The sequence below is a fragment of the Flavihumibacter sp. ZG627 genome, assembly GCF_000814325.1.
GTDB lineage: Bacteria > Bacteroidota > Bacteroidia > Chitinophagales > Chitinophagaceae > Flavihumibacter.
Genome location: NZ_JPHF01000006.1, coordinates 1 through 57,671 on the forward strand (window position 1 = coordinate 1; position 57,671 = coordinate 57,671).

Annotated in this window: 52 protein-coding genes (1 of these 52 running past the window's edge); 26 read left to right on the forward strand and 26 right to left on the reverse strand. The window is 42.8% G+C overall.

The features are described from left to right. The first annotated feature begins 190 nt into the window (after window positions 1–190). Window positions 191–931, forward strand: coding sequence for an IS3 family transposase (locus HY58_RS18935; RefSeq protein ID WP_082022161.1), 741 nt, complete (start codon window positions 191–193; stop codon window positions 929–931). Between the two features lie 443 nt (window positions 932–1,374). Here the strand turns inward: HY58_RS18935 and HY58_RS12635 are convergent, their stop codons facing one another. From HY58_RS12635 to ppk1, 5 genes are all read right to left on the reverse strand, one after another. Next, the gene (locus HY58_RS12635) at window positions 1,375–3,084 is read right to left on the reverse strand and encodes a S8 family peptidase (protein ID WP_039132544.1); all 1,710 of its coding nucleotides are present in this window, start codon (window positions 3,082–3,084) and stop codon (window positions 1,375–1,377) included. An 82-nt stretch (window positions 3,085–3,166) separates the two neighbouring features. Then, on the reverse strand, window positions 3,167–4,690 hold the full coding sequence (locus HY58_RS12640) for an aldehyde dehydrogenase family protein (RefSeq protein ID WP_039132545.1): 1,524 nt from the start codon (window positions 4,688–4,690) through the stop codon (window positions 3,167–3,169). Between the two features lie 39 nt (window positions 4,691–4,729). Continuing rightward, on the reverse strand, window positions 4,730–5,545 hold the full coding sequence (gene panB / locus HY58_RS12645; RefSeq protein ID WP_039132546.1) for a 3-methyl-2-oxobutanoate hydroxymethyltransferase: 816 nt from the start codon (window positions 5,543–5,545) through the stop codon (window positions 4,730–4,732). Window positions 5,546–5,585: 40 nt separating this feature from the next. Then, on the reverse strand, window positions 5,586–6,503 hold the full coding sequence (locus tag HY58_RS12650) for an exopolyphosphatase (protein WP_039132548.1): 918 nt from the start codon (window positions 6,501–6,503) through the stop codon (window positions 5,586–5,588). After that, window positions 6,500–8,647, reverse strand: a complete 2,148-nt coding sequence (gene ppk1, locus HY58_RS12655) for a polyphosphate kinase 1 (RefSeq protein WP_082022162.1) — start codon at window positions 8,645–8,647, stop codon at window positions 6,500–6,502. Before ppk1 ends, HY58_RS12650 begins: the two co-directional genes overlap by 4 nt. Window positions 8,648–8,889: 242 nt before the next feature. On the opposite strand from ppk1, the gene rpmB reads away from it, so the two are divergent. The 4 genes from rpmB (at window position 8,890) to ftsY (ending at window position 10,637) form a co-directional block, all read left to right on the forward strand. Continuing rightward, entirely contained in the window at window positions 8,890–9,126 is a 237-nt protein-coding gene (gene rpmB / locus HY58_RS12660; protein ID WP_039132550.1) for a 50S ribosomal protein L28, read from the forward strand. 47 nt (window positions 9,127–9,173) lie between these two features. Then, entirely contained in the window at window positions 9,174–9,356 is a 183-nt protein-coding gene (gene rpmG / locus HY58_RS12665) for a 50S ribosomal protein L33 (RefSeq protein ID WP_039132552.1), read from the forward strand. Window positions 9,357–9,398: 42 nt separating this feature from the next. Continuing rightward, complete coding sequence (locus HY58_RS19225; protein ID WP_072037623.1) at window positions 9,399–9,572, forward strand: DUF4295 family protein; 174 nt, start codon at window positions 9,399–9,401, stop codon at window positions 9,570–9,572. A gap of 105 nt (window positions 9,573–9,677) precedes the next feature. Then, window positions 9,678–10,637, forward strand: a complete 960-nt coding sequence (ftsY, locus tag HY58_RS12670) for a signal recognition particle-docking protein FtsY (protein WP_039132554.1) — start codon at window positions 9,678–9,680, stop codon at window positions 10,635–10,637. A gap of 71 nt (window positions 10,638–10,708) precedes the next feature. Here the strand turns inward: ftsY and HY58_RS12675 are convergent, their stop codons facing one another. Next, a complete protein-coding gene (locus HY58_RS12675) occupies window positions 10,709–11,203 on the reverse strand; it encodes a hypothetical protein (protein WP_039132556.1) in 495 nt (164 codons plus the stop codon). A 170-nt stretch (window positions 11,204–11,373) separates the two neighbouring features. Here HY58_RS12675 and rimO point away from each other — a divergent pair, with 170 nt between their 5' ends. Beyond that, a complete protein-coding gene (gene rimO, locus HY58_RS12680) occupies window positions 11,374–12,687 on the forward strand; it encodes a 30S ribosomal protein S12 methylthiotransferase RimO (RefSeq protein ID WP_039132558.1) in 1,314 nt (437 codons plus the stop codon). Between the two features lie 81 nt (window positions 12,688–12,768). Next, window positions 12,769–13,173, forward strand: a complete 405-nt coding sequence (locus HY58_RS12685) for a cytochrome c (RefSeq protein ID WP_039132560.1) — start codon at window positions 12,769–12,771, stop codon at window positions 13,171–13,173. Between the two features lie 67 nt (window positions 13,174–13,240). Here the strand turns inward: HY58_RS12685 and HY58_RS12690 are convergent, their stop codons facing one another. Further along, window positions 13,241–14,230: an MBL fold metallo-hydrolase gene (locus HY58_RS12690; RefSeq protein ID WP_052324100.1), complete on the reverse strand. Its 990-nt coding sequence runs from the start codon at window positions 14,228–14,230 to the stop codon at window positions 13,241–13,243. Between the two features lie 88 nt (window positions 14,231–14,318). Here HY58_RS12690 and HY58_RS12695 point away from each other — a divergent pair, with 88 nt between their 5' ends. Together HY58_RS12695 and HY58_RS12700 are read left to right on the forward strand one after the other, a co-directional pair. Continuing rightward, a complete protein-coding gene (locus HY58_RS12695; RefSeq protein ID WP_052324101.1) occupies window positions 14,319–15,758 on the forward strand; it encodes a glycoside hydrolase family 140 protein in 1,440 nt (479 codons plus the stop codon). 19 nt (window positions 15,759–15,777) lie between these two features. Next, complete coding sequence (locus tag HY58_RS12700) at window positions 15,778–17,295, forward strand: aldehyde dehydrogenase (NADP(+)) (protein WP_039132561.1); 1,518 nt, start codon at window positions 15,778–15,780, stop codon at window positions 17,293–17,295. On the opposite strand, the gene HY58_RS12705 is transcribed toward HY58_RS12700, so the two are convergent. Further along, window positions 17,233–18,495, reverse strand: a complete 1,263-nt coding sequence (locus tag HY58_RS12705; protein WP_039132563.1) for a sterol desaturase family protein — start codon at window positions 18,493–18,495, stop codon at window positions 17,233–17,235. The genes HY58_RS12700 and HY58_RS12705 overlap by 63 nt on opposite strands. Before the next feature lie 64 nt (window positions 18,496–18,559). Between HY58_RS12705 and HY58_RS12710 the strand changes: the two genes are divergently transcribed. Together HY58_RS12710 and bshC are read left to right on the forward strand one after the other, a co-directional pair. Beyond that, complete coding sequence (locus HY58_RS12710; RefSeq protein WP_039132565.1) at window positions 18,560–19,807, forward strand: FAD-binding oxidoreductase; 1,248 nt, start codon at window positions 18,560–18,562, stop codon at window positions 19,805–19,807. A 95-nt stretch (window positions 19,808–19,902) separates the two neighbouring features. Next, the gene (gene bshC, locus HY58_RS12715; protein WP_072037624.1) at window positions 19,903–21,552 is read left to right on the forward strand and encodes a bacillithiol biosynthesis cysteine-adding enzyme BshC; all 1,650 of its coding nucleotides are present in this window, start codon (window positions 19,903–19,905) and stop codon (window positions 21,550–21,552) included. Here bshC and purE read toward each other — a convergent pair. The 5 genes from purE to HY58_RS12740 form a co-directional block, all read right to left on the reverse strand. Then, window positions 21,549–22,100, reverse strand: coding sequence for a 5-(carboxyamino)imidazole ribonucleotide mutase (gene purE / locus HY58_RS12720; protein ID WP_052324102.1), 552 nt, complete (start codon window positions 22,098–22,100; stop codon window positions 21,549–21,551). The two genes, bshC and purE, sit on opposite strands and share 4 nt — an antisense overlap. Before the next feature lie 74 nt (window positions 22,101–22,174). Beyond that, window positions 22,175–23,494, reverse strand: coding sequence for a TolC family protein (locus HY58_RS12725; RefSeq protein WP_039132569.1), 1,320 nt, complete (start codon window positions 23,492–23,494; stop codon window positions 22,175–22,177). Window positions 23,495–23,504: 10 nt separating this feature from the next. Then, complete coding sequence (locus HY58_RS12730) at window positions 23,505–26,597, reverse strand: efflux RND transporter permease subunit (protein WP_039132570.1); 3,093 nt, start codon at window positions 26,595–26,597, stop codon at window positions 23,505–23,507. 1 nt (window position 26,598) lies between these two features. Continuing rightward, window positions 26,599–27,675 carry an efflux RND transporter periplasmic adaptor subunit gene (locus tag HY58_RS12735; RefSeq protein ID WP_052324104.1) on the reverse strand — a complete coding sequence of 359 codons (1,077 nt, stop codon included), beginning with the start codon at window positions 27,673–27,675 and terminating at the stop codon, window positions 26,599–26,601. Window positions 27,676–27,840: 165 nt separating this feature from the next. Further along, window positions 27,841–28,962 (reverse strand): 5-(carboxyamino)imidazole ribonucleotide synthase, encoded by a 1,122-nt coding sequence (locus tag HY58_RS12740; RefSeq protein WP_039132572.1) that lies wholly within the window; start codon window positions 28,960–28,962, stop codon window positions 27,841–27,843. 230 nt (window positions 28,963–29,192) lie between these two features. Between HY58_RS12740 and hppD the strand changes: the two genes are divergently transcribed. After that, window positions 29,193–30,317 (forward strand): 4-hydroxyphenylpyruvate dioxygenase, encoded by a 1,125-nt coding sequence (hppD, locus tag HY58_RS12745; protein ID WP_039132574.1) that lies wholly within the window; start codon window positions 29,193–29,195, stop codon window positions 30,315–30,317. Between the two features lie 96 nt (window positions 30,318–30,413). Continuing rightward, window positions 30,414–31,622 (forward strand): L,D-transpeptidase family protein, encoded by a 1,209-nt coding sequence (locus HY58_RS19635; protein ID WP_072037625.1) that lies wholly within the window; start codon window positions 30,414–30,416, stop codon window positions 31,620–31,622. On the opposite strand, the gene HY58_RS12755 is transcribed toward HY58_RS19635, so the two are convergent. Further along, entirely contained in the window at window positions 31,611–32,873 is a 1,263-nt protein-coding gene (locus HY58_RS12755) for an aspartate kinase (protein ID WP_039132576.1), read from the reverse strand. The two genes, HY58_RS19635 and HY58_RS12755, sit on opposite strands and share 12 nt — an antisense overlap. Before the next feature lie 154 nt (window positions 32,874–33,027). Here HY58_RS12755 and fbp point away from each other — a divergent pair, with 154 nt between their 5' ends. The 4 genes from fbp (at window position 33,028) to HY58_RS12775 (ending at window position 35,787) form a co-directional block, all read left to right on the forward strand. Then, window positions 33,028–34,035, forward strand: a complete 1,008-nt coding sequence (gene fbp, locus HY58_RS12760) for a class 1 fructose-bisphosphatase (RefSeq protein ID WP_039132578.1) — start codon at window positions 33,028–33,030, stop codon at window positions 34,033–34,035. 46 nt (window positions 34,036–34,081) lie between these two features. Next, entirely contained in the window at window positions 34,082–34,591 is a 510-nt protein-coding gene (locus HY58_RS12765; RefSeq protein WP_039132579.1) for a CAP domain-containing protein, read from the forward strand. Window positions 34,592–34,660: 69 nt separating this feature from the next. Beyond that, window positions 34,661–35,200, forward strand: coding sequence for a YfiT family bacillithiol transferase (locus HY58_RS12770; RefSeq protein WP_039132580.1), 540 nt, complete (start codon window positions 34,661–34,663; stop codon window positions 35,198–35,200). Window positions 35,201–35,211: 11 nt separating this feature from the next. Further along, a complete protein-coding gene (locus HY58_RS12775) occupies window positions 35,212–35,787 on the forward strand; it encodes an NUDIX hydrolase (protein ID WP_039132581.1) in 576 nt (191 codons plus the stop codon). Here HY58_RS12775 and HY58_RS12780 read toward each other — a convergent pair. The 6 genes from HY58_RS12780 to HY58_RS12805 all read right to left on the reverse strand — a co-directional run bounded on the left by HY58_RS12780 (window position 35,760) and on the right by HY58_RS12805 (window position 41,966). Next, window positions 35,760–37,049, reverse strand: a complete 1,290-nt coding sequence (locus HY58_RS12780; protein ID WP_039132582.1) for a folylpolyglutamate synthase/dihydrofolate synthase family protein — start codon at window positions 37,047–37,049, stop codon at window positions 35,760–35,762. The genes HY58_RS12775 and HY58_RS12780 overlap by 28 nt on opposite strands. Before the next feature lie 60 nt (window positions 37,050–37,109). Next, window positions 37,110–37,982, reverse strand: coding sequence for a hypothetical protein (locus HY58_RS12785; protein ID WP_039132583.1), 873 nt, complete (start codon window positions 37,980–37,982; stop codon window positions 37,110–37,112). A 96-nt stretch (window positions 37,983–38,078) separates the two neighbouring features. Then, window positions 38,079–39,008, reverse strand: a complete 930-nt coding sequence (locus HY58_RS12790) for a DMT family transporter (protein WP_052324105.1) — start codon at window positions 39,006–39,008, stop codon at window positions 38,079–38,081. 8 nt (window positions 39,009–39,016) lie between these two features. Next, a complete protein-coding gene (locus tag HY58_RS12795) occupies window positions 39,017–40,312 on the reverse strand; it encodes a radical SAM protein (protein ID WP_039132584.1) in 1,296 nt (431 codons plus the stop codon). A 50-nt stretch (window positions 40,313–40,362) separates the two neighbouring features. Beyond that, window positions 40,363–40,923, reverse strand: coding sequence for a hypothetical protein (locus HY58_RS12800; protein WP_039132585.1), 561 nt, complete (start codon window positions 40,921–40,923; stop codon window positions 40,363–40,365). A 2-nt stretch (window positions 40,924–40,925) separates the two neighbouring features. Beyond that, complete coding sequence (locus HY58_RS12805; RefSeq protein ID WP_039132587.1) at window positions 40,926–41,966, reverse strand: agmatinase family protein; 1,041 nt, start codon at window positions 41,964–41,966, stop codon at window positions 40,926–40,928. Window positions 41,967–42,101: 135 nt separating this feature from the next. On the opposite strand from HY58_RS12805, the gene HY58_RS12810 reads away from it, so the two are divergent. The 3 genes from HY58_RS12810 to HY58_RS12820 all read left to right on the forward strand — a co-directional run bounded on the left by HY58_RS12810 (window position 42,102) and on the right by HY58_RS12820 (window position 45,725). Continuing rightward, the gene (locus HY58_RS12810; RefSeq protein ID WP_039132589.1) at window positions 42,102–42,506 is read left to right on the forward strand and encodes a cytochrome c maturation protein CcmE; all 405 of its coding nucleotides are present in this window, start codon (window positions 42,102–42,104) and stop codon (window positions 42,504–42,506) included. A gap of 12 nt (window positions 42,507–42,518) precedes the next feature. After that, window positions 42,519–44,969 (forward strand): cytochrome c biogenesis protein CcsA, encoded by a 2,451-nt coding sequence (ccsA, locus tag HY58_RS12815; protein WP_039132591.1) that lies wholly within the window; start codon window positions 42,519–42,521, stop codon window positions 44,967–44,969. 69 nt (window positions 44,970–45,038) lie between these two features. Next, entirely contained in the window at window positions 45,039–45,725 is a 687-nt protein-coding gene (locus tag HY58_RS12820) for a DUF4294 domain-containing protein (protein WP_253271565.1), read from the forward strand. Window positions 45,726–45,766: 41 nt separating this feature from the next. Here HY58_RS12820 and HY58_RS12825 read toward each other — a convergent pair whose 3' ends face one another. After that, entirely contained in the window at window positions 45,767–46,426 is a 660-nt protein-coding gene (locus HY58_RS12825; protein ID WP_039132837.1) for a helix-hairpin-helix domain-containing protein, read from the reverse strand. A 188-nt stretch (window positions 46,427–46,614) separates the two neighbouring features. Here HY58_RS12825 and HY58_RS12830 point away from each other — a divergent pair, with 188 nt between their 5' ends. Further along, window positions 46,615–48,813 (forward strand): PQQ-binding-like beta-propeller repeat protein, encoded by a 2,199-nt coding sequence (locus HY58_RS12830; protein ID WP_039132593.1) that lies wholly within the window; start codon window positions 46,615–46,617, stop codon window positions 48,811–48,813. Window positions 48,814–48,888: 75 nt separating this feature from the next. Further along, window positions 48,889–50,043 (forward strand): Gfo/Idh/MocA family protein, encoded by a 1,155-nt coding sequence (locus HY58_RS12835; protein WP_039132595.1) that lies wholly within the window; start codon window positions 48,889–48,891, stop codon window positions 50,041–50,043. A 3-nt stretch (window positions 50,044–50,046) separates the two neighbouring features. Here the strand turns inward: HY58_RS12835 and rfaE2 are convergent, their stop codons facing one another. From rfaE2 to panC, 4 genes are read right to left on the reverse strand one after another with little or no spacing between them, the layout of a single operon-like run. After that, the gene (gene rfaE2 / locus HY58_RS12840) at window positions 50,047–50,541 is read right to left on the reverse strand and encodes a D-glycero-beta-D-manno-heptose 1-phosphate adenylyltransferase (protein ID WP_039132597.1); all 495 of its coding nucleotides are present in this window, start codon (window positions 50,539–50,541) and stop codon (window positions 50,047–50,049) included. Continuing rightward, a complete protein-coding gene (locus HY58_RS12845) occupies window positions 50,538–51,596 on the reverse strand; it encodes a lysylphosphatidylglycerol synthase transmembrane domain-containing protein (RefSeq protein WP_039132599.1) in 1,059 nt (352 codons plus the stop codon). The genes rfaE2 and HY58_RS12845 overlap by 4 nt, the downstream gene beginning before the upstream one ends. A gap of 48 nt (window positions 51,597–51,644) precedes the next feature. Further along, window positions 51,645–51,989 (reverse strand): aspartate 1-decarboxylase, encoded by a 345-nt coding sequence (panD, locus tag HY58_RS12850; RefSeq protein ID WP_039132601.1) that lies wholly within the window; start codon window positions 51,987–51,989, stop codon window positions 51,645–51,647. 55 nt (window positions 51,990–52,044) lie between these two features. Then, complete coding sequence (panC, locus tag HY58_RS12855; RefSeq protein WP_039132603.1) at window positions 52,045–52,890, reverse strand: pantoate--beta-alanine ligase; 846 nt, start codon at window positions 52,888–52,890, stop codon at window positions 52,045–52,047. Between the two features lie 120 nt (window positions 52,891–53,010). Between panC and HY58_RS12860 the strand changes: the two genes are divergently transcribed. From HY58_RS12860 to rlmB, 4 genes are read left to right on the forward strand one after another with little or no spacing between them, the layout of a single operon-like run. Continuing rightward, entirely contained in the window at window positions 53,011–53,823 is an 813-nt protein-coding gene (locus tag HY58_RS12860) for a glycogen/starch synthase (RefSeq protein WP_039132605.1), read from the forward strand. Between the two features lie 45 nt (window positions 53,824–53,868). Beyond that, the gene (locus HY58_RS12865; protein WP_039132607.1) at window positions 53,869–55,284 is read left to right on the forward strand and encodes a DUF4270 family protein; all 1,416 of its coding nucleotides are present in this window, start codon (window positions 53,869–53,871) and stop codon (window positions 55,282–55,284) included. A 43-nt stretch (window positions 55,285–55,327) separates the two neighbouring features. Next, window positions 55,328–56,581 carry a methionine adenosyltransferase gene (gene metK / locus HY58_RS12870; RefSeq protein WP_039132609.1) on the forward strand — a complete coding sequence of 418 codons (1,254 nt, stop codon included), beginning with the start codon at window positions 55,328–55,330 and terminating at the stop codon, window positions 56,579–56,581. 50 nt (window positions 56,582–56,631) lie between these two features. Further along, window positions 56,632–57,399 carry a 23S rRNA (guanosine(2251)-2'-O)-methyltransferase RlmB gene (rlmB, locus tag HY58_RS12875; RefSeq protein ID WP_039132612.1) on the forward strand — a complete coding sequence of 256 codons (768 nt, stop codon included), beginning with the start codon at window positions 56,632–56,634 and terminating at the stop codon, window positions 57,397–57,399. Here the strand turns inward: rlmB and HY58_RS12880 are convergent. Continuing rightward, window positions 57,394–57,671 carry the 3' portion of a TonB-dependent receptor domain-containing protein gene (locus HY58_RS12880; protein ID WP_039132613.1) on the reverse strand. 2,395 nt of this gene lie beyond the right edge of the window, so only the last 278 of its 2,673 coding nucleotides appear in the window; the start codon falls outside the window, past its right edge; it ends in the stop codon at window positions 57,394–57,396. The genes rlmB and HY58_RS12880 overlap by 6 nt on opposite strands.

The following is a 57,671-nucleotide window of genomic DNA, read 5'->3' on the forward strand; positions in this document are numbered from 1 at the left end:
GGTGCTCTTGCAGCAGATGAATGAACTAAAGCTAAAAATTACTGCCCTGGAAACCATGATCGACCTGGCCGAGCAGCAGTATGATTTTCCCATCCGAAAAAAGTTTGGCACCAAACAGTAATGGAATTGCATCAATCCCTTACGCGGGTGGGCGTCGGCCGCCTGTGTAAGCTGTTTGGTAAAACCCGGCATGCGTATTATGATATGCTATGGCATAAGCAAGAGCGGTGGGATGATGAGCAGGTCATTGTGGAACTGTTGCCTGCATGCGCTCAGGGGCAAGCACAAGCTGTTGTGCAAGCGCAAAAAACGGTATATCTCTACTACGGACTCCAACCACCGTTACCGCAAATACCCCAATAAAGTAAAAGAGTTGGAGGTATTGCAAGCAGAACAATTATGGGTATGCGATATTACCTATATACGCGTGGCAGAGCGATTCTGCTTTTTGTCCCTGGTAACCGACGCCTATTCTCACAGGATTGTTGGGTATTGTCTTTATCCAACCCTGGAAGCCGAAGGTTCCCTGATTGCACTTCGAATGGCCATTGGCAATCTGCGCCACAAGCCTGCGGGGCTTATTAATCACTCCGACCGGGGTATCCAATACTGTTGCGATGCCTATGTGGAAGAACTGCAGTTGTATGATATTGATATCAGCATGACAGAAAACGGGGATCCCTACCAGAACGCCGTGGCCGAACGGTTGAATGGAATATTAAAAAATACCTATGACCTGAAGCGGACCTTTGCTACTGCCGCGGAAGCCAGTGAAGTGGTGGAGCGTTCCATTTATTCCTACAACCATCGCAGACCTCATTCCAGCATTGAAGATCTCACTCCTGACAGTGCCCATAGTGTAACTGGCAAACTAAAGCGAAAGTGGAAAGCGAAGAAGTTCGAGAAAGTGCAAACAACTCCAGAACCTTAACCCCTACTAAAATTTACCAGCCAATGAATAAATCTCCCCCTGTATAGTTATTTTAGTACTTGAGTTTTTAGATGTATAGCTATAATAGTACTTAAAACTTCACCCTGTATAGCTATATAAGTACGTGATTTTTAGGGTGTATAGTAATACGAGGATTAATCTTCACAATTGTATAGTTTTTTTAGGATCAGACATAGTTTTTTTAGGATCAGACACGACCCGGGTCAAAGTCCTTTGAGAGTGCCTTGGGAATGCCTAGGTAGTCCTTAAAAACCCTATGAAAACCCTATAAAAACCCGGGCGGGAGTACGGGAAAACCCAGGTGGACTGTCACGAATGATACCTCCCGTATGGCACGAATTACCTGTTTTTGCAGCATTCACTCCTTTAAAACAACATGCCCGCCGGTGGGCGGGCATGAATGACATTTTTTTGTGCGGTCACTATCCTTTATTGCCCTTTTTCAAGGTTGATTTAGGAGTGATTTTAGTTGGTGCTGTAGCATTTAAGGTAGCAGCCAGTTTGGTTGCTTCATATGCGTTCAGTAACCCACCTGATTTACTTATCGAAGCCAGGTCAGTGATTTCATCTGTACCTGGAATTTTCACTTTTATATCAGGTGTGGTAGCTGATTTTTCGATCACCATCTTCACCTGCTCAGGGGTGAGGGTAGGAAAATAACTCAGCAGGAATGCAGCTACACCTGCAACAACAGGGGAAGCCATGCTGGTTCCCTGTGCATTGCCATAGGTATTACCGCCGGGAATAGTAGAGTAGATCTTGGTACCCGGAGCGAAAACATCCACTTCTGTTTTACCATAATTGGAGAAGGAAGCTGTTACACTTTTAAACTGGGGCTCTGCTAGCGGATCACTGCTGGCACCCACTGTGATCCAGTTGGATGCACGCTCGCCCAGATGCTTTAGCATTGCATTCGGAAAATTATCTACCGAATCAACATTGGAACCATCATTTCCTGCCGCATGCACAAGGAGAACTCCTTTGCTGGCTGCATATTTTACTGCTTCATCAACCCACTTCTTTTCAGGGGAGAAACTCTTGCCGAAGCTCATGTTTACCACTTTGGCGCCATTATCCACTGCATACCTGATGGCAAGGGCCACGTCTTTGTCGTGCTCATCACCATCCGGAACAGCCCTGATGGCCATAATGCGAACATTGTCTGCTATACCATCCATTCCAAGGCCATTATTTCTTTTTGCGGCAATGATTCCGGCCACATGTGTACCATGGAAGGGAGTATTTGCCATCACGTCATTATTGCCGTAATAGCGGTCATTAAAATCATAATAATTGTCTTTCACGATCTCACCGCGATAGTCTTCGGGCGCCTTATCCATCGCCTCTTTCTTTCTTTCTTCACCACTCACATAATCTTCAAAGCCTTCGAGGAATTCAGTATTAGGGGTTTCCATCATATTGAAAGCTTTCAGGATATAGAGCATACCTGATTTTGCTTTCTGTCCTTCCGGAGTGGAAGGGGAGAAACTTTCAAGGTCTTTACCGGTATAGCTGGTTTTACCCATTGCTTGTTTTACCAGACTGTCATTTTTCAAGCTGCTTTCCAGTGCGCGTTTCATGAAAACAAGGTCAGCACCGCCGCCACCGGCATCGCCTTCCACTTTCAGTTTCGCCTTAAGCCACATGGCATATTCTTCCTGTTCTTCTTTATTGAGATTATTTGCATCCATATCGGGCTTGTCAAATTTTGCCTTGCCTTTATGGTATACACGGGCTGCCTCATAGCTGTCTTTCTTAACGTTTCTGCCGTCTTTGCCACCCAAAAAATTCCAGCCATGTACATCATCTACATAACCGTTCTTATCATCATCAATACCATTACCGGGTATTTCTTTCGAATTCACCCAAAGCACGGGCTTAAGGTCTTCATGCAGGGTATCTATACCTGAATCAATTACGGCAACAACAACAGTTTTAGAAGTCTTGCCTTTAACAAATTCATAGGCTTTATCGAGGCTGATTCCATAAAAACCATCTTTTTCCTTGTCGGAAAGATGCCAGCCTTTAGGGAGATCTTTTTTCACGGGGGCGGTGCTGCCCTGTCCGGATGCCTGTCCCACACTGAGGGCGGCGAGAAGAATCCCGGCAGGGAGTAGGAGAAATTGCTTCATGCAGTCAATATTTAATTTACTAATACAAAGAGACGCTTAATTTGAAAAAATAGTTTACCGATCCAATAATTTTTGCATTTTATCAAAGGTCGAACTTTATTCCCTGGGCCAGCGGAAGGCTGGTTCCATAATTGATAGTATTGGTTTGCCGGCGCATATAGGCCTTCCAGGCATCACTGCCGCTTTCCCTGCCGCCGCCAGTTTCTTTTTCTCCGCCAAATGCCCCACCAATCTCAGCACCGCTGGTTCCAATATTAACATTAGCTATTCCACAATCACTGCCGCCCTGTGAAAGAAACAGTTCTGCCTCTCTCAGGTTAAGCGTCATAATAGCCGAAGATAATCCCTGCGGCACCCCGTTCTGGTAGGCAATGGCCTCCTCAAGGGTACTATATTTCATGATGTACAGGATAGGAGCGAAGGTTTCATGTTGTACGATCCTGAAGTGGTTGCCTGCTTCTGCAATACAAGGCTTCACATAACATCCACTTGCAAATTCCGGGCCTTCAACTACACCACCTTCAACAATAAAGTTGCCACCCTCAGCTTTGCATTTGTCAATTGATTCAAGGTATTGTTTTACAGCATCCTTATCGATAAGCGGACCAACATGGTTATTTTGGTTGAGGGGATCACCGATACGCAACTGGCCATAGGCTTTCACCAGTTTTTCCTTAAAGCTGTCATAAACCGATTCATGAATGATAAGCCGGCGGGTTGAAGTGCAACGCTGACCTGCTGTTCCAACCGCCCCGAAAACAGCTCCAATTAGTGACATGTCGAGGTCAGCGTCTTTCGAAATTATGATGGCATTATTACCACCGAGTTCCAGGATGCTTTTTCCTAAACGGGCACCCACGGCAGCACCAACGGCCTTTCCCATGCGGGTAGAACCTGTGGCAGAAATGAGGGGAACACGATTGTCATGGGATAACCATTCACCTAATTCGCGGCCTCCATTAACAATTGAACTTACTCCTTCAGGAACATTATTTTTACTGAATACCTCATTTACGATATTCTGGCAGGCGATAGAGCATAGCGGAACTTTTTCTGATGGCTTCCACACGCAAACGTTACCACAAACCCAGGCCAGCATAGCATTCCAGCTCCATACAGCAACTGGGAAATTAAAGGCGCTGATCACCCCCACAATGCCAAGCGGATGCCATTGTTCGTACATCCTGTGGCTGGGTCTTTCACTGTGCATGGTGAGTCCATGGAGTTGCCTTGACAGTCCAACAGCAAAATCACAGATATCGATCATCTCCTGTACCTCACCCAAACCTTCCTGCAAACTTTTTCCCATTTCATAGGAAACCAGTTGCCCGAGTGATTCTTTGTTTGCTCTTAATGCTTCGCCGATCTGCCGAACGATCTCACCCCTGCGTGGTGCAGGCCATTTACGCCATTCCAGAAATGCCTGGCGGGCAGTTTCAATGACCTGGTCGTATTCTTCACGGGTGGTTGAAATGACTGTTCCGATCTCTTTACCATCGGCAGGGGAGTAGGAAATGATATTTTCTCCTTTTGATTCTATCCATTCTGATCCTGTAGAAGTGCCTTTGTTAAGACCTTCTATTCCCAGTGCTTTGAGAAATTCCATGACGGCTATTTTTTAGCCGTCAAATGTACGCTTTAGGTTTCAGTATTGCTCCTGTTCATTCGGGAAATCATGACTACGCACATCCTCAATATATTGCTGCACCGCACCAATCACCTGGTCATGCATATTGAGGTATTTGCGCAGGAAACGGGGATTAAAATCGTTATTGATACCAAGCATATCATGCATTACGAGAACCTGGCCGTCACAGAATTTACCGGCCCCAATGCCAATGGTGGGTATATGCAGACTTTCAGAAACTTCTTTGGCGAGTTGTGCAGGAATTTTTTCCAGTACAATAGCGAAGCAGCCGGCTTCCTGGAGGAGAAGGGCATCCTTTCTTAGCTTTTCTGCTTCTTCCTCTTCTTTGGCACGAACAGTATAGGTTCCGAATTTATAGATCGATTGTGGTGTAAGTCCAAGGTGACCCATCACTGGTATTCCTGCCCTTACTATACGGCGAATGCTCTCAGCAACTTCTTCACCGCCTTCCAGTTTAATGCTATGCCCTCCGGTTTCTTTCATCATCCTGATAGCGGAGGCGAGGGCAATGTCGGGGTTCGACTGATATGTTCCGAAAGGCAGATCTACAACAACCAGGCATCGGTCAATTCCCCTCACCACACACTGCGCATGGTAGATCATCTGTTCAATAGTGATAGGCACCGTTGTTTCATGACCGGCCATAACATTGCTGGCCGAATCGCCTACTAATATCACATCTATTCCCGCTGCATCAAAAAGACGGGCAAATGAAAAATCATAGGCAGTGATCATGGAGATCCTCTCACCAGCCGCTTTCATTTTGAGCAATGTATTGGTAGTTACTTTTTTTACCTCGGTATGAACAGACATGTAAAACTTTTGATGAATTTAAAATGTGTTATGAAACTTATCAGGACTTTGCCGCAGGCCTTGATCTTTTTAATTTTTCCCCTTTGATCTTCTCATAAAGGATATGGATAAGACCATCTGCAAGACCTATCTTAGGCACATAGATTTCTTTGGCATCAGCCCAACGCATAACATTCACGTATATACTAAGTGCAGGTACAATCACATCAGCACGGTCTTCCCGAAGATTATAGATACGCATCCTGTCAGCTACGGAAAAACTACTCAGTTCCTTGTAATAATCTTTCAACAGCTCTGCAGGCAATGGCTTACCATCTTTTTTCTTAGACATTGAAAACACCTTGTTGATATTGCCGCCCGAGCCAATACAGGTGATCTCTTTAAAGCCTTTTACCTTACTGCGGATAAAGTCTTTCATCTCATCCCATTTCTTTTCTTCCACCTGGTTTTTCAGCAGCCGGATGGTGCCAATATTGAAGGACTGTTTAAATACAAGTTGACCATCACTGAAAAAAGTTAGTTCAGTGGATCCTCCACCTACATCAATGTATAGGTAGGAGTGATCCTTATCGAGGTTTTCAGCAATATGATTCTCATAAATAAAGGAAGCCTCTTCATCGCCACTGATAACTTTGATTTCTATCCCGGTATCTTTTTTTATATGCTCTATTATTGGCGCTGCATTCTTTGCATCGCGCATGGCCGAGGTGGCGCAGGCAATGTATTCCGTAACACCGTAAACATCAATAAGCGCCCGATACGCCTTTATGGTCTTGATGATATGTTCTTCTTTTTCAGGCGAGATGGTCTGTGTTTCAAACACATCAAATCCCAAACGCAAGGGCACCCTTACCAGGTTTAGTTTATTGAACCTGTCTTTACCATCGGCATCCTGTACCACTTCAGTGATCAGTAACCTGGCGGCATTACTTCCTATATCGATTGCGGCTAATCTCAATTTGTTGTTTCGGTTTTATCAATTAACCTTGAATAAATAACAGGTTCCGTTAATGGGTTGGCCTGCAAAATCATTTTCGTCAGTTTAGCCTGCAGGTAGTTGTATTGTTCTACCTGGCTCCTTACCTTATTGCCTTCTGTTCTAACATATTTATTGCGAAGTGAATTATCAAGGATCCTCGCCTTTACATTATCACTAAGCTGGATGGAAAGCATATTCTTCAACACTTTCTTAAGGTCTTCATCAAGTATCGGGCAGGTGATCTCTACACGGTGATCGAGGTTGCGCACCATCCAGTCTGCCGAAGATATATAAACTTTCTCTTTGCCTCCGTTGTGGAAAATGAATACCCTTGCATGCTCCAGGTATTCATCTACGATGCTGATAGCTTTGATGGGACGTTTATATTTTTTACTCTCTGAAAACATACAGAATATCCCTCTTACAATGAGTTGAACTTTGACCCCCACGCGTGCTGCTTCATAGAGTCTTTCAATAAGCGTTTCATCAGAAAGGGAATTCATCTTGAGCAGTATGCCTGCAGGCTTTTTCTTTTTTGCAAATCTTATCTCAGCATCAATCAGCTTAAGTAGTTCTCTGCGGAGAATAAGTGGGCAGGGTAGAAGTGTTTTACACCCTTTTAAAATATCAGGTTGTGTCCTATGTTTTTCAAGATAAAGGAAGAGCCGGTTGATATCGGCCATAATGCCTCTGTGTGAGGTCAGAAGGCAATGATCACCATAAACTTTTGCCGTGCTCTCATTCATATTGCCCGTGCTTACAAATCCATATTGAATGGTGCGGTTCTGGATCCTCTTGCGAATGATACATACTTTGGCATGCACTTTCATATTCGGTATGCCGATAAGTACTTTCACTCCTTCCAGTTCCAGCCTGTCTTTCCATTCAAGATTGGCTTCTTCTTCAAAACGAGCTCTTAGTTCAATCATTACCGTTACCTGCTTACCATTCCGAACGGCATTGATAAGGGCATTGATTATCCTTGAATTTTCCGCAAGTCTGTAGGCTGTAACTTTTATGGATACAACATCCGGATCAATAGCTGATTCCCTGAGCAGGTCAATTACCGGGTTAAATGAATGATAGGGAAAACTGAGCAGGATATCTTTTTCAAGGATAACATCCGTAACCCTTGCTGTGCCAGCAAGCAATTGGTGCTGGAAAGGCTTTTTCCTTTGTGATCGCCTTTGAAAAATATCGGGGAAATCCATAAAATGTTTGAAATTATGGATCCTTCCTCCGGGTATGAGATTGTCCTTCCGCGTAAGATTCATCCTGCGCATCAGGTATTCAAGGAGTGTTGCATCCATCTCCTTATCATATACAAAACGAACTGGTTTCCCTTTTCGACGGTTCTTAACGCCTTTTTCTATTTTTTGGATCAGGGTAGTACTTACATCATTATCAATATCTATCTCAGCATCCTTTGTAACCTTGAAAACCCATGCCTCAAATCTTTCATATCCGAAATAGGAAAATACTGCCGGGAGGTTGAAGCGGATCACATCTTCCAGAAGTATAATATGCTTTTCTCCAGCCGGAGCAGGTAGTTGAACAAACCGGCCAAGTGCTTTGGTAGGCACTTCAATAAGTGCATATTTCTGCTCAAATTGACTGCTTTTCCTGCTCATCAAAACTCCCAGGTAAATGGATTTATCGCGGAGATATGGCAGTTGCGGAATATGTTCGATCATGAGCGGAATAGTATTGACCCTCACCTCATCTTCAAAAAACTGTTTCACAAATACCCGCTGTTCTTTATTAAGTTGTTTTTCGTTGATGAAAAAGATCTTTTCCTTTTCCATTTCCCGCCTGATCTGCTCCCAGATCTGGTTGAATTCATTCTGCTGCTGCAGCACAGTGATCATTATATCTTCCAGGATCTTTTCCGGGGCCTGCTCTAAGTGCATATTAATGCGCACTTTTTTGCTACCCAGTTCAATCATTCTCCTGAGGGTGGCTACCCTAACCCTGAAAAATTCATCCAGGTTATTAGAGAATATTCCCAGGAAACGAATCCTTTCACGAAGGGGAACAGTAGCATCGGCTGCCTCTTGCAATACCCTGCCATTGAATGATAACCAGCTGATATCCCTCGCAATTGTTTTTCTTTTTCCATCCATGTGAATCATTATCAGCCATTTAAAACCCTTGAAGGGGGCGGCTGCGGATAGTTGAAATTAGGCAAAAGCTGGCAATGGGGAATCGGGAATAGAGAAATCGGAATATGTAACCAAAGCATAATAAGAAAAGGTAAAAGAAGGAAGCATGCATTATCTTTGCCGCGCGGCTGGAAAAAATTGCAGAAATGAATTTTTAATTACGGGAATTTCTCCTACCTTTGCCGTCCTAAATTTTGACAGTCATGGCTAGAGTATGTCAGGTTACGGGTAAGACGCCGATCACTGGTCACCGCGTATCTCACTCGAATATTAAAACAAAACGCAGGTTCCTTCCGAACCTTTTGACGAAGCGCTTTTATTTGGCAGAAGAAGATAAGTGGATCACACTTAAGCTTTCTGCAGAAGGACTGCGTACTATCAACAAGAATGGTCTTTTATCAGTTGTGAAGGACCTGAGAGCGAAAGGAGCGAAAATCTAAATTAGAGTAGTCCGCCTAACCGCGGGTAACTATAAAACCGATCAACAATGGCAAAGAAAGGTAACAGAGTTCAGGTGATTATGGAATGTACCGAGCACAAAACAAGTGGTCAGCCGGGTACAAGCCGTTATATCACTACCAAGAACAAAAAGAACACTCCTGAGCGTCTGGAGTTGAAAAAGTACAACCCAATCCTGAAGAAGGTAACTGTACATAAAGAGATCAAGTAAGACGCGTCAACCTGATTTACTCATTTTCTAATTCATTATACAATGGCAAAAGCAGCAAAAACGGCGATCAAGACCAAAGACCAGAAGGCAGCAGCAGAAGCTAAGAACTGGACTAAAGTCATCAAAGCTGTTCGCAGTCCCAAGACTGGTGCATACACCTTTAAGGAGTCGATCGTGCACAAGGAGAAGATCAAGGATTTCCTGGGTGAAAAATAATTAAGGGTTCCATTGGTACTCTTTTTGAGCTGTTCTGTATTATACCGGACAGCTTTTTCTGTTTTATCCCGTATAACATTTATTTATCCTAATAATTTACAGGCAATGGGATTTTTTGATAAGCTATTCGGCAAAAAGGAAAAGGAAACACTAGACCAGGGATTGCAGAAAACAAAGGAAAGTTTTCTCAACAAGATCACTAAGGCAGTAGCAGGAAAAACAACCGTTGATGAAGAAGTACTCGACAGTCTGGAGGAGGCACTTGTAAGTGCTGATGTGGGAATTGATACAACGGTTCAGATCATAGACCGGGTTGAAAAAAGAGTAGCGCGCGATAAATATCTGAATACATCAGAGCTCAACGGAATTTTGCAGGATGAGATCCGTGGTGTCCTTGTTGATGCGCCTGAAAGCAATAGTTATTCTTTCCAATCTGCATTGCCATCAAAACCTTATGTGATATTAGTGGTTGGTGTAAATGGTGTTGGTAAAACCACTACCATTGGCAAGCTCGCTTATAATTTCAAGAAAGCTGGTAAATCTGTATTACTCGGGGCTGCCGACACTTTCAGGGCAGCAGCAGTTGACCAGCTTACTATCTGGAGTGAGAGGGTGGGTGTACCCATTGTTAAGCAGGCTATGGGCTCTGATCCCGCAGCAGTGGCATTTGACGCAGTAGCAAGCGGAGTATCGCGCGGAGCAGAAGTAATTATTATTGATACCGCTGGGCGTCTTCATAACAAGGCACACCTTATGGAAGAACTTGCTAAGATCCGCCGCTCTGTTCAAAAGGTTATCCCTGATGCCCCACATGAAGTTTTACTTGTACTGGATGGTTCTACCGGCCAGAATGCATTAGAGCAGGCCAAACACTTCACAGCAACTACTGACGTTACTGCTATAGCTATCACTAAACTTGATGGCACCGCAAAAGGTGGTGTTGTGCTTGCCATTGCCAACCAGTTTAAAATTCCGGTCAAATTCATCGGCATGGGTGAGAAAATGGAAGATCTTCTGGTATTCGATAAACATGAATTTGTAGACAGTCTTTTCTCTTTAGGATAGAAATCTTTATAATCTTATAAATAAAAATGCCCCACAGCTGGGGCATTTACTTTTCATTATCAGGCGCTGAATTAAAAAGTATAACGTATTGCGAAACCACCCCAATTTCCGAAATGCGGATACTTGGCGATTTCAAAATATGGCTGCCAGTCAATGCTCAGGTTGATAGGTGCTCCCTTGATCTTGTAATCTAGTCCGAGTACCCCATCAATACCAAATGACATGTCACCATCATCATAATACTTATTACGGTCATCCCTGTAATACCAGCCCTTGTTGTAAACACCAATATGTGCACCAGGACCAACATACCATTTTAATCCGGGAGCCCCATTAATGTCTCCATGAATTTCGTACAGGCCAGTAAAACGGAAACCATGCCTCCAGAAAGAAGCAATACCTTCCAATGCGCGGTTATTACCGGTAAAATGCTTTAGGGTTAATGCACCCGGATAAAATTTCACACCGAGTGCTGTTCGGTAATCACTTCCCATTGCTTGTGCGCTCGCATCCTGGGCCAACGCCATTCCTGCTACAACAGTCAATGCCATTATCCATTTTTTCATATCAGTGGTTTTGAAAGAGGTGTTAAAAAAATTGTGCCAAATATTCCCCAATAACGGTTTATGAGGTCATTAATTGTATGATATTCTATATTTTATGGGTTATAATATGATTCAATCAGGTAGATCCCACCAATGAAATTGGTTACCTTTGCAGCCAATTTTAGAATTGCATGAAAGTTAGAACACTGAGGAAAGACAAGGTTAATATCATCACGCTCGGTTGTAGTAAAAATATGGTGGATAGTGAAGTGCTGAGCGGACAGCTCATGGCTAATGATATTAACGTTGTACATGAGAATACCAGGCTTGACCACAATATAGTGGTAGTCAATACCTGTGGGTTTATCGATAAGGCAAAAGAAGAATCTGTAAATACCATATTAGACCAGGTTTCTCTCAAGAAAAAAGGTAAACTTGATAAAGTTTATGTTACAGGCTGCCTCAGCCAGCGCTACCGAGATGATCTGGAAAAAGAGATCCCTGAAGTGGATGCATGGTTTGGTACCATGGAACTGCCCCTTATCCTTAAAGAAATGGAGGCTGATTATAAGGCTGAGCTACTGGGAGAGAGAATGTTGGCCACTCCACGCCATTATGCCTATCTTAAAATATCAGAAGGATGTAATCGTACCTGCTCCTTCTGCGCCATCCCGCTGATGCGTGGCGCGCACGTTAGCCGGCCAATTGAAGAACTGGTGAAAGAAGCGGAAGGCTTAGTGAGGAAGGGTGTTAAAGAAGTAATGCTTATTGCGCAGGAACTAACTTACTACGGATTGGATCTTTATAAGAAAAGACAGTTGAATGAACTGTTGAATAAACTTGCTGATGTGGAGGGACTTGGATGGATCCGTCTGCATTATGCCTATCCATCCAGGTTTCCTATTGAGATGCTTGATGTAATGCGTGAGCGGAAAAACATCTGCAACTATCTTGATATGCCTTTGCAGCATGCTTCCAATAATATGCTCAAAGCAATGAAGCGTCAGATAACCCGCGAAGAAATGGAGTTATTGATTGCAGACATTCGTTCAAAAGTTCCCGGTATATGTATACGTACAACGCTAATTGCCGGCTTTCCAGGTGAAACAAGGGCGGATGTTGAAGAATTGAAAGATTTCCTTCGTCGTATGCGTTTCGACAGGGTTGGTATTTTTACCTATTCGCATGAGGAAAATACAAGTGCACATGGTTTGGGGGATAATGTTCCTGCCGAAGAAAAAGAAGCGCGTGCACAGGAGATCATGGAAGTACAGCAGGAAATCAGTCTTGAAAAAAACCAGGAGAAAGTAGGCCAGGTTTTAAAAGTAATCGTTGATAAGAAAGAAGCGGGCCGATATCTTGGACGTACTGAATTTGACAGTGTGGAAGTTGATAACGAAGTTGTGATTAATACGGGCAAGAAATTGCCCATCGGGGAATTTGTAATGGTGCGAATCACAAAAGCATTTGATTATGACCTGGAGGGAGACGTGGTGGAAATGTAAGAGGTAAGAGGTCAGAGGTAAGAAGTAAGAGGTAAGAAGTAAGAAGTAAGAAGTAAGAGGTAAGATCTGTAAATTGAGGTTATGAAAATATTTATTTTGTCAGGGTTAGTAGTTCTTTTGGCTTTGATGGCAAGTTCATTCATGCAGAATCCGAAGGCACAAAGTATAACAAGAGGGAAGGAGGTTTACACTGCAAACTGCCAGGGTTGTCATATGGAAAATGGCGCGGGTGTTGAAGATGCATTTCCCCCGCTGGCTAAAGCGGATTACCTGATGAAGGATCCGAAACGTGCTATCACTATCATTCTCAAAGGGCAACATGAGGAAATTACAGTAAATGGTAAGGTATATCACAACCTTATGCCTGAGCAGAGTTACCTGCCTGATGAAGAGATCGCCGATGTGGTAAATTATATAACAAATAGCTGGGGGAATAAATACAAGGAGTTCATCACTCCTGCAATGGTTAAGGCAAAAAGAAATTAAACTTTTCTTATTTGCCACAAGCATGCTTAAGCGCCTCCCGCTTTGCAAGTGCGCTGATGCCTTCCGTTTAAATTTCCCACCAGCGCGCTGAAGGGTATATATTATCAATGATCAGCGGTTCGCCTATTATGGGAGTAGTGATCAGGATCCCTGCTTTATTCGCAGCCTCAGTCACCCTGTTCACCGGCTCTTTCCATCCATGATAGGCAAGCGCGAATTTACCCCAATGCACCGGCAGCAGTGCCTTTGCGCCAAGGTCAAGATGAGCCTGTACCACCTCCTCCGGCATCATATGAATATGAGGCCATGCGGTATTGTACTGGCCACATTCCAGAATAGACAGATCTGTGGCACCATATCTTTCTCTTATTGTTTTGAAATGAGAGTCATATCCAGAATCACCCCCTATATAAATTGATTTTCCAAAAAGGGAAAGCCAATATGAATTCCATAGTGAGCCTCCTCGTTTGATCCCTCTTCCGGAAAAATGCCTGGCAGGGGTGGCGATGATCCTGACATGATCTTCAGGTTTATGATCTTCCCACCAGTCTAATTCTGTTATTGCGGCTTTATCTATTCCCCATTTTTTCAATTGCCTGAATAAGCCCAATGGTGCAATAACTTTTTTCAGGGAAGGGGCCATAGCTTTAATGGTGGACTTATTAAGATGGTCGTAATGGTTATGAGTTATTATCAGGTAGTGAAATTGGGGAAGATCAGTGGTCTCATAAATATTGGTTCCCGGAAAAGCTTTCAGCAGGAATGGTAGCGGCGAAGCCGATCTGTCGAACACCGGGTCAACAAGAATATTAAGTCCATTGCAATGTATCAGGTAAGATGAGTGGCCAAACCAGATAATGAGGGGATCGCTGCTGTTGAGGCTTTGCAGGTTTGTTTTGATGGATGGAAGAGGTTCAGCCGGACTTGAATCAGGGGGTTTGTTGAAAAAATCCCAGAACATTTCCCGGTAGCTGGCGTCTTCTGCCATCAAGGATGTTTCTGAAAGATTCCGGAAAGCACCTGACTTAAAGTTGGGAGAGTCAATAACGGAACGCATTTAATACAATATTTTAGGTGTTTTCACGTAATTCAATATAAGCAAAGCCTGGTATAATTATTAACTTGGCCACGTTAAATTGAGGAAGATGAAGAGAATCCAATACCTGATGTTAATGATCCTGTGTGCCTGGAGTATTCAAATACATGCGCAGGAGGGCTGGAACCATGGACGACTGCGGGTTAGCGGCGACGCGCATTTCCTGGAAACAACCAAAGACATGCCCTTTTTCTGGCTCAGTGATGCCGCCTTCGATATTTTCCAGAAACTTAGTTTTGAAGAGATCCGGCTTTATCTTAAAAACCGGCAGTCCAAAGGATTTAATGTGATCCAGGCTGCTATCCTCGCCGAAAACAATGGCCTGAAGACACTTAACCGATATGGATCAATTCCACTGGTTGATGAGAACCCTAATGCTCCCAATGAAAGATATTTTGAACTGGTGGATACTACAGTAAAAGTTGCTGCCCGACGCGACATATTTGTTGCGCTCTATCCAACATGGGGCGATAAAGTAACTGAAGGGTGGGGTAGCGGCCCGGCTGTATTTACATCCAGAAATGCTTATAACTATGGGCGATGGCTTGGAGAAAGATATAAAAACGATGAGAATATCATCTGGGTATTGGGTGGTGACCGCCCCCCGGTGAAGGACGCTTCCGACTGGCTTCCTATCTGGCGGGCCATGGCAAGAGGGTTACAGGAAGGTAGCAGCTATAAGGCATTTATCACCTATTATCCCTCCAGCGGTGAAAAAAGTACCTCCCAATACCTGCATAATGAAACATGGCTGAACCTGAATATGATCCATGGCGGCAATGAAAAAAATGACCTGCCGGTATGGCAATGGGTTGAACGCGATACCAAACTGCCTTCAGCAAAACCTACCCTGGATGGGGGAATCAATTTTGAGGATCATCCTGTTGGTAATACGGCAGGTAAAAGCTTTACTGATTACGATGTACGGAAACAGGCTTATCGTTCTGTTTTTGCCGGTGCTTCTGGTGTAGGATATGGCAATCAGGCAGTATGGCAATTCGCTGGCACAGGCGGGGCCGGACAAATGGGTCTATATTGGAAAGATGGACTTGACCGGCCGGGAGCATTCAGTGCAGGCTATGTTCGCAAACTGATAGAGTGCCGCCCATTTATGGGAAGGGTTTATGATCCATCAATTATTAAGGAGGGGCAGGAAGAAGGTGACAATTTCATCACCGCTTTTCGGGGAAAGAATAATGATTATGCAATGGTTTACCTGCCTGTTGGCAAAACCATTACGGTGAATACCAGTTTCATGAAGAGTGATGATATAAAGATCTGGTGGTACGATCCGAGGATAGGCCTGATGGTTCGGGGGATATCAGTTTACAGGCGGGGTCTTCTCCAACTCACACCCCCAACACTTGGCCGGGGTCAGGATTGGGTGCTTGTACTGGATGATCCTGAGTACCAGTACCGGCCTCCAGGCGACTGGATCAGTGAGCGTGCGCAGCAAATAAAAGAAATTGACGATATTCCCGAACAATAGTCAATCAAAACAGGAATACATGAAGCAATTTGCTGATGCAACAATGGAAGAATTAAATGAAGTGATGGAGAAGGCGGCGGTTGCATATGAAGAATATAAAAGACAACCTATATCCAAACGTGCTGCCCTGATGCGCAATATCGCTTCAGCACTTGAATCTACCAGTGATGAACTGATACAGGTGGCTATGCGGGAAACAAATCTTCCTGAGGCCAGGTTGCGAGGGGAAAAAGCACGTACCATATTTCAACTTAACAGTTATGCAAACGCCTGTGAACAGGGTCATTGCCTTGATGCCAGGATCGATACGGCAAATGAAACCAGGACTCCACCAAGGCCTGATATAAGGAAGATGATGGTTCCCCTTGGACCGGTAGTTGTTTTTGGAGCAAGTAATTTTCCTTTCGCCTATTCTACCGCCGGTGGCGACACGGCATCAGCGCTCGCGGCCGGCTGCAGCGTTGTTGTTAAAGCACATCCTGCTCATGCAGAAACATCCGAAATGGTAGCTGCGGTTATTCATAAAGCCATAGCTGATACGGATCTGCCAAAAGAAGTGTTTTCGCATGTACATGGGCGTTCGTTTGATATTGGGAAGGCTCTTGTCTTGCATCCTAAAACTAAAGCCGTAGGATTCACGGGATCATTTACAGGAGGAAAACAATTATTTGACTGGGCAGCAACCAGGCCTGTTCCTATTCCTGTTTTTGCAGAGATGGGAAGTGTAAATCCTGTCTATCTTTTTCCGGTTAAACTTTCTGCTGAAGCAAAGGATATCGCCGAGATGTATGCTGCTTCAGTTACACTCGGCGTGGGACAATTTTGTACCAATCCCGGATTGATCATAGGCATAGAGGATGATGCGTTGCAGCGTTTTATCAAATATCTGGGTGATGCCATAACAAATGCCATGCCGGCCAGAATGTTGCATGCAGGTATCGCTGAGGCCTATGCGAAAAATAAAGCTTTGGCATTGTCACAGCAGGGTGTTGAAGTAGCCGGATCAAGTTCTGAAGTAGCTGGTGATGGAGAAGGATCAGCAGCAGTTGCCAGCGTTGACGCAAAAAAATTCCTTCAAAATTCATTATTACATAAAGAAGTGTTTGGACCTTTTACGCTTGTGATCAGGTGTTCTGATGAATCGGAGATGATTAAGGTAATAAAGCAGATGGAAGGTCAGCTTACCTCTACCATCATGGCTACACCAGAAGAATTAAAGAATAGTGATTCTATCACAAGGGCAATTGCTGAAACCTGTGGAAGGCTGATCTTCAATGGCGTTCCCACTGGCGTGGAAGTATGCTGGAGCATGCAACATGGAGGTCCCTTTCCAGCGTCCACCGATAGCCGGTTTACGGCGGTTGGTCCCGATGCCATCAGGAGGTTCTGCCGGCCCCAAAGCTTTCAGTCATGGCCCGTTGCATTGCTTCCTGAAGCATTACAGGATTCAAATCCACTTCAAATTTGGAGAATGCTAAACAACGACTGGACCCGTGCTGCGGTGACGGTAAACAAACCAGGCAACAATGCCGGTTGACACTACAAAATATAATAGTAATAGTGGCGTAACAAGTGATGAATATCGGGAAGCCCCAAACCAGTCGCCGTAGAAATACAGGGTACCCAATCCCAGTATATTCTTGATCGTTTCCCAAACTATGGCAGAAGAATGTTTATCCATCAGCTCTGTATAGGCATATACCAACAGGAAAACATATAGTCCATAAATAAACATAGCAGGCATTCCTATTGAAGCTATATGCCCAAAAAGATAGCTGATGAACAGGAGGCATGCTGTGATCTGAAACCAGCTCCAGGCCTGCAGTGCAGGCGATGAATCAGGATCGTATTTTTCAAAATGGTAAGGATCAGAAATTTTATGAACCGGATATTTTTCCTCCATATCTGGTGGTCTCCACCCCGTTGGTGCCAGCCAGATTCGAAATTTATCACGCCAGTTTGCAGTATGCCATGCATCTTTTATAAGTAACCATAGGTGCATGAAATTGATGCGGATGGGGTTCCATGTTTGCACGGGCCTGGTGATCCCATACACAGGGGGAATGTCTTCACGTTCTTCCTGGAAACTTCCAAAAAGCTTATCCCACCAAATGAAGATCTGGGAGTAATTCTTATCAAGGTATTCCGGATTGAGTGCATGATGTACACGATGATGGGAAGGCGTAACGATGATCTTTTCAAGGAAACCCATTTTTCCAATATGCCTTGTATGGTACCAGAACTGGGCAAAAAGATGAAGGGGGGCTATGATTGCAATTACTTTTTCAGGAACGCCGAGAATAGCAGCAGGCAGGAGGAAAATGGTAAACAGTTTTACTATGGAAGAAATACTCTGCCTTAAGGCGCAGGCCAGGTTGAACTCTTCGCTGCTATGATGGATGATATGGTTGTTCCAGAAGAAATTGTACTCATGCGCAATACGATGGGTCCAGTATCCTGCGAGGTCAAGCGCCAGGAAAGCTACTACATATGTGATCCAGCCATCCGGCACGCTAACAATTGCAAGATTTTCCACCAGCCAACCATAGCTGATAATAGCGATACTCAATCCCAATACATCTTTGGTCACATTTGTGATGCCAGAACTCAGACTCGATATCATGTCCATATTGCGGACAGTATCAAAGCCTTTTCTCCAGCCATACCATTTCTCGAAAAGTACGAGAAGCAGAAAGGCGGGCATCGCGATCAGCAATATCCTTCCATAAGTTTCCATATAGCGGCATCCTTTCCTACGAATTTAAATCAATTTTGTGTTTTGAGTTTTACATTTGATTACTATGCAGGCAATTGTAATCGGAGCTGGCATTATCGGCCTGAGCTCAGCACTTTATCTTAAGCAATCGGGTTGGGAAGTAACGGTCATAGAAAAAGAAGATCAACTTAACAACTGTAGTTATGGAAATGCAGGGTATATCTGTCCCTCTCATTTCATACCTCTTGCAACGCCTGGTATTATCAGGCAGGGTATGAAATGGATGACAAATCCACATAGTCCATTTTATGTTCAGCCTCGTTTAAGCTGGTCGCTGGTAGACTGGGGAATAAAATTTATCCGTAGTGCTACCGCTGAAAAAGTAGAAGCGGCTGCCATTCCACTGAGGGATATAGCGCTGTTAAGCCAGCGATCCTATGAAAGCTGGAAAGCAATTCCCGAACTGGAAATGGCCTATGAAAAGAAAGGCATACTGGAATATTTTAAGACTCCCGAAAAGGAGCAGCATGCAATTCACACTTGTGAGGAAGCAGTGAAACTTGGCATTGATGCAGTGATGCTGTCTGCTGTAGAAGTAAAGGCTATGGAACCCCAAACCAGGTTAGAAATAAATGGCGCTCTCTATTTCCGGACCGATGCACATGTATATCCGAATAGGGTTATGCAGTCATTGCAGAAATATCTGGGTGATATTGGGGTAGTTTTTAAGACGGGAGAAAAAGTAAAAAGTTTTGAAAAAACCAAGGGAAGAATTCAAAAAGTGCTCACTGATAAGGGAGTATATTCTGCCGATACAGTTGTGTTGTCTACAGGATCCTGGAGCAGGGAACTGGCTTCAAAATTATCACTTAAACTACCCCTGGTGGGTGGGAGAGGTTATTCAGTAACACTTGAAGATTCGCCTTATAAATTAAATCATCCCGCCATCCTGATGGAAGGAAGAGTTGCCATCACGCCCATGGATGGCAATAAGATCCGGTTCGGTGGTACAATGGAAATAACCGGTCTGGATGAACCTCCCCGGATGAAACGTGTGGCCGGAATACTCGATGCGGTGAAAGCTTATCTTCCTGAGTTCCAGATCCCATTTCCGGCGGAGAATGATATCTGGTATGGATACCGTCCCTGTTCAGCCGACGGCCTTCCTTATATTGGCAGGAGCACTGAATTCAATAACCTGATCATTGCTACCGGTCACGCCATGGTGGGCATGAGTCTTGGGGCAGGCACGGGTAAGCTGGTATCTGAAATTGCCAATGAAGAGCAACTATCCGTGGATATAACTGCGTTTGACCCGCAGCGCTTTAACTAGTAGTGGAATTGTTAAACCCTTCCACAAGCTCAGAGAATTCATAACTTTAATTGTTCATCACTGTTAAGACGCATATCCGCTACAATTTTTAAATAATGGACTGTACCAGCACTGCAATAAATTATTCCCAGACAGGATATTATAACCAGATAGTAACTGATTATGTAGCAGGAAGCGAAGCGCTTCGTTCTTTTTATGAGCACCCTGTTTCAGAAGAGGGTATAAGGGCAGCCATCGCTGCAAGGCAGAGCTTTCCTACAGATCGTGCGGCCCTTGTAAGTTTCCTGGAAAAACAATATGAAGGCATCACCACTTCCGAATTGGTAAAATTGAATATTGCAAGAATCAGTAGTAACAACACCTTTACTATTTGCACAGCCCATCAGCCAAATATATTTACAGGATACCTTTATTTTATTTACAAGATCATTCATGTGATCAAATTAGCTGATCATTTCAGGGAAATTATTCCTGCTCATGATTTTGTTCCAGTTTTTTACCTGGGTAATGAAGATGCCGACCTTGAAGAACTTGGAAAAATCTTTTTGAATGGAGAAAAGCTGGTTTGGGATACCAAACAGAAAGGAGCGGTGGGCCGAATGAAAACTACAGGTATCGAGAAACTCATCGCCCGTATAGAAGGTGAATTATCTGTTCAGCCCCATGGAAAAGAGCTTATGCAACTTATTCGGAATGCATATATAGGGGCTTCCAGTATACAGGAAGCCACATTCCGTTTGGTAAATGAATTATTTTCTTCTTTCGGGCTGGTTGTACTGGTTCCTGATGATGCTGTATTGAAAAGAAAGATGGAGCCAGTTTTTAAGGATGATTTACTGCGGCATATACCTTCGCAGGTGGTTGCTGAAACTACTGCCCGTTTAGCAAAAAATTATAAGGTACAGGCCAATCCGCGGGAGATCAATACTTTTTACCTGCACGAGGATATCCGAAACAGGATTGAAAAAAAAGCTGACATTTTTCATGTAGTGGATACTGATATAAAGTTTACGGAGCAGGAACTTTTGAAAGAGTTGGAACTGCATCCCGAACGCTTTAGTCCCAATGTAATACTTCGCGGTCTTTACCAGGAAATGATCATGCCAAATATTGCATTTGTTGGTGGGGGTGGAGAACTGGCATACTGGCTGGAACTAAAAGATCTTTTTCATCATTATAAAGTACCTTATCCTGTGCAGGTGCTGCGTAATTCATTTTTACTGATCGAAGAGCAATGGGAAGAGCGTATAGCTAAACTCGATTTTGTGCCGGAAGATTTTTTCCGGGAGCAAAGGTTGCTCTTGGATGAACTGGTTAAACGTGATAGTGCCGTGCAGGTGCATCTTACCAATGAGATAAGGGATACAAAGGCATTTTATGAGCACCTGAAGTCGATTGGAGCAGAAGTTGATAAGACGCTCCTGACGCATATTACAACACTAGAAACCCGGATGTTAAAGCAGCTACAGAACCTGGAGAAAAAATTACTGCGTGCCGAAAAAAGGAAATTCAGTGACCAATCGCGGCAGATAGAAACTATTAGAAAGACATTATTTCCTAATAATGGACTCCAGGAAAGAGTGGACAATTTCATGCCCTGGTATGCGAAGTATGGTGCAGGGTTTCTCAACCATATTTATGATCACTCACTTTTGCTTGAACAGAAATTTATTCTTTGCAGGGTAAAGGGAGAAAAGAGTCCGGCAACGCAAAGAGAGTTGGCAACCACCACCCAAAAGAGTTAGTGGTCAAAATCATTTGGCTGACCGGCAGACTTTAATTTGCTCACTTTTTTGATTACCTCAGCTTCAAGGTCCGCCTTATAAGCAGCCACACTATCTCCAATTCTTTTATCATAAGCACCGAGCATTGATGCTGCTAGAATACCTGCATTTTTAGCGGCATTGAGTGCAACCGTTGCAACAGGAATTCCATTTGGCATCTGCAGAATACTCAAAACTGAATCCCATCCGTCAATAGAATTAGAAGATTTTATTGGAACTCCTATAACTGGCAATGGGGTTAAAGATGCAACCATTCCAGGCAAATGAGCTGCTCCGCCTGCGCCGGCAATGATCACCTTCAGGCCTCTCTCACGGGCCGTACTGGCATAATCTACCATTCTCCTTGGGGTCCGATGGGCTGATACAACTGTCAACTCATAACCTATCCCAAACTCTTTAAGAATATCAGCAGCAGCCTGCATGATGGGAAGATCTGAATCGGAACCCATTATAATTCCAACTAGTGTTGATGAGGGATTGACTACTGGTTGTTGTGGTTGTACTTCCATGTTTTTGATCAGTTCTTGCACAAAAGAACTGTTTTTTTACTAATAATTAATTCTTCCCGCCAAGGTCTTGACAATTACTTTAATATCTCTCCCTTCAAACGCATAAGTTCAACTTCCGCCACCTTTGCATTGTAGCGGGCAGCGATGAGTCGGTTATAACCATCATTTAAACTTATCTGTGCTTCCCGCAGCTCAATATAGGTGCTTACGCCCAGGCGAAACCTTTCCAAGGCAATGTTTACATTTTCTTTTGCAAGTAGTATATTTTCTTCTTCCAGAACCAGGTTTTGCTTCTGTAACTCATAATCGCGGAAAGCATTTTTGACAGCAACCTCCATCATTAAGCGCTGGTTGTCTAACTGCAACTGCTGCTGGAATATATTCAGCCTTGCCTGTTTAAGCTGGCGGTTCACAGTAAACCCGTTAAATATGGGGATATTGGCAGTTAGGCCATAAACAAGACCTCCTGATTGCCGGTAGGGTAGTGCAAAAGGGTTGAGGTTTTTTGTATTGTTTACCTGGGCAAAATTATAAGACGAGTTAAGACTTACCGTTGGATAATAACCTGCTCTTATTTCACGCAAACCTATATGCGAGATTTCAATGTTCTTTTTGGCTAGTTGTAACTCTGGATTGGTGTTGTCAATATTCTTATAAACCTCATCGAGTGTTAATGACTCATTGATGGGTATAGAATCCACTACATCATAAGTAACACCAGACTGGATTCCCATTAGTTGATTGAGCTGTTCTTTCAATTGGGCTATGACGGTATTTTGTCTATACTGAGTGGAAGTAAATGCATTCAGGTCAACTTTTGCCTGAAGCAATTCAGGTTTTGCACCAAGGCCAACCATTAACTTTCTGTCTGCCAGTTTAACTCTTTCCTCGCTGATACTTTTCTGTTCTATAATGGCATTAAGCTGTTGTTTCTGTTGAACAATATTAAAATAAGTCACAAGTACCTGGGAGATCGTATTGTTGAGTTGTGCTTTCACCTGAAGGTCGCCAAACTTTACCAATTCCCTTATCCTGTCCCTTGTGGCGAACATACGCATACCATCAAATAATACCCAATCGAGCCGAACGCCAAAATTCAAACTATTTGATGTTGAAAGACCCGCTGTGTCTTTCCTGGAGGCGCTCCTGTAGGCAAGCGAATCCTGGTTTCGGGTGAAGTTTTTAGATGCAGTACCATTCAGTTGCGGGAGAAAAGCAGTATAGATATATGATTCATCTATTGAATAGGATAGGGAGTCATTACGGCTGATCCTGATATCATAATTGTTTTTCAAAGCCGTCGCAATCGCCTGGTCAACTGTAAGTGTTTGTTGCGCGATTACTGCCTGTACACCACCAAAAAAAAGAGAAAACAATAATAGTGTTCTAGTCATAGAGATATGTTTATGCTGATACGGGTACTGTAACAGCTGAATCCAGTTCGCTTTGCGCGCTTTTGCGGGTTGACATATAAGAATACATTGCCGGTATCACATAGAGTGTTAGTATCAGAGAGAACATAATACCCCCTACAATAACAATCCCTAATGGTATCCTGCTGGTGGAGGCCGCTCCAAGTGATAATGCCAGTGGAAGTGCTCCGAGTGACATTGCCAGGCTGGTCATCAGGATAGGCCTTAGTCGGCTTACGGCCGCTTCAATCACCGCTGGAGTGCGCCCGAGCCCTTCAATGCGCTTATGGTTGGCAAATTCAACTATAAGGATACCGTTCTTTGTTACCAGTCCTATAAGCATGATCATACCGATCTGTGAAAAGATATTGATGGTCTGGTCAAATATCCACAGAGATAATAGTGCTCCAGCAATGGCAAGAGGAACAGTGATCATGATGATAAAAGGATCAATGAAACTTTCAAATTGTGCAGCCAGAATTAGAAAGATCAATCCCAGGGCCAGCAAAAATGCAAAGCTGGTATTACTTGCACTCTCTGCAAAATCGCGTGAAGAACCAGAAAGGGAAGTGCTGAAACTATCATCAAGCAAGCGGTTACCAATGGCCTGCATTTCTTGGATACCATCACCAATTGTTTTGCCGGGTGCGAGGCCTGCCGAAACTGTTGCTGACTTATATCGGTTAAAATGATATATAGTAGGAGGGGTAGTCTCTTCTTCAAATGATACGATATTATCAAGTGATATACTTTCACCTCTGCTGTTACGAACATACACAGCTTTGAGATCCGTTGGTTCATCCCGATCGTTCCTGGCAAGCTGTCCAATAACCTGGTATTGCTTGCCATCCTTGGTAAAATATCCAAGCCTTCGATTGCTTAATGCCAGTTGGAGTGTGGAGGATACATCTTCAATAGAAATGCCAAGCTGGCTGGCTTTCATACGATCTATGTTCACCCTCAATTCAGGCTTATTGAATTTCAGATCTGCGTCCACGCCCTGAAATACAACACTTTTATTGGCTTCATCCAAAAACTTGGGAAGCACTTCACGGATCTTTTCAAAGTTTACGTTTTGTATCACGAACTGTACCGGCAGTCCTCCCCGGCGATTCACCTGAATTGTCTGCTCCTGTATGGCAAATGCGCGTCCTTCATTAAAACGCGGAAGATTTCGGTTAACCATGTCAACGACCTCCTGCTGGCTGCGCACCCTTTCTTCTGGATCCACGAGTAGCATCCTTAAAAAGCCGGTATTCACAGATCCCGATCCGGTAAACCCAGGTGCGGTTACCGTTATCATTACTTTCTTTTCCGGAACACTATCCAGAACAAACTGCCCTATACGATCCATATAACGATCCATATAATCAAATGCCGTTCCTTCAGGTGCGGTTACTGATAAACGGAACTGGCTGCGATCTTCCATGGGAGCAAGTTCCGATTGCATATTGCTGCCAATAAAATAGATGATGGCAAAACATATCGCAATGATCACAAACGCGAACCAACGAACACGCATAAACGCAGAAAGGGTTCTGCGATAGCCATTTTCCATACCCCTGAAAAAAGGTTCGGTCTTATTATAGAACCAGGAGTGCTTATGTTTTTTCCGTGTTAATTTTACGTTCAATACCGGGGTTAGAGTAAGGGATACAAATGCAGATATCAAAACTGCACCGGCTACCACAATGCCAAATTCGCGGAAAAGCCGTCCAACGAATCCCTCAAGAAAAACGATCGGAAGAAATACTACTGCAAGTGTGATGGAAGTTGCAATAACAGCAAAATAGATTTCCTTGGAACCTTCTCTCGCTGCCTGCCATTTACCCATTCCTTTTTCCATCTTCTTGAATATGTTTTCTGTCACAACAATACCATCATCCACAACCAGACCAGTTGCAAGTACAATGGCAAGCAGGGTGAGAACATTGATGGTGAATCCAAACAGGTACATGATAAAGAAGGCGCCAATTAGCGATACGGGGATATCAATCAATGGCCGGATGGCAATTATCCAGTCGCGGAAAAAGAAATAAATGATCAGGATAACCAGAATAATGGCAATCAGTAAAGTTTCCTCCACTTCAAGGATGGAACGTTTTATAAACTTCGTCTGGTCGAGGGCAATATCAGTAGTGAGGTCTGAAGGAATTTCCGTTTTTATCTGTTCATATCGTTTATAGAATTCATCACTGATGGCCACATAATTTGACCCTGGCTGTGGAATAATAGCCAGGGCTATCATGGGGATGGTACTTTCTTTTAATATCGTTTCTTCGTTTTCGGGGCCAAGTACTGCTTCCCCGATATCTTTCAACCTGATATCAGTACCACCCGTATTTCTGATAATTATATTATTGAATTCTTCCTCTGTATTAAGGAGACCAAATGTTCTTACTGAAAGTTCAGTGGCATTGCCAGAGATCTTACCTGAAGGCAATTCAATATTCTGGGCCCTGAGGGCCGTTTGAATATCGGCGGGAGTGAGGCCGTATGCCGAGAGTTTGGAGGGATCAAACCATATACGCATGGCATATCTTTTTTCACCCCATATCTGTATTCCGCTTACACCCGGAATAGTTTGTAATCTTTCAAGCAGGTTATTGGTTGCATATTCTGTAACCTGTAACTGGTTTCTTGTATTACTCTGGACCGTCATGGCCAGGATGAAATCAGAACTGGCATCTGCTTTGGAAACAACAGGAGGTGCGTCAAGGTCATCAGGGAGCGACCTGCTCGCCTGCGACACTTTATCACGTACATCATTAGCCGCAGCTTCAAGGTCGATAGAGAGTTCGAACTCAACGGTAATATTACTTGTTCCCTGGCTGCTGCTCGACGTAATGTTTTTTACACCAGCAATACCATTTACAGCCTTCTCAAGCGGTTCGGTGATCTGGGATTCGATAATATCTGCATTGGCACCCGGGTAAGATGTACGCACATTTACAATTGGTGGATCAATTGCCGGATAATCGCGTACACCCAAAAATTTATACCCGATAAGGCCAAATACTATTATAACAATATTCAGCACTATGGCCAATACGGGCCTTCTTAAACTCAGTTCAGATATATTCATCTTATTCCTGGTTCATTTTGATTATTTCGAGCTTGCCTTCCGGTTTGATCGACAGTAGTCCGGTGGTGATGATAGTATCCCCAACATTCAGGCCGGAAGTGATTTGTACACTGGTAGAATCGCGTACCCCGGTAGTAACGGTTTCAAAAGATGCATTACCACCCCTGTAAACAATAACCTTTTTAAAACGGGCCTGTGGTATCACTGCCTGTGAGGGAACCATCAGCGCACTTTTATCTTCACCGAAATCAAGTAATACTTTTGCAAATGCACCTGGGATGAGTTTGGGATCTTTTCCCAAAATGACCGCGCGAATGCGAAGACTCCTGGTATCTTCTGTTACAGCTTCCTCTGTTGCGATAACCCTGGCCAGGATATTTTTGTTCAATCCTTCCATAGTAAACGCCACATTTTTTCCGGCACTGATCTTACTGCTGTATTTTTCCGGTACTGTGAATTCAAGCTTGAGCTGGTTTTCCTGACGGATTGTAGTAATAAGGGTGGCAGGAGTTATATATGCACCCATGCTCACACTGCGAAGACCTAAACGACCACTGAAAGGAGCACGAATTTCCGTTTTTGCAATTGACGTGCGAATTAATTCTATATCGGCTTTAACATTGCTTACCTGCAAAATACTCAGATCATATTCCTGCTTGCTTATACCATCGATCTTTAAAAGTGCCTCAAGCCGCTCTGCTGTTTTTTCATAAATATCAAGTTGAACTTTAAGTTTTTGCAATTGCGCCTGCAGGTCACCGTCATATAGTTTTACCAGCAGAGTGCCTTTGCCAACATTCTGTCCCTCGCGGATATTGAGTTGTGTGATGCGGCCACTTACTTCCGGACGAAGTTCAGTTGCCTCATAGGGAAGAATATTTCCAGGAACTTCTATCTTTTCACTAACCGATGATGGCTTTACTAAATAGGCTTCAACCCGCGTGGGTTGTGCAGTTCGCTGAGGGCCACCGGAAACAGGGGCCTTAATTTTTTTTTCATCCTTCGATTTACAGGAAGCCATACTGATGATTCCGAACAGAATAAGCGCTATTATAGGCGTGGATCGTACAAATGCCATTGTCTGTGTTTCTTGATTAAGGTTGGAACAATGGTAAAATTAACAGATTTAACGCTGTGAAAGTTTAGCCCTGAAGGCTTTAATCAAATTAAATGCGAAAGGTTTATTACAGTATATGAGTGGCATTTGGACTTTATGAAAGGCAATCCTGGCATCCTAATGGAGTCAGGAGATAACTTTAAGGGTTCTTTTCACCTGGTGTGCCTTTCTGACCAGGTCATGTTTATCATTTCCCAGTATGGTCACATGGCCCATTTTTCTTCCCGGCCGGGTTTCTTTTTTTCCATATAGATGAATATAAACACCATCCATCGCCATCACCTCTTCTAAGCCTTCATATACAACGGGACCACTATGATCTTTTTCCCCGATCAGATTAACGAGCGAAGATGGCATCAGTGCTGCTGTTGGGCCCAGCGGGTAATCGAGTAATAACCTCCACATCATTTCATACTGAGATGTGAAATGTGCTTCAATAGTATGATGTCCGCTGTTGTGAACGCGTGGTGCGGTTTCATTCACAAGAACTTCGCCATTCCTGTCTACAAAAAGTTCTACTGCAAAGAGTCCGGGCGAATCCAGTGATTTGGCTAGTTTGTGGGCAATAGCTTCAATTCGCCATATCTGCTGTTCTTTAAGATCTGCAGGTGCCAGTTGCAGGTCGAGTAAATTCAGGTAAGGATCAAATACCATCTCAACAGGCGGGTATAGCGCGCTTTCTCCTTTCTTATTAATTGCTACAAGGATAGCGATCTCCTTCTCGATATCCACTTTTTTCTCTAATATACTGGGAGCATCAAAACCAAGTGGAAGTTCATCGGGTTTATGCAATAGCTGAACTCCTTTTCCATCATAACCACCTTCGCCAAGTTTTTGGGCTGCGGGAAGAAACGCAATATGTTGTTCCAGTTCCAACTGGTTTTGGACTGTTACAAAATTTGCAGTCGGGATTCCATTTGCCTGGTAAAATTCTTTCTGACGGATCTTGTTTTTTATGATCCTCAAAGCCGATGGTCGGGGTATTACTGTTACGCCTTCCGCTTCCAGTTTCTCGAGGGCATCAACGTTAACCGATTCAATTTCTATGGTGATGGCATCCAGTTGTTTACCGAATTCATATACATCATTAAAATTACGGATATCGCCAAGTGTAAAATGATGGCAGAGATGTGCAGCCGGGCAGGCAGCATCATTTTCCATCACCCAGGTTTCCACCGGAAAATTTGCAGCTTCCTGTAATAACATCCGACCCAATTGCCCCCCGCCGAGGATACCGACTTTTTTCATGCGCCAAAAATAAGGAATGGTTCGGCTTTGATGCTACTCTATTATTATACAAACATTCGTTAGTTTTGAGTTATGGTTCCCGATTATCCCCATAAATTATTCCCTGATCTCCGCCAGCATTATTGCCTGCTGATGGAATCCCTGGCAATGGAAAGAGGCAAGGGCGAGTAATTTACTTACCACTCGCCTTGATCTGATCGAAATTGTAAACCATCCTCAAATATTTTTCCATGTCCGTTCTCACCAAATTACAGCAACACGCTGCTACTGATTTTCTGCCTTTGCAGGGAACTGATTACGTTGAATTCTATGTGGGCAATGCAAAGCAGGCTGCCCATTTCTATAAAACAGCCTTTGGCTTCCAGAGCCTTGCTTATGCAGGCCCTGAAACCGGTATAAGAGAAACAGCCAGTTACGCGGTACGCCAGCATAAACTAACTTTTGTATTCACTACTCCCTTGCGGGCCAACAACGCCATCGCCGATCATATTTATAAGCATGGTGATGGAGTTAAAGTTCTTGCCCTGATGGTAGATGATGCAAAAAAGGCATGGGAAGAAACCACCGGCCGTGGGGCTATTTCTTATCAGGAGCCGCGCAGGATGAAAGATGATTCGGGGGAAGTTGTAACCAGTGGAATTCATACTTATGGCGATACCGTGCACTTGTTTGTGGAGCGGAAGAATTATTCAGGAACTTTTCTTCCTGGTTACATGCCGTGGAAGTCAGACTATAATCCTGCCGAAACCGGTCTCTTGTATGTTGATCATTGCGTGGGTAATGTTGGATGGAACCAGATGAATAAATGGGTTGATTTTTATGAGAATATCATGGGCTTCCGAAACATACTCAGCTTTGATGATAAAGACATTTCCACAGAATATTCTGCACTGATGAGTAAGGTGATGTCAAACGGAAACGGATATGTTAAATTTCCTATTAACGAACCTGCTGAAGGGAAGAAGAAAAGCCAGGTGGAGGAGTATCTCGATTTTTATGATGGGGAGGGATGCCAGCATGTTGCTCTGGCAACAAATAATATTATTGAAACAGTAACTGCTTTACGCAACAGGGGTGTTGAATTCCTGAAAGTACCAGGTTCCTATTACGATGAAGTGCTCGACAGGGTTGGTAAAATTGATGAAGACCTTCAGCCGTTAAGAGAGCTGGGCATTTTGATCGATCGTGATGAAGAAGGTTACCTGCTCCAGATATTCACTAAGCCTGTGGAGGACAGGCCAACTTTATTCTTTGAAATTATCCAGCGAAAGGGTGCTAAGAGTTTTGGAAAGGGCAATTTCAAGGCCTTATTTGAGGCCATTGAGCGCGAACAGGAAATGAGAGGAAACTTGTAACAAATGGTTATTATTGTAATCCCCCTCTTCGAAGGGGGATTTTTATGCCAGTTTTACCGATTCTTTGTGTTATTTTAGTGCCATCCAGACTGTACTATGAAAAGAATCTTCCTCCTTATTGGTTTGCTTACAGCTGTTATTGCCGGCATGTCACAAATGGCTTACCAGCCCGGCTTTGCTGAATCACAGCGCAACTTTCCCCGCGTGAATGATATTCTCCGTAAAAAAGAGGATACACTTGCCAAACAATTCAGGGAAAAGGGACTGCAGTGGCCTGCCAAATATATCTATCTCCGATCCTTTAAATATGACAGTCAGCTCGAAGTTTGGGTTAAAGGTGAAGCGGGTAAACCATTCCAGCATTTTAAAACTTATAAGGTCTGCGCTATGGCAGGAACCCTTGGTCCTAAAAGAATGGAAGGCGATTTCCAGGTTCCAGAAGGCTTTTATCATATCAATGAATTTAATCCCCGCAGCGAATTTCATCTTTCATTGGGTTTGAATTATCCGAATGCTTCCGATCGTTACCTGAGTGATGCCATCCAGCCGGGTGGTGATATCTATATTCATGGTAGTTGTGTAACTACAGGTTGCATACCAATTATGGATGCTCAGATCGAAGAACTTTATGTTCTTGCCACGCATGCAAAAAGCCAGGGCCAGGATTTTATTCCTGTTCATATATTTCCTGTCAGGTTCAATGTGAAACGTAGTACCGAATACCTTAACCGGTATGTACGCGATTTTTCTGATTATACCCCTCTGGCAACCAGCCTGAAAGAGGTATTTTATTATTTCGAAAAGTATAAGAAGATTCCGGTCATTTTGGTTAACAATAAAGGCGAATACGTGACAGATGAAGAAGTGAAAAAATCTTTACCAATAGGAGAGCGGAATGTTATAATAACACCCGTTGTGAAAAAAGTCCGAAAGAAAGTTCCTTTTAACGAGAATGAAATTCCTAATACTGTTCATAAGCTTCCTGAGTATCCTGGTGGGTCTGATGCTTTCCGAGATTACCTGAAAAAACTGAATAACGATCTTGTTCCTTTCTTAAATGAAGAGGAGCATAGTGCCTATGTACTTGTTGAATTTATTGTAGACCAGAAAGGTAAAGTACTAAATCCCCGCATCCTTAAAGGCGGTAATGATTTGTTGAATGAGAACCTCCTTGACGCATTGGAAATGATGCCCGATTGGAAACCTGCCATAAGGGAAGGTAAGGATGTACCGATGAAGTTAAAACAAACGATCGTTGTAGAAGCCAAGTCTGCCACTTCAGTAGTGAGTGCGCTATCTCATTAACACCTGAACTGTTTCAGGGGTCTGCTGCTGCAAAACTATTTTATGGTTTTCTGTTAGTTTTTCAAGAAGCGTGGGTTCGTAATGGCGTATGGTTAGGAGCTTCAATCCTTTTTCTACAGTAACATCAAATATTTCGGAAGCCTGGTGTGCGAGTTGCTGAATTTTTTCTGGCCTGTCATCCATCGAACAGGTAAAACTGATTGCGCCATTCTGCGTAATGGTCGGTTTTAGTGCCAGTTCTTCGAAGAGATGATACAGGATGCCCACCGGTTTTTCACCCACAAAAGAAAAATCCTTTGAACTGAGCTGAATCATTACCTGGTTTTCTTTTATTACGATGATCGGCGGAAGTTTTTTTACAACACCTTCGTGTATTACTGTTCCGGGTAGCAATGGATCGAGAAAACTTTTTACATACAATGGAATACCCTTGTTTTGAAGTGGTTTGATTGTCTTGGGATGTATGACCTGGGCACCATAATATGCCATCTCTATCACCTCTACATAATTCAGTTCAGGAATAAGCCGGGCTTCGGGAAATTGTTTAGGATCTGCATTCATCACACCTACTACATCTTTCCATATTGTGAGGCTTCCAGCCCCCATTATGTTGGCAAAAACAGCCGCTGTATAATCGCTTCCCTCCCGACCAAGAGTAGTACTTTCATTTTCATCGGTAGCTCCTACAAAGCCCTGCGTTATTACAATTTTACTTTTTTGATATAGGGGTGGCAGAAGTTGCTGCACCTGTTGGATTGTGAATGCCCAGTCAATATTAGCATCCCTGAAATTGTCATCGGTTCTGATTATATCACGTACATCGATCCATTTATTGGAAATACCGGATTCATTCAGATAGGCACTTACAATTGCAGTAGAGAGCATTTCGCCAACACATACAATCTGGTCATAATAATAATCATATTCCCTCACGGGTTTATCATGCAGAAGCCATTCTACCTCAGTGAAAAAATTATTCAAAAGTTGTTCACAGCTTAGCCATTCTTTAACCAGGAGGTATTTGGAAATGGTAAGGTGCTGTTGCTTTACCTGGTTGAATAATTGAAGCGCGTCTTCTTTTTTGCCCATGTAAAAATTTTCAGCAACCTTTTCCAGCGCGTTGGTAGTTTTTCCCATCGCGGATATAACGATGAGCAATTCATCATTTGCTTCCTGTTTAAGAATTTCTGCTACCTGCTTTATTCGCTCTACATTACTTACGCTGGCCCCTCCGAACTTAAAAACACGCATATGTTTAAGATTACTGATTAAACATTGATCAGTTAAGGTTATTAGGGATAACCGTCAACTTATCTATGATGATTGCGAAATTGGGGCCTAATCTTCAATCTGCAAGCTACAATCTGCTTTTTTTTGTTTCTTTGCGCACCTAACGATTGCACATATGAGTATTGTAAACAGGCAAGTCCTGACCCTTGATGAATTCACCATTCAGCAACTTCGCAATTTCCCAAAAGCCACCGGTGAACTTAGCAGCCTTTTGCGCGATATTGGCCTTGCCGCCAAGAGGATTAATGTGGAAGTGAATAAAGCCGGACTTGTTGATATTCTCGGCGATTATGGCAGTGTTAATGTGCAGGGAGAAGAAGTAAAGAAGCTGGATATTTTTGCTAATAATCAAATGATGGGGGTACTTCGTCACGGTATAAGCTGCGCGGGTATTGGTAGTGAAGAAATGGATGATATAGTGATCTTTGATGATGAGGTAAGTAATCAGAGTAAATACGTCGTTCTTTTTGATCCATTGGATGGAAGTGGAAATATTGATGTGAACGTATCGATCGGAACTATATTTTCTGTTTATCGCAGAACAAGTGAGTTGGGAAAACCCTGTACCAAAGAAGATTTCCTTCAACCCGGTATAAAACAAGTAGCGGCGGGATATGTTATTTATGGCAGCAGCACCATGCTTGTATATGCCACGCGCAGAGGTGTTAATGGCTTTACACTCGATCCATCCATTGGCGAGTTCTGCCTGAGTCACCCCAATATGATATGCCCTGAGTTCGGCAAGATTTATTCCGTTAATCATGGTAATTTTTTCCTCTACAGTGAAGGTGTAAGGAAATATATTACATTATGCCAGCAGAAGAATAAGGATAACGGCGGGCCTTACACGCAACGTTATATAGGTAGTATGGTCAGCGATGTTCATCGTAACCTGATAAAGGGTGGTATTTTTATGTACCCGGGAATGTCTGATAAACCAAAAGGCAAGTTGAGGCTCCTGTACGAATGCAATCCCTTTGCCTTTATAATTGAAGTTGCCGGCGGGAAGGCAACCAATGGCGAAATGCGGGTATTGGATATTGAACCGTCAGATCTTCATCAGCGATCTCCTTTTTTTGTAGGCAGTAAGGGAATGATGGAGGAACTGGAAGCTTGCTTATAGTTCATTATGGTACAATACTTGCTGACGCATAGTAAATTAGTATCCTATGCCGTATTATAGAATTGTTACCGGATTTATACTTATACTGTTTCTATGGTCGTGCAAGCCTTCGCGTACTACCACAACCCGTACTACCACTAAAACAGAAACTACAGCACCTGCCAGGGTTTCCCTTTCCTCCATTGAAGCGGGTATACTGGCTGAGGTGAATCGACATCGTAAAACTAAAGGTCTACAACCCTTGAAAACGAATAGTATCGTTGAAACAGAGGCTTCACTGCACAGCCAGCGTATGGCAAGTAAACAGGTGGCTTTTGGTCACAGTGGCTTTGAAACCAGGGTTGCCCGGATCGGTAAAAGGCTTGGTGGGGTTAGTAATTCCGCAGAAAATGTTGCCTTCGGAAGATATTCTGCCCGTGAAGTGGTTCAAACATGGTTAAAAAGCACTCCGCATCGCCGGAATATCGAAGGAAGGTTCAATCTCACAGGTATAGGTGTTTCAAAGGACGCCAAAGGAACTGTTTATTATACTCAACTATTTGCATTGAAAAATTAAGTACAATCATTCCTCATTAAAGCATACAGGTTTTGGAATAACGTAGATTTGCTTTTTCATTCTTATTTTATGCATACAAGTGAAGACCTGCGCTATCCTATTGGCAAATATGAGGAGCAGCCATATTCAGAAAGGCAATTACATGATTGGCTTAACGATATACGGTATCTGCCACAATTATTAGAGCATGCGGTATTAAACCTGGATGAGAACCAACTTCATACTCCATATCGGGATGGTGGCTGGACGGTTCAGCAGGTTGTTCATCATGTGGCCGACAGTCATATGAATGCTTTGATACGCTTTAAACTTTCCCTGACAGAACAGAACCCTGTTATCAAGCCTTATGATGAGGCGGCATGGGCAAAACTTGATGATGTATCTGATCTGCCGATTAATATTTCCCTTACATTACTTCACGCTTTGCATGCACGTTGGTTTAGTTGTATCAGAAAGCTTGATGAGAGCACATATAATAGCAGAACTGTCTTTCATCCTGAACACAAAAAGGAATTTACCCTGTGGAATCTATTGGGTATGTATGCATGGCATGGTAAGCACCACGTGGCACATATTACCAGATTGAGGGAAAGGGAAGGATGGAAATAAAATAATTATTCATGTTCTGGAAAACGCTTTCGTCAGACTATATTTCAAATCATATCTATTTTACTGCAAGGAGAGATAAATGTCAACGCGATGATGGAACCATCGTAGATCCCTATTTTGTGGTAGAACTGCCTACATCGGCAACTGCACTAGCTTTAACTACCGATAACAGGGTGATCATGGTTAAACAATACAGGCATCCTATCGGGGAAGTAATCCTCGAAACACCAGGTGGGTTTATTGATCCTGGAGAAGATTTCGCTATTGGAATGAACCGTGAATTGCTAGAAGAGACTGGATATTCTTTTCAATCTATTGAGCCTCTTGGCAGGGTTGCTGCCAATCCAGGGGTCCTTAATAACTATACTGAACTGTTTCTTGCAAGGGGAGGAGTGAAGCAGCAGGACCAAATGCTTGATCACAATGAAGAGATTGAAGTTGTGGAGATAAGTATTGATGATTTAAAAGAAATGCTTTTGCGGGGTGATATTAAGCAATCGCTTCATGTTAACTGTATTTTCTATGCACTTCTGAAAATGGGGCAGATTACTTTCAACAATCAGGGGATCACTTCACCAACAACATAAACTGATCCACTTACCAGTATGAGGTCCTTAGGTGATGCAGCATTTTTGGCTGCTTTTAATGCCAGGTTTACTTCGTTGTATATTTTACCCTTGAGTGAAAAAATATCTGCCATTTCCTGCAGCCTGTCTGCTGGCATTGCTCTTGGGATCTGCGCCTGGGTGAAATAATAGATTGCATTCTTTGGAAGCATAGTAAGAACTTTTGTTACATCCTTGTCTTTAACCATACCTATAACAATATGCAGCCTTGTAAAACTTGTGAGTTCCAGTTGATTCAGAATCACTTTGATGCCATCTACATTGTGTGCCACGTCAAGGATAATAGTGGGGTCATCCGCGATTTTCTCCCAACGCCCATGAAGCCCTGTTAGTTTCCTGGTATTAGCGAGGCCATTATGGATTGCTTTCTCCTCAATATGCCATCCTTCCTGCTGAAGGAAACGGATGGACTGAAGTACCGTTCTTATATTTTTTGTCTGGTAAAAGCCACTAAGTTCAGGATAATAATGTTGCGCATCGTCGTGCCCCCTTTCCTTAACAGTGATGGATAGCCGGTGGTCCTCATATTGCCAGTTCACGACCTCCTGCAATTTTTCAGCATAAAATAAGGGTGAATTTTTCTCCTTTGCTGTTTCTTCAAATATCTCCTTGGTTTCAGGAATAACTTCTCCAATGATGACAGGAATAGATTCTTTGATAATACCTGCTTTTTCCACAGCAATTTTTTCAAGCGTATCACCCAGAATATTCATATGGTCGTAACCAATATTAGTGATCACCGATAATATTGGTCTGATAATATTGGTGCTGTCTAAACGTCCACCCAGTCCAACCTCTATTACGGCAATATCAATTTCAGATGAAGCAAACCAATCAAAGGCCATGGCTACAGAGATCTCAAAGAAGGAAGGCTCAATAACGGGAATAAAGGGCCTCATTTTTTCTGTAAATGATATAACAGTTGATTCCGGAATCATCTCCCCGTTAATACGGATTCTTTCGCGGAAATCTTTGAGATGGGGGGAGGTATAGAGTCCGGTCTTATAACCTGCTTCCTGAAGAATGGCGGCGATCATATGGCTGGTTGATCCTTTCCCATTAGTTCCTGCAATATGAATGGATTTGAATTGCGTATGGGGATTGCCGTTAGCGGACTCAAGTTCAATAATATTGTGAAGGTCTTTTTTGTAAGCACCTGCTCCCTGTTTGCTGAACATAGGGAGTCGTGTAAAAAGGTAATCGATAGTTTGGGCGTAATTCATCCCTGTAAAACTAATTCATCATCAAATGCAAATGGCGATTTCTTTGATACAGTGAACAGGCTAATTTTTTAACCTGAAATTGAAGATTATGGTGCCGATCTGTTCATCCCCACCCGCATTGAATTTCAATTGCATTGCTTTACGTACAGCAATGGCCTTCATATTGCTATTTGATGTGGTTGAACCACGAGGCTGATAAACAGCAGAAATTACTTTTCCTGCTGCATCCACCCGAATATCAACAGCAACTTTTGCATTCTGATTAAAGTCATCTTCAAAGGAAGGGAAACTTGTAATACGACGACCCGATAATCCCCTGGAAATGGATACTCCGGATTTACCTGTACCTCCATTTCCTTCGTAATTGGTTGAGTTAGGATCACCACCTGGTTTTCCCTGATCTCCAGACCCGCCAGCTATACCCTGGTTGCCGCCTTTCTTATATGTGTCGGCCTCATTACCACCAGTACCTGTTCCAGATACACCTTTAAATACTGCTTTCGGTTTGGGTGGGGCGGGCACTGGATTAGAAACGGGCGTTTTTGCAGCCGGCCTTGGTTTGACGGCTACTTCTTTTTCAGGAATCTTGGTTGCCTTAGGATTTGCAACTGCTGGTGGTTTCACGGTTGGTGCCTCTTCATCACTGTCGTCAGTTTCAATATCACGCGCATCATCTGCAGCAGTAGTATTTGCAGGAGGAGAATAGTTAGGTTGTTCAGCTGGAGCCGGACTTTCTGGAGACATAGGCTGGTCATCTCCTAATCCTTCATCGCTATTCCCCAGGTTCACTTCAATTCCATCTTCAATGGGAGGCGGTGGAATTGTTGGAAGAGAGAATTTGATGAAGAATAATATCAACATCAGCAGCAGCATCACGCCGGCTGTATAGCCTCCTGCCTTCAGATTTTTCTGTACTTCAAATTCAGCGGTCATAGTGATCGGGTTAGCATAGTAAATGTACAATTCTTTGCCGTACAAGTACAAATAACAGGCTTAGTTGCGAGAATTGCGGCTAATATTTGTTAAAAATCATCGTCCTTTTTTAAGGGATAAATTGGCGATCAGCAATCCCCCTACAACTAACAATCCACTTGTGATATGAATCATCGTGATTTTCTCATTCAATATCCACAAAGCCTCAAGACTGCTGAAAATTGGTATCAGGTTGCCAAACAGGGCGGTGCGCGCAGCTCCAAGCCTTACGATCGCAGCATTCCAACATAAAAATGCGATAACTGAAGTGCCAAGTCCAAGATAGAGCACTACACTGATAAGATGTCCATTCCACTCTATCGGAGCACTATAAGCGGATTCGTACAACCAGGCAGGTAATAACATAAGGGTGCCAAAAGTAAAAATGGTGAAGAGAAAATTCTGCGCACTTATTCCGGCAGGTTTCTTCCGAACCAGAATATTATAAATGGCAAAAGCAAGAGCACCCAATAATACCCACGCATCACCTTTTCCGAACTCCAATGCAATTAAACGTTGTAAACTCCCTGCCGATAAAAGATATAATATACCGGTAATGCATAAGGCAAGTCCGGAAAATCGCAATAAGGTCACTTTTTCTTTCAGAAAAATCCTTGCAAGAATTATGGCTATAACCGGGGAGGAGGTGGTTCCTATGAGCGCAAGATTTATAGCTGGGGAATAGTGACCTGCAATATAAACTAATGTGTTGAAGAGCGAAACTCCCGTTAATGCAGACCAGAAAAAATAGAAGAAATTACGCCTTACGATCGGCCATTCAACAGCTATTTGTTTCCATGCAAGAGGCAGAATTAATAAGGAAGCCGCCAGCCATCTGAAGAACGCAAGTGCTATTGGTGGGATATTATGTATGATGCCGCGTGCAACAATAAAATTACCACTCCAGATAACGGTTGCAAGCACGGCAAGCGCTGCACCGGTAAGCAGAAGTCTGCGTGGGCTTTTTTCCGATTCCAATTTTGTCATGCAAGGGCTTAATGGGCAAAATCCAGTTCGAATCTACCCCTGATCCTTTCCATAGGCGGATTGTAGTAGCCGAATTTCAGGTTTGGAAATTCCTCGCTTATTAGTTCCATCAGCTGTTTAACACCCAGGCATTCACCAGTATCTGTGGCGCCGATTTTACCAAGGTACCAGTCTGGATCAATATTGAAATTCCGCCATTGGATCATGCAGAGGTCGGTATCAATGATTAGCTCCCTTAGCGCCTCATATTCTGCAACACTATCCGTCATGCCTGGAAAAACAAAATAATTAATACTGGTCCATCCCCCAAAGCTCCTGACCACTTTCAGGCTTTCAACAATATCATCGAAATCATAATTATTTGGTCGGTAATAAGGCATATATACCTCTCTCCGCGCAGAATTTGTGCTTACCCGAATACTGTTCAATCCCGCTTCACATAAGGCCTTTACAGCATCAGGTTTTGATCCGTTGGTATTTATATTAATACTTCCTTTGTCTGTATGTTTTCTGATCTCAATTATGGCATCTCTCATGGTCTCCCAAACCAATAGTGGTTCGCCTTCACAGCCCTGGCCAAAACTGATAAGAGGGAAAGGTGCTGATTCAAGGTGGGGGACAGTATATTCCACTATTTCTTCAGGGGTTGGCCTAAAGGTCAGGCGGTCCTGGGTTGATACAATAGGCTCTTCATCAGGCTGTAAAGATATACATCCAACACAATTGGCATTACATGCCGGAGAAGCTGGTACGGGGCATTCCCATCTTCCCATAAAATAGTTCCGAGCGGCGGGACAGTTATATGTATTACAGCAATTTTCTGCAAGATGCTTAACCAGGCGATTATGAGGGTATGCCTTCAACATTTGCGATACCCCCGTTTCGATTTTTTTATCATTAAATCCCCCACATTCCTGTCTTATATCAGATTCGATGCGGATGGCAGGTACAAAGAATTTTCCTTCCACCCAACCTGCAGCGGTATAACAAAATAAGGGAAGGATTGGTGCATCAGGCATAGTTTCATATGCGGCAATGAATAATCCTGTATGTGCAGGAGGAATAAATGCTGCCACTGCCCATCCTTTTTCACAGAGGCGCATTTCGCCTGTAATAACATCAATACCTATACCTCTTCTTCCCGGAAGTTCATATAAATTGCCACCCTCAGGTAATTCAATCCAATCTTCCTCAGGAACGGGATAAACATCCCAACCGCTTCTTCCGGTAGCATATAGTGTATTGTCTTCAAAAATATTTCCTTTACCATCAGAGTAAAGGAGATAAGGGGCATGTGCTAGCATTTGGTAAAGTTAGTGAAATGGAGGGATGGAGAGATGGAGGGATGGAGCGATCATACTAATTTATGAATCCTTTCCCGGCAATAGTTGTTAAATTCCTCTTCGCTGCAATCATCTTCTCCTTCCTCCTCGTCAGCAGTTTCGCGTTGAATGAGTTTATTGTTTTTAAAATCTAACGTAAGGAGATTGTCACGCAACATGATATTTGTAAAATCCTCCCAATCATATTGCTTTCTTGGGATGCTGTTGAAAACAATCCTGTCATCGTTGAAACCGATCTCCAGATTTTTCTTTGCCTGTCTTTCTACAAGCGCCATAACTAGAAATAGGGCGCTGAGCCATGGAAAATAAGGCATGCTCGCCCAGGTAAGGGCAGTAACAAACAGGGCATAACTGTATGTTACAGATTTCCCCGATTTTTTAAGGCGAAAAATATTAATGCCAACCAATAGCGCGATTACAATAGCTCCGATTAATTGCATCATTCGTTTATCATCAGAACTGAGATATTGGAGAAGGAATAGTAATACAGAAGCTGAACTTAATAATATACTGAACCTGTCTACCAGCCTTCGGCTGGTATTTTCAAGGGTTACTACATATTTATAAATCATGCTCAGAGATTATTAGCAACAAACATGTTGCAAAGTTTGTACAGCACCCGGGCGCCTACATTGGCATCCCAGTCATTGTTGCCTACACCAACTTCATTAAGATCAAACCCAACGATCTGCCTGCCACTTTCCACCACTTTTTTGAAAAGATAAAACACCTGTGAAACTTCAAATCCACCGGCAACAGGGGTTCCGGTATTGGGACACAATTTTGGATCTAGTCCATCTATATCAAAACTCAGGTAAACTTTTTGAGGCAGGCCAGCAACAATTTCATCCGATATTTTTTTCCAGGTTTCACCTTCATACATGCGTTCCCTAATCTGCTTATCGAAATAGGTTATAATCCGGCCTTTGCTTGCGCTTATATAATCTATTTCTTCATCACAATAATCACGTACCCCAACCTGAACCAGCTTTTCAATTCCCGGCATTTCTTCAAGAACGTTAAACATTATGCTGGCATGCGAATAACGGAAATCCTCATAGGCCTTTCTAAGGTCGCAATGAGCATCTATCTGCAGTATGCCAAAAGAGCCATGTTTTTCTGTTAGTGCTTTGATATAACCGAAAGGTGTACTGTGGTCACCACCCAGCAAGGCGACAAGTTTGCCTTTATCAAGGAGTTCTTTTGTTTGCGCATGTACCCAGTTGATCATGAAATTACTTCCTTCATTGATCTCCTTAAGGGAGCGGCACATGAAATTATTTCTTTCAACTTCCTCACCATTTGAAATATAATCAATGTACAATTCGGCCTCTTTGCGGAGGTAATCACTTTTTAACAAAATCTTTTTATCTACCTCTCGCATATAAAAACCATTGCGCCATATATCGTGGTAGTCGGCATCATAGAGGTCAACCTGAAGACTTGCTTTGGAGATATTATCTGCGGCTCTTGCTGTTCCTGCATTATAGCTCACTGTCACTTCCCACGGAACGGGAAGTATTACCAGGCGCGCATCTTCCTCAGAAGTTGGGAGTCCAAAAAGGTTATGATTGGGGTTGCCTAGGCTATTTGCATCGAACTGGGAGAGGTCCATATCTGTATATTAAAAACGGCCGCAAGTTAGGACAGCTGCAGGTAGATGCAAAATTAAAAGTTAGGGTTGTATGGTATAAACAAATCAATACCCAATGTCAATTTGGACTAACTTTGCGGCGGAACACTGCGCAATATGAAAAAGACACACATTATTATCTTGATTTTCATTGCAATAGCTATTGCGGTGCTTATCAGCTTTATGGGCGATCTCACAACTTATGATACGGTTGCCTCTGCACGTGAAAAAGAGGGAAAATTTGTACACCTCATTGCAAAACTGGACAAAACCAAGCCCGTAGAGTACGATGCCATTAAAAACCCGAATTACATGCGGTTTACCGCCATTGATACGCTGGGCAACTCAACCCCTGTGATCTATCACAATGCTAAGCCCACAGATTTTGAGAAAAGTGAGCGTCTCGTATTGAAAGGAAGTATGAAAGATGGCCAGTTTGAAGCCGATGAGATGCTCATGAAATGCCCTTCCAAGTATAAGGAAGATGTTGAAGTAAATAAGAAAAATCTGAGTTCAAATTAATTTGATTCTCCCATGAATTATATCGGTGAAAACCTGTTGCCCGGGCAACTGGGGCATTTCTTTGTAGTACTGGCATTGGTGTCGTCGTTAGTTGCTACCATATCCTATTTCAAATCCGCAAACTCAATTGACCCCGCCGATGAACTTCGGTGGAGAAAGCTTGCCAGGATAGCATTTGGCATCGATTTCCTTTCTGTATTCACTGTTTTCGGAATACTTTATTATATCATTTCATCGCACAGCTTCGAGTATTTTTATGCATGGAACCATAGTAATCTTTCCCTCAATACACAATACCTCCTTGCATGTATTTGGGAGGGACAGGAGGGTAGTTTTATGCTATGGACCCTCTGGCATGCAGTATTAGGTGCGCTTTTAATTTTCAGGGGTACAAAATGGGAAGCGCCGGTAATGGCTGTGATCTCATTTATGCAGCTATGCCTGGCAACCTTTATCCTGGGGGTTTATGTAGGAGACACTTCCATAGGAAGCAATCCTTTTCTACTGGTAAGGGAAAAATTTGCAGACGCTCCTGTATTTGCTCGAGCCGATTATCTGAGCCTTGCACAAATGCAGGATGGACAGGGCCTTAACCAACTCCTTCAGAATTATTGGATGGTAATACACCCACCCGTATTGTTTCTTGGATTTGCAGCTTCAATTGTTCCCTTTGCTTTTGCGGTAGCGGGACTATGGAAAAATGATTATACATGGACTAAGCCAGCACTTCCATGGAGTCTTTTTGCAGCTGGGATTCTTGGATTGGGTATAATGATGGGGGCCGCATGGGCCTATGAATCTCTAACATTTGGTGGTTATTGGGCATGGGATCCTGTGGAAAATGCTTCATTGGTACCATGGCTGGTACTTGTTGCGGGAATTCACACCCAGGTTATATATAATGCTACCGGGCATTCCCTTCGGGCTACCAAGGTGTTCTTTATTCTTGGCTTCTGCATGGTACTGTATTCAACTTTTTTAACCAGAAGCGGGGTTTTAGGCGATAGTTCAGTACACGCATTTACAGGGCTTGGCATGGACGCCCAGTTGTTGATATTTTTATTGATATTTCTGATTCCCGCCTTTGTTCTATTCTTCAAAAGATTTAAAGAGATCCCCCATATAGTAAAAGAAGAGGAAACATCTTCAAGGGAATTCTGGATGTTTATTGGTGCTCTAGTCTTATTTCTTAGTGCAGCAATTATTACCTGGCAAACTTCTTTCAATCCTATCTATAATAAAATTACCGGTCAGTCTACAGCTGCCCCTGAAGATATTGAATTCTCCTACAACAAGATCCAGGTTTTTGTTGCAATTGTAATTGCCTTACTAACAGCAATCACCCAATACCTAAAATACAAAAAAACAGCTCCCCAATTGTGGGTAAAAAAGATATTAGTTCCTACTTCCATCGCAGCCGCCATTACACTTATTTTTTTCCTGGTGAGCGGACTTGAATATGATAAAAAAGGAATTGGTTTCCAGGCAGCGTTATATCTGGCATTCTTTGCCAGCGTGTATTCAGTTGTTGCTAATGCCAGCTATATATGGATCGGTTTGAATGGCAGGTTAAAAGCAGCCGGTGCATCAGTGGCACATGTGGGATTTGGGCTTAGCCTCGTTGGTATTCTGATCTCATCATCCAACAAGCAGGTGCTATCATATAATACTACAGGTATAAACCTCAAATTTGATGAGAGGTCTAAAGAAAAATCTCTCGAAAACCTTACTCTCATAAAAGGTGTTGCCACAGATATGGGAAAATACTGGGCAACCTTTGTGAATAGTGATAGCACAAACTCTACGGGAAATATCAGCTATTATAAGGTTGATATGATGAAGAAAGACAGTACAGAATCATTTTCATTATATCCTAACCTGATACGAAATACAAAAGGGCAGGAAGGATTCTCAAATAATCCGGATGCGCGTCATTATTGGAACAAGGATATTTTTAGTTATATCACCTATGCAGATGATATGGATAAACGTGAGGATACTGCGCAATTCAAAAGTTACACGGTCAATGTAAAGGATACAGTTTATTATTCAAATGGATTCTTTATTCTTGATAAGGTTGTACCAAACCCTTCTAACAAAAAATACCAGTTTAAGCCCACTGATACGGCATTGATGGCTGCTATTACAGTTTATTCAAAAGAAGGAACCCGTTTTACAGCCCAACCGGTATTTTATGTAGAGGGGAATCAGGCCAGGTATATACTTGATACTGTTTATGCACAGAATATTGCTTTGGGTTTTAGCAAGGTGATGGCAGATCAGAAAATAGAGCTACAGGTTAAAGAGAGCAATCGAATGGTGCCATTTGTTGCGCTCAAGGTTTATGAATTCCCCCAAATAAATATTTTATGGTTGGGCATTATTCTCATGACAATTGGATTTGGTATAAGTGTAGTTTACCGAAGCCGGCAGGGAAGGCTGAAGGCTGTGAATAAAATTTAGCAAACCACTAACAGCTATTCGGGTGACCAGATTGTCTTATGAGGCATTAAGATAGTAGTTGTTCAATTCATGCGTAGGAATCTATTTTTAAAAGGGCGGTTGCTTGCTTTGATGGTGATGTTGCTGATAGTTATCGGTGCGCTTGGGCAATCTCCCCAACCATCACCTTCTCATCCTGCTCCACTACCAGCATTGAAACCGAAACCAGGACCACTACCTTTCAATCCACGTTGGGGCCCTAATGATACAATCATAGTACCAATTTATGTTTTAGCTGGTGATACGCTTCCCTCCGGCTTAATGGAATATGTATTTGTGGATGCTCCCATGCCACCGGCCATGAGGAAAAGATATTCGAAGTGGACCCGTCTCAGAAATGCTGTGTATGTTACTTACCCCTACGCCAAAAGAGCCGGAATCATTATTAATGATATTAATGGTCAGACGGCAAATATGTCTGGCGGACAAAGAAAAAAATACCTGGAGAGCAGGGAAAAAGAATTAAAAAAAGAATTTACGGAACCTCTTACCAAATTATCAGTATACCAGGGGAGAGTGCTGATGAAGTTAATCAACAGGCAAACTGGTAATAACTGTTATGAGTTGATTAAAGAATACAGGGGAGGATTTTCTGCTCGATTCTGGCAGACAGTAGCCTTCTTTTTCGGCAGCAGCCTCAAACAACCCTATAATGCGGTGACGGAGGACAAAGAGATCGAATTGATCGTTCGCGAAGTAGAGCAATTATACAGGTGATCCGCCGGCATTAGCAGCGAATCACCTGATAATTTTTATAATTATTTTCCAGCCTTTAATTCATCCTGCAATGCTTCAAGTTCGCTCCATTTGGCAGCTGCTGCAAGTTTTGCTTGTTTTGGCCAGCTGCTTGGATTATGCACTTTGAATTTATTACCCGCTGCATCTAATATACCTCTTAATTTTTTGGGAGTTGCCTTTGAAAGATCTGTAAAGGTCACAATTGCGTCTGCAATAAGCAGTTCCGCGATTTTCTTACCAATTCCTTCGATTTTAGTGAGATCATCAACAGCGGGCTTCTCTACTTTCTTTTTAGCAGTAGCAACCTTCTTTTCCGTCGCAGCTTTCTTTGCGGGCGCTTTCTTTACTGGCTTTTGTACTGACTCATTAATGGCCACCTGCTGTTCAGCTTCAACAACTTCAGGAACAGTAATCACACAATTATCTACCGCCAATCCTGCTTTATGAACATAGTTTTCTGCAAACCAGTCATTCACCCAACGACCATCATTGAGAAGAAATCTATACTCATATGTTTTACCGGCTTCCAATGCCACTGTGGCTTTAAGGGTGCCATCTTTTTGTACTTTTAATCCAATACCTTCATTCACATCCCAGTTATTGAAATCACCTAAAAGGAGAGCTTCAGTTGCTTCTCCGAGTGCCTCAGAAGGCAGAATAAATGTCACTTTCTTTTCCATAAACATGTATTTTAACTAATTGCTTGCCTGCACTTAATACAGCGCCGCAAATATAGTAACCCTAAGCCAGTATTATGTTTTTCCACATATTGTGGAAAACAATAAAGTAAATTAGCAGTATTTTTTAGAACCTATATTAATCGGATTCTTAATATTTTAGAAAAGTATTACATCCATTAATTCTTTTCATGCGAACTATTCCCTCATCACTTATTTTAAGTCTGATCTTACTTCAATCATGCAGTGAGATTGTAAATAATGCAGCTGATTATACCGGTTGGACGGCCTATGCAGGTACCCCTGATGGTATGCGATATTCTTCTAATGATCAGATAAATGTAGCCAATGTAAAGGCACTTCAATTAGCATGGACTTATGGTACAAACGATCACGATTCTGCAAATCGTTCCCAAAACCAGTGCAATCCTATTGTAATTGATAATATTCTTTATGGCATCTCTCCTAAACTGAAGCTTTTTGCTATAAATGCTTCAACAGGACAGGAGAAATGGATATTTGATCCAGCCAATGAAGACAGTAACTCCAACCATGATCCCTACGCATTTTACAAGGTTAGCAGAGGCCTGGTTTATTGGGAGGGGAATAATGTATCTGAAAGACGCATCCTTTATAGTGCAGGGGCTCGAACTTATGCTATCAATATTGCTGATGGAAAACCTATTAGAAGTTTTGGGGAAAATGGTTTTATAGATCTCACTAAAGATTTAGACAGGGAAATTGGGAGTTATAACCCTTTTATAGTAAACACAACACCGGGGGTTGTTTTCAGGGATATATTAATTATCGGTTCCCGTGTATCAGAATCTGCCGACGGTGCACCAGGTCATATTCGTGGTTATGATATCCGAACGGGCAAACGTAAATGGATATTTCATACTATTCCGCATCCGGGTGAAACCGGATATGAAAGCTGGCCCGATAAAGATGCCTGGAAAAAGCTGGGCGGCGCAAATAGCTGGGCAGGAATGTCACTTGATGAAATACGTGGGATTGTATATATCCCTACAGGTTCAATAGCCGGGGACTTTTATGGTGGATTCCGAAAAGGCAGCAACCTCTTTGCAAATTCATTGGTTGCTCTTGATGCCGCCACGGGCAAATATCTCTGGCATTTTCAGACAGTGCATCATGACCTTTGGGATCGGGACCTGCCGGCCAATCCTAACCTGTTGACTGTTACCCACGGAGGTAAAAAAATTGATGCTGTAGCCCAGATTACCAAGCACGGGTATATATTCCTGTTTGACCGTGAAAATGGTAAGCCACTATTTCAAATACAAGAAAAACCTGTCCCAACATTTGCTCTACCGGGCGAAGAAGTATGGCCAACACAACCTGTCCCTTTATTGCCTGAACCATTTGCCCGACAAAAATTTGCTGAAGAAGATATATCGGACCTTGACCCTCAAACATATCCGGAATTGTTGTCAGCCTATAGAAAGATAAAATATAGTACCATGTTCACTCCTCCTTCTAAAGAAGGGTCCTGGATTTTCCCCGGATTTGATGGGGGTGGAGAATGGGGTGGCGCTGCTGTGGATCCTGAATCCGCTACTATTTATGTTCATAGCAGCGAACTGCCCTGGTCATTAACGATGATTGATGTTCCTCCTACCGGTAATGCGCATATGAAAATTGATGCTGGTAAAGCAGTTTACAATAAATATTGTATTTCCTGCCATGGCCCAGACCTTAAAGGGAATGGACCTTCCTATCCTTCCCTGGTAGATATTGCAAAGCGGTTAAAGAAAGATGATCTGAGAAAAACCATTGATAATGGTAAAAATATGATGCCCTCCTTCAAACATCTCACAGAACAGGAAAAAAATGCGGTTCTGAAGTATTTTAATCCAAATGCTGAAAATGGCTCGCTTAAAGGCGAAACAAATCAGGTTTCAAAAGAACCCGTATCCCAATCTATATTGGATGAAGTGCCATACACGATGACAGGGTACAATCGGTTCCTTGATAGGAACGGTTATCCTGGCATAAAACCACCATGGGGAACCCTAAATGCTGTTGACCTGAATACGGGGAAATTAATCTGGAAAGTGCCGGTGGGTGAATATCCGGAACTCTCCAGGAAAGGAATACCAGTTACAGGAACTGAAGGCTATGGAGGACCACTGGTCACAAAAGGAGGACTTGTTTTTATTGCTGCATCACGCGATTCCCAATTCAGAGCTTTCGACAAATATTCAGGTAAATTATTGTGGGAGGTGGCATTACCTGTACCAGGTTATGCAACACCTGCCACATATATGGTAGATGGAGTTCAGTATGTTGTGATAGCCTGTGGTGGAGGAAAAATTGGAAGTCCATCAGGTGATAAGTATCTGGCATTTTCCCTCCCCACAAGTAAATGATTATACTGGTTCAACCAAAGAAAATGGAAATTCTGGTTTTTAAGTATATTCAATGCCCAATTAAACAACAACGTTATGAACCGAAAACTACGCATGGGCATGATCGGAGGTGGAAGCGACGCCTTCATAGGTGCTATTCACCGTCATGCTGCCAATCTTGATGGAAAGATCGAGTTGGTTTGCGGTGCACTCAGCATCAACAAAGAAATTGCTATATCCAGTGGTCGTTCCCTGTTCCTTGCAGAGGATAGAATATATTCTACTTATGAAGAAATGCTAGAGAAAGAAGCTGCGCTTCCCGCCGATAAGCGAATGGATTTTGTAACAATAGTTACCCCAAACTTTGCGCATTTTGCACCGGCTATGAAGGCGCTGGATAAAGGTTTCAATGTTGTCATTGAAAAGCCGATAACCCTATCACTTGAAGAGGCGTTGGAACTTGACAAAAAAGTAAAGGAAACGGGATTGATTCTTTGTCTTACGCATACCTATACTGGTTATCCTATGGTGAAAGAAGCCAAGTCAATAATTGCTGAAGGTAAACTGGGGAAAATTAGAAAAGTTTATGTAGAATATCGCCAGGGATGGTTGAGCCGGTTATCTGAGCGCGAAGGCAATGCCGGTGCTGCCTGGAGAACGGATGCCAAGAAATCGGGCAAAAGTGGTGTGATGGGTGATATTGGCACCCACGCTTTTAATCTTACTGAATATATTACCGGATTGCAGGTAAGTGAACTTTGTGCGAACCTGAATGTGGTGGTTGATGGTCGCGCCTTGGATGATGATGGCGCTGTATTACTTCGATTCAGTAATGGCGCAAGTGGTGTGCTCATGGCAACCCAGGTAGCTGCAGGGGAAGAAAATAATCTGGTAATAAGAATTTATGGTGAAAATGGTGGATTGGAATGGCACCAACATGAACCTAATAGTCTTTTGCTAAAATGGTATGATAAACCCATGGAAACATTAAGGGCAGGTTCTGCCTACCTGAGTGACCTTGCAAAACATAATTGCCGAACTCCAGGTGGGCACCCCGAAGGTTACCTGGAAGCATTTGCCAATTTGTATAAGAACTTTACGCTTGCACTCTCGGCCAGGCTCAATAATACAACTGCAAAAGATATAGTGGAATTTCCATCCGTTGCAGAAGGTATACGTGGTATGGCATTTATCGAAAATGTTGTCAGAAGCAATGACAGCAATGAGAAATGGGTAAGTTATACCATCTAAATATCAGGATGATCGCATCTTTGTGACAATACCCGTCGTGGAAAAACCTTCCACGATGGGGTTGATCACAACCCGTCCACCATTCTCCATTACTTCCTTGTGGCCAACAACTTCTTCAACGCGGTAGTCACCTCCTTTTACAAGGGTATGGGGTAGTATTGTTGTTATGAGATCAAAGGGAGTATCTTCTTCAAAAATAATTACTGCATCCACCATTATCAGTGATGCAACAAGAACAGCACGGGAATCCTGATCATTGATTGGTCGTTCTGGACCCTTATTGAGCCTTTTAACAGAAGCATCAGAATTTACTCCAACTATCAGAATATCGCCTTCCTGTGCAGCCTGGGAGAGAGAATAAATATGACCCCGATGCAAAATATCAAACACCCCATTTGTGAAAACGATCCTTTTACCAAGGAATTTCCAAATGTTCACAGCCTTCAATAAATCCGGAAGCCTGAAAATCTTGGTTGGTATAACGGCAGCATTCATCATATATTTTGATTGTCGGATGGCGAAATCGGTAACATATCTTGTCCGGCCCTTAGTTTACGCTTGCCAGCATTTATGGCTGGTAATAATAATAAGGAAAGGCCTCCGGATAAGAGTATGAGGAAAGTTTGAGCAAGCCAAAGCAACCAGCCAAATGCTTTACCAATATTTTCCCCTAATCCATAAAGTACCATGGTTTCCTGCACCAGAATAGGATAAGCGCCAATACCTCCCTGTGTAACGATCATGCCTACACTACCCAGAGACAATACTGAGAAGGAGGGGAGCCAACCATATACACTGGTTGGGTCCATCGCATAAAAGCCGATGCGGATACTTGCCAGGTACAGAAACCAAATAAGAAAAGTATGGAAGAAAAATCCAGCTTTATTTTTAACATATCGCACACTGGTAACGCCTTCCCATATCCCTTTGACAACAACCCTGATTTTTTTAATAAACCCGATATGAGAATATTTCCAGAGAGCATACCAAAAACCGGTTCCAATAATTAGTAATATGGATAGAATCATCAGGATGCGGGTATAGTTTATTTCGCCAGTACCTCCGGTGAGAAGGTCATTAACCATATCGCCGGCAAAATTTCCAATCACATCTATCTGCGAAAAAATAGTGATAAAAAAAACTATTACAAGGCAGATAAGATCGAAGGCCCTTTCTGCAACAATGGTTCCAATGAGTTTATCAGCAGGTACCTTTTCATAGCGTGCAAGTATTGTACATTTAAGTACTTCACCAAGCCGAGGAACGGCCAGGTTTGCTAGGTATCCCACAAGTACTGCAAAATAGGTATTAAGGTTTGAGGGTTTATACCCCATGGGTTCCATCAATATCTTCCAGCGGATGGCCCTGCTGTAATGACTTAGCAATAAGGCGAGTGAAACTGGAACTAGTAGCCAGTAATTAGTCTCCGCAAGGGCTGTCTTAATTTCATTCCAATCGGCCGGACTTATCTTACCAATGCTCCACCAAACCAGAAAGATCCCCAGCCCAAGGAATATTGCATATTGAAGAAGGCTGCTGATCTTTTTATTCATATGAAAGATTTGGTCCTATAAAGATAACAGCAAGGTATTACCCCGCCATTATAATAAGTTCCCCTCTTTTGGAAATACTATCCAAGGTTGGAAGGCTTTGGCTTTCTCAAAATCCATGCGGGCATACGAAATAATGATAACAATATCGCCAACTGAACCCTGCCTTGCAGCCGGTCCATTCAGGCAACAAACCCCTGAACCCCTTTTGCCCTTTATTAGATAGGTCTCAATCCTCGAACCTGTATTTACATTCACAACCTGTATCTTTTCATGTTCAATCATATTTGCTGCTTCCATAATGTCTTCATCAAGAGTAAGGCTTCCCACATAATGCAGGTTCGCTTCTGTTATGGTACAGCGATGAACTTTCGATTTTAAAACTTCAATATCCATTTAAGAGGAGTTGATTTATTTACGCTCCGCAAGTTAATATTTTCCCGGAATGAATTTAAGGGATTAACATATTATCGATCAGCCTCACGTTGTTGAGAAATGCTGCAACAAGCGCAACAAGTGGTCTTTTGCCATCCCACTCTTCCAATACTTCCAGATTGTCGGCCGCGGCGATCGCCACATAATCAACTTTGAAACCATTATTGTTAAGTGAATCAGTTGCGGCCATTGAAATAGGAAGGAGAGGGCCTGCATTTACTGTCTTCTTTATTCTTCCCAACACTTCGGCTATATGCACAGCCTTCTTTCTTTCCAGTTCATTCAACCGCATATTACGGCTACTCATGGCAAGTCCATCGGCCTCACGCAATGTTTCACATGTATGAAGCCTGGTTTTACTAGCTATTATCTGAAGAAGTTTCTTGACTACCATGCATTGCTGAAAATCTTTCTGACCCATAAAAAGATCATCTGCAGGTATAATTTCAAGCAGGCGATTCATCACCTGGCACACGCCCTGGAAATGACCAGGACGGTATTTGCCTTCAAAAATGGTCTCCAGGTATCCAAGGTCGTAGTTTGGTAGCTGATCAATGCCATCGGAGTATATATCTGTCACTTCGGGGAGAAAAAGATAGTCCATCCCGGCTTTTTCCAGGATCTCAATGTCTTTTTCTAAGGTTATGGGGTATTTTTCAAAGTCTTTTGGATCATTGAACTGGGTAGGGTTAACAAATATGCTGCAAACTGTAATATCATTATAATGTTTTGCAGCGGCCATCAAGGAAAGATGGCCGTCATGAAGGGCTCCCATCGTGGGAACAAAACCGATTGTCCGTTTCTGCAGTGCTAATGCTCTCAGTTCCTTAAATATGGCGGTCGCCCTTTTGATCAGGATCATAAATGAAGGTTTTTAACATCTGGGGTTGCCCTAATTCCGGTTTTTCAGCTAAAAAAATATACCTTTGCAAACTATTTGACTGAAAAATCAGTGCTGTTTTCACCAATCGTAACCGATCAAATGTCAACAAAGAAAAGAATTTTATTCATTGCCAACGAAATGTCGCCTTACCTGGAGCTGACAGAGTTTTCTGAGATCGTGAACAGGCTGGCCATCAAATCCAATGACAATGGTTTTGAAGTGCGTTGCATTATGCCCCGGTTCGGTACCATAAATGAACGCCGTCACCGTTTGCATGAAGTGGTGCGATTATCTGGTATCAATGTATCCGTAGATAATGATGACTTCCCTCTGCAGATAAAGGTGGCATCACTTCCAAACGCCCGTCTCCAGGTTTATTTCCTGGATAATGAAGACCTTTTCAAACGAAAATTTGTTTTCCATGATGAAAAGGAGGCCTGGTATGATGATAATAGTTTGCGGACAATTTTTTTCTGTAAGGGTGCGCTTGAGACCGTTAAGAAATTCGGATGGCCTCCGGATATCATTCATTGCAGTGGGTGGATGAGCAGCCTTATTCCACTTTTCCTGAAAACCGCTTACAAAAAGGAGCCGGTTTTTGGTCACAGTAAAACCGTTTTCACAATAGGCCAGAATACCTTTAAGGAAAAGCTGGGTCCTGAATTTCTCAAGGCTGCGGCTATCCATGCCAATGTTAAGGAGAAAGACCTTGAACCATTCAAAGAAGGTACTAATGCTGCTTTGTTTCGTGGTGGTGCTACCTATGCTGATGCAATCAGTTTCGGTGCAGAAAAAGTTGACAAGAAACTTGCGGATGAATTTTCAAAAGTGAAAGGCAAGAAGATTCTCGCATACAATGCTGAGTCTGATTTAACAGACTATTTACAACTGTATACCGACCTTGCCAAGTAGTGTTTTTTGGCCATCCAAAATTTTAGACTAATTAACCGGTTTTTTGTGAAGAAACTCCTGTACAGCCTTTCCTTATTAATTGCTATCGTTTTTTATATTTCTTCATGCACCAAAATCAGAACTACTGATCTGGGTGGAGATCTTATTCCCGCAGTGGACAATGTAAACGTATTTGATACCACGCTCGAAGTCATTACTGAACTTTATCAACTACCCGACAGCACCCGAGTAACCAGAACATCGGATCATGCACTAGGAATTCTAAACGACCCTGCCTTTGGTAAAACTACCGGTGAGATGTATTTCAAATTGCAACCGCAGTTATTTGGTAGTTATCCATTCGGTAAATCGCGTGATAGTCTTATTGGTCTCGACTCGGTCGTGCTTTCATTAAAGTACAAATCATTGTATGGTGACAGCAATTCGATACAATCGATCCGTGTTTTTGAAATAGATCAGTCTGCAGCATTCAAGGACTCATTGCAGGGCTATATCATTAATTCAGCCCCCTTTCTAACGGCTGACCTATTGGCCTCTAAGGAGAATCTTTTATTCAATACACTAAACGATAGTTTAACGTATATAAGAATAAAAGACACTATAACTACAAGCAGTGAATTAAGGATAAAGCTTCCCAATGACTTCGGGATGCGGCTTATGAGTTATGATACCACTACTTACAAAACCGATTCGGCTTTCAATACAAAATTCAAAGGATTTGCGGTAAAGGCAGATGAAGGATCTTCCATCAAAAGAGCCCTGGCTTATTTCAATCTGGCGGATGGCAATACAAGGCTCAGCTTCTATTACCGTACAACAAAGAATGCGCTAGCTGATACTGCTGTTACTGATTTCATCCTTAGAGGATCAGGAAATGCTAATCTGGTTCAGCGTGATCCTACCGGAACAGAATATGGAAATGCATTGGTCAATGGTACCGGTAACCAGGAAAAGTTATTCCTGCAGACTTCACCCGGATCCTATGCCCTCGTCAAGATACCCGGACTGAATGCCCTCTCAAACAGGCTGATATTTAAGGCAACCCTCATTACTGAAAAACTTGAGAGTCCTGAAGATAATTTCTTTAAAGTACCCAATCTCCTTTTCCTGGATGCAGTTGATAGTGCTAATAATAAATTCCTAACTGTACCTAACTCATTTGAGCCCCAGGATAATTCAGCCTTTGGATATAATCCGGCCCTTTTTGGAGGATTCCTTACCAACAATCGATATGAGTTTGATCTCAGCCGATATGTTCAGGGTATAGTTACCAGAAAGGAAAAATCTTATGCCCTCAGGATGTATGCACCCTATATAACCCGGCCAACACTTGCCGGTACCGCTGATATCACCCGTTTTATTGCCTTGAATGGCCCTATTGCCGCGGGAAGAGTAGTGGTTAGCGGCGGTGCTCATCAAGCGAAGAAAATGCGACTCTATATTGTTTACTCCAAATTATAAGCTGCTGGCTTATATTTGCCCCGAATTTTTAAATCTATCATTAATGCCTTACTTGTTTACATCAGAAAGTGTTTCTGAAGGACATCCCGATAAAGTGGCTGACCAAATTTCCGATGCACTTATAGATAACTTCCTAGCATTTGACCCCCAATCAAAAGTTGCCTGTGAAACTTTGGTAACTACCGGACAAGTAGTATTGGCTGGTGAGGTTAAATCAAAAGCTTACCTCGATGTGCAGGAAATTGCCCGCGGTGTAATCCGCAAGATCGGATACACGAAAAGTGAATATATGTTCGAGGCAAATTCATGCGGTGTATTCTCTGCCATTCATGAACAGAGCTCAGATATCAACCAGGGCGTTGACAGAAAAAAGAAGGAAGAGCAGGGTGCCGGCGACCAGGGTATGATGTTCGGGTATGCCACCAATGAGACCGAAGATTATATGCCCCTCGCACTTGACCTTGCACACAAACTATTGCAGGAACTTGCTGCCCTGAGAAAGGAAAATAAGCATATTAAATATCTCCGTCCTGATGCGAAAAGCCAGGTTACACTTGAGTATGACGATAATAACAACCCTGTAAGAATAGATGCTATTGTCATTTCTACTCAGCACGATGATTTTGATTCAGAGGCGAAGATGCTGGCAAAGATCAAAAAGGATATTATTGAAATCCTGATTCCAAGGATCAAGACCAAATATAAAAAGTACGCGAAGTTGTTCAATGATAAGATCAAGTATCATATTAACCCTACCGGCAAATTTGTTATTGGAGGTCCACATGGAGATACGGGACTGACCGGTCGTAAAATAATTGTAGATACATATGGGGGCAAAGGTGCTCATGGGGGTGGTGCATTTAGTGGAAAAGATCCCTCCAAGGTAGATCGCTCTGCAGCTTACGCAACACGACATATTGCGAAAAATCTGGTTGCAGCTGGTGTTTGTGATGAAGTACTGGTTCAAGTCTCTTATGCAATTGGAGTGGCACAACCAATGGGTATTTATGTGAATACTTATGGCACTGCAAAAGTAGATATGACTGATGGGGAAATAGCACGCAAAGTTGAAGGTCTGTTTGATATGCGGCCTTATTTCATTGAGCAACGCCTCAAACTTCGCACACCTATTTACAGTGAAACTGCTGCCTACGGACATATGGGAAGAAAGCCTGAACTAGTAACTAAGACCTTCCGCTCTCCTGATGGAAAGGAAATTACAAAAAAGGTAGAACTATTTACATGGGAGAAACTGGATTATGTTCCTAAGGTTAAAAAGGCCTTTGGATTGAAATAAGTAAAAAGCTGCCCTCGGGGCAGCTTTTACAATTCTTATATTTTTGCACAATGAGAACCTTCCGACAACAGCAACACAGACCTAAAAAAAATACCCTTATCATTGGACGTGATAAGGTGATTGCTGCCATGAAGGAAGGAAAGCAACTGGAGCGTATTTACCTCTCACAAACTATTCATGGTCCTGAGATCGAAGAAGTGAGGGCACTTGCTGCTGAAAATCAGGTTCCGGTCAATAAAGTTCCGGTTGAAAAACTAAATGGATTTAATATAAGTAACCATGGTGGTTGCGTAGGAGTAATTGCCAAAGTACAATACCAGGACCTTCAGGATACCCTTTCTTTCATCATTGAAAGCGGAGATATACCCTTGTTGTTGATGCTTGATGGAATTACCGATGTGCGGAATATTGGTGCTATAGCTCGCACAGCTTACTGTTGCGGCGTTCATGCAATCATCATCCCCGACAAAGGAATTGGCGCCCTTAATGAAGACGCCATCCTGACTTCTGCCGGTGCTCTTGAACAGATCGCCGTCTGCCGTGTGAACAGCCTGATGAAGGCAGTTGATACACTGCACCTGAATGGAATAAAAGTTTTTGCCAGCGAAATGACAGCAGAAACCAGCATATACAATTGTGATTTCAGGGAGCCTGCGGCCATCATCATGGGTGGTGAAGAAAAAGGAATCTATCCCGCACTCATGAAAACCTCTGATATTAGTTTTCGTATACCTATGACAGGTAATTTTGAATCGCTGAATGTTTCTGTTGCTACAGGAATGATCCTTTATGAGATCATGAAACAACGATCCTTATAATATTCCAAATCCAAGGCTGATATAATAGACCGCACCAATTGCTGGATTACCAAAACCACTCCGGTAGTAATGATTGGTAATATTAGTGCCTCCCAGTTTGATCAATGACTTAAGTGCCGGGAACTTATAGGAGATCTGCGCATCAATAGTACTGAAAGCATTTACAGGTCCACTAGCCATTTCACCCTCCCAGAAGAAAGCGTCCTGCCAGTGAAGGGTTAAACCAAATCCGATTTTTTTGGCTTTGCCAACTCCCGTATTAATATAGCCTG

Excerpts from the sequence above, each read along its gene's own strand:
- HY58_RS18935 (WP_082022161.1), top strand. The coding sequence starts at position 191 with ATGCGTATTATGATATGCTATGGCATAAGCAAGAGCGGTGGGATGATG.
- HY58_RS12635 (WP_039132544.1), bottom strand. The coding sequence starts at position 3,084 with ATGAAGCAATTTCTCCTACTCCCTGCCGGGATTCTTCTCGCCGCCCTC.
- HY58_RS12640 (WP_039132545.1), bottom strand. The coding sequence starts at position 4,690 with ATGGAATTTCTCAAAGCACTGGGAATAGAAGGTCTTAACAAAGGCACT.
- panB (WP_039132546.1), bottom strand. The coding sequence starts at position 5,545 with ATGTCTGTTCATACCGAGGTAAAAAAAGTAACTACCAATACATTGCTC.
- ppk1 (WP_082022162.1), bottom strand. The coding sequence starts at position 8,647 with ATGGATGGAAAAAGAAAAACAATTGCGAGGGATATCAGCTGGTTATCA.
- rpmB (WP_039132550.1), top strand. The coding sequence starts at position 8,890 with ATGGCTAGAGTATGTCAGGTTACGGGTAAGACGCCGATCACTGGTCAC.
- rpmG (WP_039132552.1), top strand. The coding sequence starts at position 9,174 with ATGGCAAAGAAAGGTAACAGAGTTCAGGTGATTATGGAATGTACCGAG.
- HY58_RS19225 (WP_072037623.1), top strand. The coding sequence starts at position 9,399 with ATGGCAAAAGCAGCAAAAACGGCGATCAAGACCAAAGACCAGAAGGCA.
- ftsY (WP_039132554.1), top strand. The coding sequence starts at position 9,678 with ATGGGATTTTTTGATAAGCTATTCGGCAAAAAGGAAAAGGAAACACTA.
- HY58_RS12675 (WP_039132556.1), bottom strand. The coding sequence starts at position 11,203 with ATGAAAAAATGGATAATGGCATTGACTGTTGTAGCAGGAATGGCGTTG.
- rimO (WP_039132558.1), top strand. The coding sequence starts at position 11,374 with ATGAAAGTTAGAACACTGAGGAAAGACAAGGTTAATATCATCACGCTC.
- HY58_RS12685 (WP_039132560.1), top strand. The coding sequence starts at position 12,769 with ATGAAAATATTTATTTTGTCAGGGTTAGTAGTTCTTTTGGCTTTGATG.
- HY58_RS12690 (WP_052324100.1), bottom strand. The coding sequence starts at position 14,230 with ATGCGTTCCGTTATTGACTCTCCCAACTTTAAGTCAGGTGCTTTCCGG.
- HY58_RS12695 (WP_052324101.1), top strand. The coding sequence starts at position 14,319 with ATGAAGAGAATCCAATACCTGATGTTAATGATCCTGTGTGCCTGGAGT.
- HY58_RS12700 (WP_039132561.1), top strand. The coding sequence starts at position 15,778 with ATGAAGCAATTTGCTGATGCAACAATGGAAGAATTAAATGAAGTGATG.
- HY58_RS12705 (WP_039132563.1), bottom strand. The coding sequence starts at position 18,495 with ATGGAAACTTATGGAAGGATATTGCTGATCGCGATGCCCGCCTTTCTG.
- HY58_RS12710 (WP_039132565.1), top strand. The coding sequence starts at position 18,560 with ATGCAGGCAATTGTAATCGGAGCTGGCATTATCGGCCTGAGCTCAGCA.
- bshC (WP_072037624.1), top strand. The coding sequence starts at position 19,903 with ATGGACTGTACCAGCACTGCAATAAATTATTCCCAGACAGGATATTAT.
- purE (WP_052324102.1), bottom strand. The coding sequence starts at position 22,100 with ATGGAAGTACAACCACAACAACCAGTAGTCAATCCCTCATCAACACTA.
- HY58_RS12725 (WP_039132569.1), bottom strand. The coding sequence starts at position 23,494 with ATGACTAGAACACTATTATTGTTTTCTCTTTTTTTTGGTGGTGTACAG.
- HY58_RS12730 (WP_039132570.1), bottom strand. The coding sequence starts at position 26,597 with ATGAATATATCTGAACTGAGTTTAAGAAGGCCCGTATTGGCCATAGTG.
- HY58_RS12735 (WP_052324104.1), bottom strand. The coding sequence starts at position 27,675 with ATGGCATTTGTACGATCCACGCCTATAATAGCGCTTATTCTGTTCGGA.
- HY58_RS12740 (WP_039132572.1), bottom strand. The coding sequence starts at position 28,962 with ATGAAAAAAGTCGGTATCCTCGGCGGGGGGCAATTGGGTCGGATGTTA.
- hppD (WP_039132574.1), top strand. The coding sequence starts at position 29,193 with ATGTCCGTTCTCACCAAATTACAGCAACACGCTGCTACTGATTTTCTG.
- HY58_RS19635 (WP_072037625.1), top strand. The coding sequence starts at position 30,414 with ATGAAAAGAATCTTCCTCCTTATTGGTTTGCTTACAGCTGTTATTGCC.
- HY58_RS12755 (WP_039132576.1), bottom strand. The coding sequence starts at position 32,873 with ATGCGTGTTTTTAAGTTCGGAGGGGCCAGCGTAAGTAATGTAGAGCGA.
- fbp (WP_039132578.1), top strand. The coding sequence starts at position 33,028 with ATGAGTATTGTAAACAGGCAAGTCCTGACCCTTGATGAATTCACCATT.
- HY58_RS12765 (WP_039132579.1), top strand. The coding sequence starts at position 34,082 with ATGCCGTATTATAGAATTGTTACCGGATTTATACTTATACTGTTTCTA.
- HY58_RS12770 (WP_039132580.1), top strand. The coding sequence starts at position 34,661 with ATGCATACAAGTGAAGACCTGCGCTATCCTATTGGCAAATATGAGGAG.
- HY58_RS12775 (WP_039132581.1), top strand. The coding sequence starts at position 35,212 with ATGTTCTGGAAAACGCTTTCGTCAGACTATATTTCAAATCATATCTAT.
- HY58_RS12780 (WP_039132582.1), bottom strand. The coding sequence starts at position 37,049 with ATGAATTACGCCCAAACTATCGATTACCTTTTTACACGACTCCCTATG.
- HY58_RS12785 (WP_039132583.1), bottom strand. The coding sequence starts at position 37,982 with ATGACCGCTGAATTTGAAGTACAGAAAAATCTGAAGGCAGGAGGCTAT.
- HY58_RS12790 (WP_052324105.1), bottom strand. The coding sequence starts at position 39,008 with ATGACAAAATTGGAATCGGAAAAAAGCCCACGCAGACTTCTGCTTACC.
- HY58_RS12795 (WP_039132584.1), bottom strand. The coding sequence starts at position 40,312 with ATGCTAGCACATGCCCCTTATCTCCTTTACTCTGATGGTAAAGGAAAT.
- HY58_RS12800 (WP_039132585.1), bottom strand. The coding sequence starts at position 40,923 with ATGATTTATAAATATGTAGTAACCCTTGAAAATACCAGCCGAAGGCTG.
- HY58_RS12805 (WP_039132587.1), bottom strand. The coding sequence starts at position 41,966 with ATGGACCTCTCCCAGTTCGATGCAAATAGCCTAGGCAACCCCAATCAT.
- HY58_RS12810 (WP_039132589.1), top strand. The coding sequence starts at position 42,102 with ATGAAAAAGACACACATTATTATCTTGATTTTCATTGCAATAGCTATT.
- ccsA (WP_039132591.1), top strand. The coding sequence starts at position 42,519 with ATGAATTATATCGGTGAAAACCTGTTGCCCGGGCAACTGGGGCATTTC.
- HY58_RS12820 (WP_253271565.1), top strand. The coding sequence starts at position 45,039 with ATGCGTAGGAATCTATTTTTAAAAGGGCGGTTGCTTGCTTTGATGGTG.
- HY58_RS12825 (WP_039132837.1), bottom strand. The coding sequence starts at position 46,426 with ATGGAAAAGAAAGTGACATTTATTCTGCCTTCTGAGGCACTCGGAGAA.
- HY58_RS12830 (WP_039132593.1), top strand. The coding sequence starts at position 46,615 with ATGCGAACTATTCCCTCATCACTTATTTTAAGTCTGATCTTACTTCAA.
- HY58_RS12835 (WP_039132595.1), top strand. The coding sequence starts at position 48,889 with ATGAACCGAAAACTACGCATGGGCATGATCGGAGGTGGAAGCGACGCC.
- rfaE2 (WP_039132597.1), bottom strand. The coding sequence starts at position 50,541 with ATGATGAATGCTGCCGTTATACCAACCAAGATTTTCAGGCTTCCGGAT.
- HY58_RS12845 (WP_039132599.1), bottom strand. The coding sequence starts at position 51,596 with ATGAATAAAAAGATCAGCAGCCTTCTTCAATATGCAATATTCCTTGGG.
- panD (WP_039132601.1), bottom strand. The coding sequence starts at position 51,989 with ATGGATATTGAAGTTTTAAAATCGAAAGTTCATCGCTGTACCATAACA.
- panC (WP_039132603.1), bottom strand. The coding sequence starts at position 52,890 with ATGATCCTGATCAAAAGGGCGACCGCCATATTTAAGGAACTGAGAGCA.
- HY58_RS12860 (WP_039132605.1), top strand. The coding sequence starts at position 53,011 with ATGTCAACAAAGAAAAGAATTTTATTCATTGCCAACGAAATGTCGCCT.
- metK (WP_039132609.1), top strand. The coding sequence starts at position 55,328 with ATGCCTTACTTGTTTACATCAGAAAGTGTTTCTGAAGGACATCCCGAT.
- rlmB (WP_039132612.1), top strand. The coding sequence starts at position 56,632 with ATGAGAACCTTCCGACAACAGCAACACAGACCTAAAAAAAATACCCTT.